The sequence below is a fragment of the Hominenteromicrobium sp. genome, assembly GCF_046974225.1.
Lineage (GTDB): Bacteria > Bacillota > Clostridia > Oscillospirales > Acutalibacteraceae > Hominenteromicrobium > Hominenteromicrobium mulieris.
Map to the genome: position 1 here is coordinate 1 of NZ_JBKWAE010000011.1, position 57,671 is coordinate 57,671.

The 57,671-nt window shown below is 54.5% G+C and carries 53 protein-coding genes (1 of these 53 running past the window's edge); 17 read left to right on the forward strand and 36 right to left on the reverse strand.

The window, feature by feature from the left end; all coding sequences use genetic code 11:
* Positions 1-30: 30 nt before the first annotated feature.
* Positions 31-588, reverse strand: a complete 558-nt coding sequence (gene zapA, locus ACLTX1_RS09015; RefSeq protein ID WP_412330806.1) for a cell division protein ZapA — start codon at positions 586-588, stop codon at positions 31-33.
* A 444-nt stretch (positions 589-1,032) separates the two neighbouring features.
* Between zapA and ACLTX1_RS09020 the strand changes: the two genes are divergently transcribed.
* The 7 genes from ACLTX1_RS09020 (at position 1,033) to ACLTX1_RS09050 (ending at position 10,653) form a co-directional block, all read left to right on the forward strand.
* On the forward strand, positions 1,033-3,462 hold the full coding sequence (locus ACLTX1_RS09020; protein ID WP_412330807.1) for a glycogen/starch/alpha-glucan phosphorylase: 2,430 nt from the start codon (positions 1,033-1,035) through the stop codon (positions 3,460-3,462).
* A 75-nt stretch (positions 3,463-3,537) separates the two neighbouring features.
* Positions 3,538-5,436 carry a glycoside hydrolase family 13 protein gene (locus ACLTX1_RS09025; RefSeq protein WP_412330808.1) on the forward strand — a complete coding sequence of 633 codons (1,899 nt, stop codon included), beginning with the start codon at positions 3,538-3,540 and terminating at the stop codon, positions 5,434-5,436.
* Positions 5,437-5,588: 152 nt separating this feature from the next.
* Complete coding sequence (locus ACLTX1_RS09030; protein ID WP_412330809.1) at positions 5,589-6,251, forward strand: response regulator transcription factor; 663 nt, start codon at positions 5,589-5,591, stop codon at positions 6,249-6,251.
* Positions 6,252-6,269: 18 nt separating this feature from the next.
* Positions 6,270-7,847 (forward strand): HAMP domain-containing sensor histidine kinase, encoded by a 1,578-nt coding sequence (locus tag ACLTX1_RS09035; RefSeq protein ID WP_316686290.1) that lies wholly within the window; start codon positions 6,270-6,272, stop codon positions 7,845-7,847.
* Complete coding sequence (locus ACLTX1_RS09040) at positions 7,844-8,944, forward strand: hypothetical protein (protein ID WP_412330810.1); 1,101 nt, start codon at positions 7,844-7,846, stop codon at positions 8,942-8,944. The genes ACLTX1_RS09035 and ACLTX1_RS09040 overlap by 4 nt, the downstream gene beginning before the upstream one ends.
* Before the next feature lie 133 nt (positions 8,945-9,077).
* A complete protein-coding gene (locus tag ACLTX1_RS09045) occupies positions 9,078-9,818 on the forward strand; it encodes a TraX family protein (protein WP_412330811.1) in 741 nt (246 codons plus the stop codon).
* Positions 9,819-9,843: 25 nt separating this feature from the next.
* The gene (locus ACLTX1_RS09050) at positions 9,844-10,653 is read left to right on the forward strand and encodes a C39 family peptidase (protein WP_412330812.1); all 810 of its coding nucleotides are present in this window, start codon (positions 9,844-9,846) and stop codon (positions 10,651-10,653) included.
* A gap of 88 nt (positions 10,654-10,741) precedes the next feature.
* On the opposite strand, the gene ACLTX1_RS09055 is transcribed toward ACLTX1_RS09050, so the two are convergent.
* From ACLTX1_RS09055 to hflX, 22 genes are all read right to left on the reverse strand, one after another.
* Complete coding sequence (locus ACLTX1_RS09055) at positions 10,742-13,009, reverse strand: ATP-dependent Clp protease ATP-binding subunit (protein WP_412330841.1); 2,268 nt, start codon at positions 13,007-13,009, stop codon at positions 10,742-10,744.
* A 30-nt stretch (positions 13,010-13,039) separates the two neighbouring features.
* Positions 13,040-13,696: a CDP-alcohol phosphatidyltransferase family protein gene (locus ACLTX1_RS09060; RefSeq protein ID WP_308449280.1), complete on the reverse strand. Its 657-nt coding sequence runs from the start codon at positions 13,694-13,696 to the stop codon at positions 13,040-13,042.
* 50 nt (positions 13,697-13,746) lie between these two features.
* Positions 13,747-14,436, reverse strand: coding sequence for a CvpA family protein (locus ACLTX1_RS09065; protein ID WP_308449279.1), 690 nt, complete (start codon positions 14,434-14,436; stop codon positions 13,747-13,749).
* A gap of 66 nt (positions 14,437-14,502) precedes the next feature.
* Positions 14,503-15,783, reverse strand: a complete 1,281-nt coding sequence (locus ACLTX1_RS09070) for a DUF5711 family protein (protein WP_412330813.1) — start codon at positions 15,781-15,783, stop codon at positions 14,503-14,505.
* 149 nt (positions 15,784-15,932) lie between these two features.
* The gene (truA, locus tag ACLTX1_RS09075) at positions 15,933-16,685 is read right to left on the reverse strand and encodes a tRNA pseudouridine(38-40) synthase TruA (protein WP_412330814.1); all 753 of its coding nucleotides are present in this window, start codon (positions 16,683-16,685) and stop codon (positions 15,933-15,935) included.
* A 14-nt stretch (positions 16,686-16,699) separates the two neighbouring features.
* Positions 16,700-17,518, reverse strand: coding sequence for an energy-coupling factor transporter transmembrane component T family protein (locus ACLTX1_RS09080; protein WP_412330815.1), 819 nt, complete (start codon positions 17,516-17,518; stop codon positions 16,700-16,702).
* Positions 17,508-18,389, reverse strand: coding sequence for an energy-coupling factor transporter ATPase (locus tag ACLTX1_RS09085; protein ID WP_412266859.1), 882 nt, complete (start codon positions 18,387-18,389; stop codon positions 17,508-17,510). The genes ACLTX1_RS09080 and ACLTX1_RS09085 overlap by 11 nt, the downstream gene beginning before the upstream one ends.
* A gap of 80 nt (positions 18,390-18,469) precedes the next feature.
* Positions 18,470-19,306, reverse strand: a complete 837-nt coding sequence (locus ACLTX1_RS09090) for an energy-coupling factor transporter ATPase (RefSeq protein ID WP_412266861.1) — start codon at positions 19,304-19,306, stop codon at positions 18,470-18,472.
* Between the two features lie 29 nt (positions 19,307-19,335).
* On the reverse strand, positions 19,336-20,220 hold the full coding sequence (locus ACLTX1_RS09095; RefSeq protein WP_343285275.1) for a class I SAM-dependent methyltransferase: 885 nt from the start codon (positions 20,218-20,220) through the stop codon (positions 19,336-19,338).
* Entirely contained in the window at positions 20,220-21,569 is a 1,350-nt protein-coding gene (gene glmM, locus ACLTX1_RS09100) for a phosphoglucosamine mutase (RefSeq protein WP_308449275.1), read from the reverse strand. Before glmM ends, ACLTX1_RS09095 begins: the two co-directional genes overlap by 1 nt.
* Positions 21,570-21,672: 103 nt before the next feature.
* A complete protein-coding gene (gene ruvB / locus ACLTX1_RS09105) occupies positions 21,673-22,710 on the reverse strand; it encodes a Holliday junction branch migration DNA helicase RuvB (RefSeq protein WP_176820631.1) in 1,038 nt (345 codons plus the stop codon).
* Positions 22,711-22,762: 52 nt separating this feature from the next.
* The gene (gene ruvA, locus ACLTX1_RS09110; protein ID WP_176820608.1) at positions 22,763-23,377 is read right to left on the reverse strand and encodes a Holliday junction branch migration protein RuvA; all 615 of its coding nucleotides are present in this window, start codon (positions 23,375-23,377) and stop codon (positions 22,763-22,765) included.
* A 50-nt stretch (positions 23,378-23,427) separates the two neighbouring features.
* A complete protein-coding gene (gene ruvC / locus ACLTX1_RS09115) occupies positions 23,428-23,922 on the reverse strand; it encodes a crossover junction endodeoxyribonuclease RuvC (protein WP_412330842.1) in 495 nt (164 codons plus the stop codon).
* Positions 23,923-24,101: 179 nt separating this feature from the next.
* Positions 24,102-25,436, reverse strand: a complete 1,335-nt coding sequence (locus tag ACLTX1_RS09120; RefSeq protein ID WP_308449273.1) for an ADP-ribosylglycohydrolase family protein — start codon at positions 25,434-25,436, stop codon at positions 24,102-24,104.
* Between the two features lie 219 nt (positions 25,437-25,655).
* Positions 25,656-26,561 (reverse strand): ornithine carbamoyltransferase, encoded by a 906-nt coding sequence (gene argF / locus ACLTX1_RS09125; RefSeq protein WP_308449272.1) that lies wholly within the window; start codon positions 26,559-26,561, stop codon positions 25,656-25,658.
* A gap of 15 nt (positions 26,562-26,576) precedes the next feature.
* Positions 26,577-27,743: an aspartate aminotransferase family protein gene (locus ACLTX1_RS09130; protein ID WP_316521297.1), complete on the reverse strand. Its 1,167-nt coding sequence runs from the start codon at positions 27,741-27,743 to the stop codon at positions 26,577-26,579.
* A gap of 150 nt (positions 27,744-27,893) precedes the next feature.
* A complete protein-coding gene (gene argB / locus ACLTX1_RS09135) occupies positions 27,894-28,769 on the reverse strand; it encodes an acetylglutamate kinase (RefSeq protein WP_308449270.1) in 876 nt (291 codons plus the stop codon).
* Positions 28,766-29,980, reverse strand: a complete 1,215-nt coding sequence (gene argJ, locus ACLTX1_RS09140) for a bifunctional glutamate N-acetyltransferase/amino-acid acetyltransferase ArgJ (RefSeq protein WP_343285277.1) — start codon at positions 29,978-29,980, stop codon at positions 28,766-28,768. Before argJ ends, argB begins: the two co-directional genes overlap by 4 nt.
* Before the next feature lie 50 nt (positions 29,981-30,030).
* The gene (gene argC, locus ACLTX1_RS09145) at positions 30,031-31,071 is read right to left on the reverse strand and encodes an N-acetyl-gamma-glutamyl-phosphate reductase (RefSeq protein WP_308449268.1); all 1,041 of its coding nucleotides are present in this window, start codon (positions 31,069-31,071) and stop codon (positions 30,031-30,033) included.
* A gap of 31 nt (positions 31,072-31,102) precedes the next feature.
* Positions 31,103-32,482, reverse strand: a complete 1,380-nt coding sequence (gene argH / locus ACLTX1_RS09150) for an argininosuccinate lyase (RefSeq protein ID WP_308449267.1) — start codon at positions 32,480-32,482, stop codon at positions 31,103-31,105.
* 74 nt (positions 32,483-32,556) lie between these two features.
* Positions 32,557-33,795 (reverse strand): argininosuccinate synthase, encoded by a 1,239-nt coding sequence (locus ACLTX1_RS09155; protein ID WP_308449266.1) that lies wholly within the window; start codon positions 33,793-33,795, stop codon positions 32,557-32,559.
* 262 nt (positions 33,796-34,057) lie between these two features.
* A complete protein-coding gene (gene hflX, locus ACLTX1_RS09160) occupies positions 34,058-35,332 on the reverse strand; it encodes a GTPase HflX (protein ID WP_308449265.1) in 1,275 nt (424 codons plus the stop codon).
* A 385-nt stretch (positions 35,333-35,717) separates the two neighbouring features.
* On the opposite strand from hflX, the gene ACLTX1_RS09165 reads away from it, so the two are divergent.
* The 4 genes from ACLTX1_RS09165 to ACLTX1_RS09180 all read left to right on the forward strand — a co-directional run bounded on the left by ACLTX1_RS09165 (position 35,718) and on the right by ACLTX1_RS09180 (position 39,781).
* Complete coding sequence (locus tag ACLTX1_RS09165; RefSeq protein ID WP_308449264.1) at positions 35,718-36,476, forward strand: hypothetical protein; 759 nt, start codon at positions 35,718-35,720, stop codon at positions 36,474-36,476.
* A gap of 41 nt (positions 36,477-36,517) precedes the next feature.
* Positions 36,518-37,105 (forward strand): hypothetical protein, encoded by a 588-nt coding sequence (locus ACLTX1_RS09170; protein WP_308449263.1) that lies wholly within the window; start codon positions 36,518-36,520, stop codon positions 37,103-37,105.
* A 183-nt stretch (positions 37,106-37,288) separates the two neighbouring features.
* The gene (locus tag ACLTX1_RS09175) at positions 37,289-38,548 is read left to right on the forward strand and encodes an HlyC/CorC family transporter (protein ID WP_412330816.1); all 1,260 of its coding nucleotides are present in this window, start codon (positions 37,289-37,291) and stop codon (positions 38,546-38,548) included.
* A gap of 201 nt (positions 38,549-38,749) precedes the next feature.
* Complete coding sequence (locus ACLTX1_RS09180) at positions 38,750-39,781, forward strand: sugar-transfer associated ATP-grasp domain-containing protein (protein WP_176820619.1); 1,032 nt, start codon at positions 38,750-38,752, stop codon at positions 39,779-39,781.
* 71 nt (positions 39,782-39,852) lie between these two features.
* Here ACLTX1_RS09180 and ACLTX1_RS09185 read toward each other — a convergent pair whose 3' ends face one another.
* The 6 genes from ACLTX1_RS09185 to spoIIP form a co-directional block, all read right to left on the reverse strand.
* A complete protein-coding gene (locus tag ACLTX1_RS09185; RefSeq protein ID WP_308449260.1) occupies positions 39,853-40,347 on the reverse strand; it encodes a nucleoside deaminase in 495 nt (164 codons plus the stop codon).
* Positions 40,348-40,355: 8 nt separating this feature from the next.
* Positions 40,356-41,546, reverse strand: a complete 1,191-nt coding sequence (locus ACLTX1_RS09190) for a type II CAAX prenyl endopeptidase Rce1 family protein (protein ID WP_412330817.1) — start codon at positions 41,544-41,546, stop codon at positions 40,356-40,358.
* 2 nt (positions 41,547-41,548) lie between these two features.
* A complete protein-coding gene (locus tag ACLTX1_RS09195; RefSeq protein WP_412330818.1) occupies positions 41,549-42,295 on the reverse strand; it encodes a hypothetical protein in 747 nt (248 codons plus the stop codon).
* Between the two features lie 27 nt (positions 42,296-42,322).
* A complete protein-coding gene (htpG, locus tag ACLTX1_RS09200; RefSeq protein WP_308449257.1) occupies positions 42,323-44,203 on the reverse strand; it encodes a molecular chaperone HtpG in 1,881 nt (626 codons plus the stop codon).
* Between the two features lie 378 nt (positions 44,204-44,581).
* A complete protein-coding gene (locus ACLTX1_RS09205; protein ID WP_176820623.1) occupies positions 44,582-44,872 on the reverse strand; it encodes a hypothetical protein in 291 nt (96 codons plus the stop codon).
* Positions 44,873-44,913: 41 nt separating this feature from the next.
* Entirely contained in the window at positions 44,914-46,026 is a 1,113-nt protein-coding gene (spoIIP, locus tag ACLTX1_RS09210; protein WP_412330819.1) for a stage II sporulation protein P, read from the reverse strand.
* 217 nt (positions 46,027-46,243) lie between these two features.
* Between spoIIP and ACLTX1_RS09215 the strand changes: the two genes are divergently transcribed.
* Positions 46,244-47,611, forward strand: coding sequence for a citrate/2-methylcitrate synthase (locus ACLTX1_RS09215; protein ID WP_395507262.1), 1,368 nt, complete (start codon positions 46,244-46,246; stop codon positions 47,609-47,611).
* 249 nt (positions 47,612-47,860) lie between these two features.
* On the opposite strand, the gene ACLTX1_RS09220 is transcribed toward ACLTX1_RS09215, so the two are convergent.
* The 7 genes from ACLTX1_RS09220 to ACLTX1_RS09250 all read right to left on the reverse strand — a co-directional run bounded on the left by ACLTX1_RS09220 (position 47,861) and on the right by ACLTX1_RS09250 (position 54,066).
* Positions 47,861-48,265: a hypothetical protein gene (locus tag ACLTX1_RS09220; protein ID WP_412330820.1), complete on the reverse strand. Its 405-nt coding sequence runs from the start codon at positions 48,263-48,265 to the stop codon at positions 47,861-47,863.
* Between the two features lie 83 nt (positions 48,266-48,348).
* Complete coding sequence (locus ACLTX1_RS09225; protein ID WP_412330821.1) at positions 48,349-49,017, reverse strand: HAD hydrolase-like protein; 669 nt, start codon at positions 49,015-49,017, stop codon at positions 48,349-48,351.
* On the reverse strand, positions 49,014-49,979 hold the full coding sequence (locus ACLTX1_RS09230) for a TPM domain-containing protein (protein ID WP_412330822.1): 966 nt from the start codon (positions 49,977-49,979) through the stop codon (positions 49,014-49,016). Before ACLTX1_RS09230 ends, ACLTX1_RS09225 begins: the two co-directional genes overlap by 4 nt.
* A 32-nt stretch (positions 49,980-50,011) precedes the next feature.
* Positions 50,012-50,572 (reverse strand): LemA family protein, encoded by a 561-nt coding sequence (locus tag ACLTX1_RS09235; protein ID WP_308449252.1) that lies wholly within the window; start codon positions 50,570-50,572, stop codon positions 50,012-50,014.
* A 117-nt stretch (positions 50,573-50,689) separates the two neighbouring features.
* Positions 50,690-51,844: a toxic anion resistance protein gene (locus tag ACLTX1_RS09240; RefSeq protein ID WP_176819826.1), complete on the reverse strand. Its 1,155-nt coding sequence runs from the start codon at positions 51,842-51,844 to the stop codon at positions 50,690-50,692.
* A gap of 47 nt (positions 51,845-51,891) precedes the next feature.
* Positions 51,892-53,139, reverse strand: a complete 1,248-nt coding sequence (locus tag ACLTX1_RS09245) for a 5-bromo-4-chloroindolyl phosphate hydrolysis family protein (protein ID WP_412330823.1) — start codon at positions 53,137-53,139, stop codon at positions 51,892-51,894.
* A 153-nt stretch (positions 53,140-53,292) separates the two neighbouring features.
* Entirely contained in the window at positions 53,293-54,066 is a 774-nt protein-coding gene (locus tag ACLTX1_RS09250) for a hypothetical protein (protein WP_412330824.1), read from the reverse strand.
* A gap of 203 nt (positions 54,067-54,269) precedes the next feature.
* On the opposite strand from ACLTX1_RS09250, the gene ACLTX1_RS09255 reads away from it, so the two are divergent.
* The 5 genes from ACLTX1_RS09255 to ACLTX1_RS09275 form a co-directional block, all read left to right on the forward strand.
* Positions 54,270-54,896, forward strand: coding sequence for a DUF4358 domain-containing protein (locus ACLTX1_RS09255; RefSeq protein WP_308449249.1), 627 nt, complete (start codon positions 54,270-54,272; stop codon positions 54,894-54,896).
* Between the two features lie 125 nt (positions 54,897-55,021).
* Positions 55,022-55,705: an HAD family phosphatase gene (locus tag ACLTX1_RS09260; protein WP_308449248.1), complete on the forward strand. Its 684-nt coding sequence runs from the start codon at positions 55,022-55,024 to the stop codon at positions 55,703-55,705.
* Positions 55,706-55,828: 123 nt separating this feature from the next.
* Positions 55,829-57,229 (forward strand): MATE family efflux transporter, encoded by a 1,401-nt coding sequence (locus ACLTX1_RS09265; protein ID WP_308449247.1) that lies wholly within the window; start codon positions 55,829-55,831, stop codon positions 57,227-57,229.
* A 23-nt stretch (positions 57,230-57,252) separates the two neighbouring features.
* Positions 57,253-57,456, forward strand: a complete 204-nt coding sequence (locus ACLTX1_RS09270) for a DUF896 domain-containing protein (protein WP_176819832.1) — start codon at positions 57,253-57,255, stop codon at positions 57,454-57,456.
* Between the two features lie 18 nt (positions 57,457-57,474).
* Positions 57,475-57,671: the start of a PHP domain-containing protein gene (locus tag ACLTX1_RS09275; RefSeq protein WP_308449246.1), read on the forward strand. The gene runs 541 nt beyond the window's last position; only the first 197 of its 738 coding nucleotides appear in the window; its start codon is at positions 57,475-57,477; its stop codon lies beyond the right edge, outside the window.

Here is a 57,671-nt window from a genome sequence, read left to right on the forward strand (position 1 = left end):
CCCGCGGGATTACCGGCGGGCGCGAGCACCTCAATCTTCTTCGTCTTCACGCGCGGTCTCCTTTACGTCTGCCTTTTCGAAAAAGCTCACAAGCCCCGTTTCGTCGCCGTAATCGGGCAGCATGGGGTTGCGCAGGTCAATGGGCGGCAGGTCGAGCGGTTCTGCAGCTGCCGCGTGCGCTGCGTTTTGGGCAGCGGCTTTCGCTTCTTCCGCTTCCTTTTCCGCAGCTTCGGCGCGGTTTTCGGCAAGGCGCAGCTTTTCCTGCAAAACGCCGATCTTCATTTCCGCTTCAGAAAGGCGGGCCTTCAGGCCGTCCGCACCGGCAAATTCCTTTGTCTTTGTGCGCAGGGCATCCGCTTCCTCGCGGGCCTGATTCAAAGCGGCCTCCGTGCGGGAAAGCTCCTCGCTCAGGTTCATGGCCGCAATGACCGCCGCTTTCTCTATGGTCGCGCCGTAGGCGTTGTTTAAAACCTCTTCCATACGCACGCGCACACGCTCTGCGATGGCTTCTGCACCGTCGCGGTCCACATCGCCGGAAACGGTGACGTCCACGCCGCAGATATTCAGTTTGAATCTCGTTTTTTCCATTGCACAGATTCCTTTCCCCGCGCCGATTTTACGCAGGTTATACTCTGTTCTGCATTATATACCAAAAGCCCCGCCTTGTCAAAAAAAGCGCGCAAAACGGGCGTTTCGGCGGTTTTCTGCAAAACCTGCACAGATTTTACACAAATGTACTTGTAACCCGCCGTTTTCCCCTATATAATAGTATATGGTGTGTGTAAGGTCGAAAAAAGACAGGCGCACTGCGGTTTTCGGCCGGTTTATACCGAAAGCCGGTATTTTCTGTCGAAACTATACAAAGCCACCGCTTTAATTTCTGCTTATCCGCCCGCTATTGGTCTTGAATTTTTCATGATTTTAGTATATAATGGGTATAAATCATTTGTTTTTTAATCAAAACGCATTTAATTTTGTGCATATAACACAAATCTGGCGTGTTTTTCACGCATAACACATGGAGGACAAAGAATGAATTACAAGATGACCCCCGCGCAGGTCCAGAGCGCAATCCGTGAGAAGCTCTCGCACATTTACGGCGTTTCCGCAAAGAACGCTTCCGACGATGAATTCTACAAAGCATCCGCACTTGTGGTGCGCGACCTGCTCGTTCGCGGCCGCGACGAATTTGTACACGAAGCTGAAAAGCAGGAGACAAAGCAAATCTACTACCTGTGCATGGAGTTCCTGCTGGGCCGCTCCCTGAAGAACAACCTGTTTAACCTCGGTCTCGAGGACAGCTTCCGCAAAGCACTTTCCGAAATGGGCGTAAAGCTCGATAACCTTTACGAACAGGAGCCGGACGCCGGCCTTGGCAACGGCGGCCTCGGCCGTCTTGCCGCCTGCTTCCTTGACGGCCTTGCAACACAGGGCTACCCGGCCATGGGCTATTCCCTGCGCTATGAATACGGTATTTTCCGCCAGAAGCTCGTTGAGGGTTGGCAGACGGAGCTGCCGGACTTCTGGCTTCCGGGCGGCGAGGTCTGGATGCAGAAGGTCGACGAAAGCGCCATTGAGGTGCACTTCGACGGCTACATTGAAGAGCAGTGGCATGACCACTACCATTCCGTACGTCATAAGAACTATAACCCCGTTATGGCGATCCCGTACGATTTGTATGTTTCCGGCATGGACGGCAAGGGCATTTCTGTGCTGCGCATCTGGCGTGCGGAAGCCAACGAATTTGATATGAAGCTCTTCAACAGCGGCAACTATATGCGCGCTATGGAGCAAAAAGCTATGGCAGAGACCATCACAAAGGTCCTCTATCCGGAAGACAACCACTACGAGGGCAAGAGCCTGCGCCTTGCACAGCAGTACTTCCTCGTTTCCGCCTCCGTACAGGACATCGTACGCCGCCACCTGTACACGCATAGCTCCCTTGATGATCTGCCGAAGCTTGCGGCGATCCACCTCAATGACACGCACCCCGTGCTCGCTATCCCGGAGCTCATGCGCATCATGCTCGACGAATGCGGCTACGAGTGGGACGCAGCTTGGGATATTGTGACCCGCACCATTGCGTACACGAACCACACCGTTATGAGCGAGGCGCTTGAGTGCTGGAGCGCAGACCTGTTCAAATCCCGTCTGCCGCGTATTTACCAGATTGTAGAAGAGATCAATCGCCGCTTCTGGATTGAGATGCGTGCAAAGGGCGTGGACGAAGGCAAGATCTGGCGCATGGCCCCGCTGAACGACGGCTATGTGCGCATGGCAAACCTTGCCGTATACGCAACACACAGCACGAACGGCGTTTCCGCGCTGCACAGCGAAATTTTGAAGGACAGCGTGTTCCACGACTTCTACACCGAGTGGCCGAATAAATTTAAGAACGTCACAAACGGCATTGCACATCGCCGCTGGCTGAACCAGTCGAACCCGGAGCTTGCTTCCCTTATCACCGAGTTGACAGGCGACGGCTTCATCCACGATGCTGCTCAGCTTGAGAAGCTGATGAAGTATAAGGACGATACCTCCGTGCAGAAGAAGCTTGCCGAGATCAAGCTGCACAACAAGCAGCGCCTTGCCGAGCACGTTAAGCGCACGCAGGGCCAGATCGTTGACCCGAACAGCATTTTCGACGTACAGGTCAAGCGTCTGCACGAGTACAAGCGCCAGCACATGAATGCGCTGCATATTCTCTCCGTATACCAGTGGTTGCTCGAAAACCCGAACGCGGATTATACCCCGCACACGTTCTTCTTCGGCGCAAAGGCAGCCCCGAGCTACTATTTCGCAAAGGAAATTCTCCAGTTCATCGTCTGCCTTGCCGATACCATCAACAACGACCCGCGCGTCAACCAGAAGCTGCGCGTCATCTTCGTTGAAAACTACTGCGTATCCTGGGCAGAGCTGCTCACCCCGGCGGCAGAGATCAGCGAACAGATCTCCCTTGCGGGTACAGAGGCTTCCGGCACCTCCAACATGAAGTTTATGATCAACGGCGCCATCACCCTCGGCACACTGGACGGCGCGAACGTGGAAATTCACGACGCAGTGGGCGACGACAACATCATCCTCTTCGGCATGACGACGCCCGAGGTCAACAGCCTGCGCGCTTCCGGCTACAACCCGAGAAATCAGTACGAGCACAACGACATCATCCGCAAGGCGATGGATGCTCTCGGCCAGGGCTTTAACGGCAAAACGTTCCAGAACCTGCACCAGGCACTCCTCAACGTCGACCAGTACATGGCGCTTGCAGACTTTGCTTCTTACAGCCATGCACAGCAGAAAGCCGAACAGCTTTATAAGGACCAGACCAAGTGGAACTCTATGTCCCTTGTCAACACCGCAAAGGCAGGCATTTTCGCTGCCGACCGCGCCATCCGCGATTATGCGAACACCATTTGGCTCGCAAAGCCGGTCGAGACGAAAGCCGAGACGAAAAAGAAGTAATATCACGTAAGTTTATGTAAAAAGCAGGGCGCTGCGGTCGTAGTGCCCTGCTTCTTCATGCAGGAGAGTTTACCGATGACGCTATTTAATTCCAGAAATTCCACACACCGCAGCCCGCTGGGCGCTGTGGCAGACGGCACGCGTGTGCACTTTAAAATTACGCTGCCGCGCGACATGCAGTGCTCTGCCTCCTACCTTCTGGTGCAGCACCCGGATAACCGCATTGAGTGCCTTGATATGTTCTGGTGCGGTATGAACGGCAACGACCATGAGTGGTGGGAGTGCCACTTCACGCCGCAGGAAACAGGGCTTTACTTCTATCACTTTGAGCTGCGCACAGCGCGCGGACGGTCTGTCCTAAAAAAAGACCTCGGCGGCGAGGCGCGCGCCGGTGCACGTGAAGACTGGCAGCTGACCGTGTACGACGGTGCATATAAAACACCGGACTGGCTTGCGGGCGGCATTTTGTATCAAATCTTCCCGGACCGTTTCGCGTCCTCCGGCAAGACGAAGAAAAATGTGCCCGATGACCGAACGCTGCACGAAAACTGGCTCGACCAGCCGGACTGGAGGCCGAACGCACAGGGCATTGTGACAAACTCGGATTTTTTCGGCGGTGACTTAAAGGGCATCGAGGAAAAGCTCGATTATTTAGCGTCTCTCGGCGTGACCTGCATTTATCTGAACCCCATTTTTGAATCGCACTCCAACCACCGTTACGATACGGCAAGCTACGAGAAAATTGACCCGCTGCTCGGCGATGAGGAAGACTTCCGCTCGCTGTGCGCGGCGGCGAAAGCGCGCAACATTCACGTTTTGCTCGACGGCGTTTTCAACCACACGGGCAGCGACAGCATTTATTTTAACCGCGAGGGCCGCTACGGCGACGGCGGTGCGTACCGCTCGCAGTCTTCCCCGTATTACCCGTGGTACAGCTTTCGGAGCTGGCCGAACGACTACGAATGTTGGTGGAATTTCATCACGCTGCCGAATGTGCGCGAGGAAAATCCCGCGTATGACAACTATATCAACGGTGAAGACGGCATCATCCGGCATTGGCTTGAGGCCGGTGCTTCCGGCTGGCGCTTGGACGTTGCCGACGAACTGCCGGACGGCTTTATTGACCGCCTGAACCGCGCCGCGAAAGCGCAGGATGAAAACGCCATGGTGCTCGGCGAAGTGTGGGAAGACGCCTCCAACAAAACGGCTTACGGCGTGCGCCGCCGGTATCTGCTGGGCGGGCAGCTGGACAGCGTGATGAACTACCCGTTTCGCGATGCAATCCTCGGGTTTCTGCTCGGTGAGCATGCGTCGCTCATTATGGATCGCATTGAGACCATCGTGGAAAACTACCCGCCGCAGGTCTTACGCATTCTGATGAACCACATCGGCACGCACGATACGGAGCGCGCTTTGACGGTGCTCGGCGGAGAACCGGCGGGCAGCCGCGGCCGCGAGTGGCAAAGCGCGCACACGCTCTCCCCGGAGCAGCGCGAAACCGGCCTTGAGCGCATACGCCTTGCCGCGTTGTTGCAGTTTATGCTGCCGGGCGTGCCGTGCATCTACTACGGCGACGAAGCCGGTATGGAGGGCTACCGCGACCCGTTCAACCGCGCATGCTACCCGTGGGGACACGAGGATGAAGACCTTATCGCATGGTACCGCTACCTCGGCCTGCTGCGGCAGGAGCACGGCGACATTTTAAAGGACGGCGGCCTGCGCAGTGTTTATGCACACGACAATGTGCTTTCGTTTGAGCGCTATGTAGAAACGGAAGGCGGAGAGGACGCGCTGTTCGTTGCCGTGAACCGCAGCATGGAAAACGCGGTCATTCCGGGGCTGCATCTTGACAATGCAGAGTTTATTTTCGGCGCGCCGTACCCGAACCCCGCAGGCGGCGATTTCAAGCTGCCGCCGTTCGGCTTCACTTTGCTGCGCATCCACCGCGAAAAAACGGAGAACGGTGAAAGCTGAATTTTCCCTTTCTGCAAAATTTTTGCAAAATTGAATTTACACACCGTTACCGGCGGGCTTCTTTCCTTGAAGCCCGCTTTTTTCTATGCTACAATAGGGTTAACATAATCGTCGGATGGGTGCCGGCGAAAAGGGGAAAAGAGGAAGACTGTATGATCCGCATTCTGATTGTGGAAGACGATGAAAATATCTCGAAAATGCTGGCCGCCACGCTCTCGATCGGCGACTACGAATACGACCGCTGCGCAGACGGCGAAGAGGCCGTACAGACCATCCTAAACAGCACGTATGACCTCATTTTGCTCGACGTGATGCTGCCCGGCATGGACGGCTTTGCCGTTTTGGAGCACATCCGCGGGGAAAGCTGCGAAACGCCGGTGATTTTCCTGACGGCGCTCGGCGCGGTGGCGGACAAGGTAAAGGGTCTGCGCGGCGGCGCAGAGGATTACATTGTAAAGCCGTTTGAGCCCGTGGAGCTTTTGGCGCGCATTGAAGTGGTGCTGCGCCGCGCGGGCAAAAGCGAAATGCACCTGCGCTACGGCGATATTCAGGTGGACATTGAAAAGCACACGGCGCTGAAAAACGGCGTGCCCGTGGCGCTGACACCGAAGGAGTTTGACGTACTCGTCTTTTTCATGCGCAACCCGGACGTTGCCATCACGCGCGAGCAGCTGCTCTCGAACATTTGGGGCTTTGATTTCACCGGTGAATCGCGCAGTGTGGACATTCACGTGCAGCAGGTGCGCCGCAAAATGGGATTGCAGGGCAAGCTCATCACCATTCCGAAGCTCGGCTACCGCTTAGAGCGCCGATAAGCGTAAAGGGAGTCTTTTATGAAGCTATGGCAAAAAATATCGCTCATTGCGCTCGTGTTCGTCACGCTCGCCGTGCAGCTCACGCAGTTTTACATACTGGATAGTCACTTTCGCAGTGCCATAGCCCGCGAGGTCAACTCCGCCGCTTCCGCACATTCGGCATTGGCGGCTTCGCTTTCCAACCACGCGGCGTATGAGCGTTTAAAGGCGAATACGCTGTTTTTGAGCACCGATCAGCTGACAGACATGCTGAAGGATACCATTACGACAGACATTTCCACCGCGGACGTGATAGAAGTGAAAAAGGGCGGCAAGACCATCACAGCAGTCGGCACCGAGGTCTTGGACGGCGCTTCGTATGATTTAGCTTCCGTCAAGCCGAACGATGCCATTACGGACGGCAAAACGGTAATCTTCGACGCCGGCGAAAAGACGTACCTCATGGTGGTCTCCATCATCAAGCTGGAAGCCATGTCGTATGAGCTGCGCACGGTGTATGACGTTACGAATGTGTATGACGAGCACGACGCCAACCTGAACAACGCGCGCATGTGGGGGCTTTGCTGCGGCGGCGGTATTTCCGTACTGCTGCTCATTTCCGTATTGGGGTTTCTGCGCCCGTTAAAGCGCGCCGTGAAGACCATCGGCGCGGCGGCCGCGGGCGACTACACCGTGCGTATGCCGGAAAAGGGCAGCTCGGAGCTGAAAACGCTTGCACACAGCATCAACGAGATGACCGCTTCCATCAACGAGCGCGAGGAAAAGCTGCGCGGTATTGCAGAAAGCCGCAAGCGCTTTGCGGACGCCATGGCGCACGAGATGAAAACGCCGCTGACGAGCATTTTGGGTTTTGCGGATATTCTGCGCATCAAAAGCGTTGTCACGGACGAGCAGCGGCGCGACTTTGCCTCTGCCATTGTGGAGGAAGCCAAGCGCTTGCGTGGGCTTTCCGCAAAGCTTTTGACGCTGGCTTCTACCGATAACACCCCGCTCGATTTTGCGGATATTCCCGTGGCACAGCTTTTCTCTGATGTGCACGCCACCATGGCGCCGGTGCTCGGGCGGCGCGGCATCAAGCTGACAACGCTGCACAAAAACGCCGTGCTGCACATTGACCGCGAGCTGTTTTTATCGCTGCTTTATAACCTCATCGATAACGCCGCGAAGGCTTCCCCGGACAATTCCGAAATCTGGCTCATTCAGTCCGAGCTGGACGGTCACACGGTGGTCTCCGTCATCGACCGCGGCATGGGCATGAAGCCCGATACCGTGCGCCGCGCAACGGAAGCGTTCTACATGGAAGACAAAGCGCGCAGCCGCAAGGCAGGCGGCGCGGGCCTCGGCCTTGCGCTGTGCGACGACATCTGCCGCCGCCACGGGGCGCGGCTTGAAATTCGCTCCACCTACCAGAAGGGCACCACGATTATCATTCACATGAATGTAGCGCCCATTCCGAAAAATCAGGGCGACGAGCTGGAAGCGCTTTTGCAGAAGCGCCCGCCGCGCGAGAAAACACGCGATAAGGCGCGTGAAAAAGAACGTCAGAAGCGCAAAAAGCAGCGCGAAACCCGCTACAAAGGAGGCAGAACGATATGAAACGCAACATTTTTCTCTCTGTTTTCCTGCCTTTGTTCCTTTGCGCCGCCATTTTGACGCTCGGCTATTTCTCCCCCACGCTATTTAGCCGCGTGATGCCGAACTTTAAAAACAAGGAAAGTGCCGCGCAGATTACCGGCGCGGAAAGCCCGCTGTATTTGGAAGACCCCTCCAGTCTTGTCCTGCCGCCGTGGAATGATATTGATGATTCTAAATCACAGATGTACGCCTCCGACAACAACTCTGTTCCGTACTCCATAAAAATGCGCATTACAGACGACCTACAAACATATGCCGAAAGCACCGGCGACAGTCGTTTCTATACCTATAACAACCAACTGCAAGACCCTTATGTTTATATTGATATGTCCGATCTTTACGTGCGCAGCATTATTGAACCCTTTTTAAAGGGATGCACTATCAATGACAACATGCAGTTTTCCGGCTATATGCACACGTATGATCCAAACGATAATTTTTCCACGCTGCCAAAATACATTTACGCGCAGAATGTAACGGTAAACACCAAAGAGGGTAGAGATTTCCTTGTGGATTTCGTCTTCACCCCCATATCCGGCATTCCGCTGTATGTACATGCTACGGAAATAGATGCCGCAACGGCTGCTTTCCCGGAGGACAGCGAGTTTTTCAATCTTGTCGTTACTGCACTCTTCGTCGCTACGCACGCAGAAGCAGATGCAGACGAATTCACAAGTCAGGTTGAAAGCTATTATACGTCGGATAAATACACCTCTCTTCTTGCCTCTTTCTATGATTTTCCCGCGCATTTATTCTCTTTTCCGCCTGATACGACCCCGGAAGAAGATTGGCGAGTTGAACTGCTTGTGGATTTACGAGACAGCATGTATGACATGCTGTACAACTTTGTATACAGTATTGATTCCGCCTCCTCCATCGATTACCGCGATGAATCTCTGATCGTTCTGCGCAATGAGATCGGCTACACCATGACGGTTTTTTACGATGCCATTTCCGAGAGCATCACCGGTTACGGTTTGGATCCCGACGTTTACCGTTCGGAGACCTTTTTATCCGGTGAAAGCACTTACCAAGGAGCTTACGTTTACGACGGCTGACTCCCTCTACTCTTAAAAATCTAAAAGCCAAACACCCGTCCCCCGAAATTTTGCAACTTTTTTGCAGTTTGCGGGGGACTTTTTTGCGTCTTTTTCGGTATAGTTAAAGCAGAAAGAGGAGAGGGGCGAATGCATGACCGATATAAACAGAACCGCGTGCACATTTTCGCGCCCCGCGCTGAACGCAAATACCTTAAAGCTCATTGCGGTCCTCGCCATGGTGCTGGACCACGCCGCCACCGTCTTTTTGGCAGATACCGCGCCCGCCGCGCTGTTTTTCCACGCCGTGGGGCAGATTGCCGCGCCCATCATGTGCTTTTTCATCGCGGAGGGCTACACGTACACGTCGAATCTGAAAAAGTACCTGCTGCGGCTGTTTATTGCGGCGGTCATCTCTCATGTGCCGTATGCGCTGTGCTTTAAATTCACGGTTTGGGAGTTCTGGTACGTGACGGGCGTTTTGTGGGGACTCTTTTTGGGGCTTCTCGCCGTCACGCTGTGGAAACGGCTGCGCGCACCCGTTTGGGTGCGGCTGCTTTTGCTCGGGCTGTGCTGCCTGCTCGCCTACCCCGCAAACTGGAATTACATCGCCGTGCTGTGGATCTTCGGCTTTGCCGTCTTTCGGGAAAGCCCCAAAAAGCAATGGACATTTTTCGGGCTCGTCACGCTTTTGTATGTTTTGCAGTATTTCGTCTACGGCTCTACGCTGCCCGTGTGGCTGAGGCCGTTCGTACTGCTGTGTGTACCGCTTCTTTTATGCTACAACCACACGCTTGGTCGCCGAAGCAAAGTTTTGCAGTGGGGCTACTACCTGTTTTACCCCGCTCACCTGCTTGTGCTCACTCTGCTAAGAGAAATTTTCACCCGGTTATAAAGGAGTTTTAAAAAGGGGGATCTTTATGCAAACGCGCAAAAATGCAAATTTGGCACCCGAAAGCTTCCGACACAGTGCTGTGCCGCGCCGCCTAAAGCACCGCGCACGGCGGCGCAGACGCATTTTGTGCCTTTTGCCGGTGATACTCGTGTTCGCCGTGCTCGCCGCGGCGCTGCTGCGCTTTACGCCCGCGTTTGCCTACGCCGATATTTTCCCCGCGCAGGCAACCACCCGCCGCATTAAAGACGTGCCGTACATTTCGCAGCTGCCTACGCTTCCCACGGGCTGCGAAAGCGCCAGCGCCGCCATGCTGTTAAACTACTACGGCTGCACCGTCACGGCGGAGGAATTTGCTTCCTATTACCTGCCGACGGGCGACGCGCCGCACACGGACGAAAACGGAGAGCTTATCGGCTGCGACCCATGGGAGGCATTCCCCGGCGACCCGTTTTCGGAAACCGGCTGGGGATGCTACTCCACCGTCATCGAGCGCGCCATGAACGAGTTTCTCACAAACACCGGCTACCACGCCGAGCGTCTGAGCGGCGTGCCGCTTTATCGCCTAAAAAGCTATATTGACAACAACACCCCGGTGATGATCTGGGCGACTATCTGCATGGAGCCACCGATTGAAAGCGACATTTGGACGGTGCCGGAGACCGGCCGGGAGATTACGTGGGTCTACCCCATGCATGCGCTCGTCCTTACGGGCTATGACGAAAACGGCTACTACTTCAGTGACCCTCTCGCCGGGCAGGACATCTACTACGGCAAAGACAGCGTGGAGGTCGCCTACACCGCCCTTTTCGAGCAGGCCATCATCCTGACAAACTGAATACATCGGACTTACTTCCTCCGCATACAAAAATCCCCGCACAGGCTTTTAATGAACAGCGCTGTGCGGGGATTTGCGGTTTATAAAGTTAGATTGGCTCCACGTCGATCTCGCCGTCCTTTTCGGTGACGAGAATACCGGTGACGTTGCCTTCGCCTTTCTCGACGATGAGGGACGCGATTTTGTCTTCCACCGTGCGGCGGATGGTGTTGCGGATATCGCGGGCGCCGCTCTTGCCGCCTGCGGCACGATGCGCGATGTTCGCGACGGCTTCGTCCGTCCAGCGCAGCGTGATGCCACGCTCATTAAGCGTGCCGACGTACTCGTTCAGCATAAGCACCGCGATCTTCTTGTAGTCCTCCTCATTCAGCGGGCGGAAGACGACGATCTCATCGATGCGGCTCAGGAACTCGGGACGCAGGAAATCAGACAGCGCGCGCATGGCCTTTTCGCGGCTGATGTCCGCGCTGGTGCGGTTGAAGCCAACGAGCGCTTCGCGGCTGTTGCTGCCCGCGTTGGAGGTCATGACGATGACGGTATTCTCAAAGTTGACCGTGCGACCGTGCGCATCCGTAATGCGGCCTTCGTCGAGAATTTGCAGCAGGATGTTCATAACATCCGGGTGTGCTTTTTCGATCTCATCGAAGAGCAGAACGGAATACGGGCGGCGGCGCACCTTTTCGGTGAGCTGACCGGCTTCATCGTAGCCGACATAGCCCGGGGGCGAACCGATGATCTTCGAAACCGAGTGCTTTTCCATGAACTCCGACATATCGAGGCGGATGAGCGTCTCCGGGGAATCGAACAGCTCTTTCGAAAGCACGCGCACAAGCTCGGTCTTGCCGGTGCCGGTGGGGCCGACGAAGATGAACGAGGCCGGGCGGCGGCGCGGGTTGATCTGCACGCGGCTGCGGCGGATGGCGGCGGAAACAGCCTTGACGGCCTCTTCCTGCCCCACGATGTGCTCGCTCAGCTTTTCTTCCAGGTGGGCAAGCTTGCCGAGCTCGCTCTGCTCAATCTTTGCAGCGGGAATGCCCGTCCAAAGCTCGATGACATACGCGAGATCCGCTTCCGTTACCGGCGCGGTGACTTCGTTCGGGTCAAACGCGGCAAGCTCTTTTTCGAGCGCCGCGACTTTATATTTCGCTTCGGCAAGCGCTTCGTAATCGACATTCTCTGCGCCCTCGATCTCGGCTTCCGCCTTGCGCTGCTTTTCGAGCTTCAAATTTGCTTCTTCATAATCCGCAAGCTTTTTGTTGCGCAGCGCGGCGCAGGCGCACGCTTCGTCCAACAAATCGATGGCCTTATCCGGCAGGTAACGGTCGCTGATATATCGCTCGGAAAGCACGACGATGCGCTTCGCAATCTGGTCGGAAACGCGCACGTTATGGTATTTTTCGTAGTAATTTTTGATGCCGCGGATGATATCCGTTGCGTCGTCGATGGACGGCTCCGTCACGGTGACGGGCTGGAAGCGGCGCTCCAGTGCGGCGTCTTTTTCAATATACTTGCGGTACTCGGAGAACGTCGTTGCGCCGATGACCTGAATTTCTCCGCGGGACAGCGCAGGCTTTAGAATGTTCGCCGCGTTCATGCTGCCCTCTGCATCGCCTGTGCCGACGAGGTTATGCACCTCATCGATGAAGAGGATGATGTTGCCGTCCTGCTTCACTTCGTCCACAAGTCCCTTGATGCGGCTTTCAAACTGGCCTCGGAACTGCGTACCGGCGACGAGCGCCGTGAGATCCAGAAGCTGCACTTCTTTTTTGCGCAGCTTCGCGGGCACTTCGCCTGCCGCAATGCGCAGGGCAAGCCCCTCTGCAACGGCCGTTTTACCGACGCCCGGCTCACCGATGAGACACGGATTATTCTTTGTGCGGCGGGACAAAATCTGCACCACACGCTCAATCTCGCGCTCGCGGCCGATGATGGCATCCAGCTCGCCGTTTCTCGCCTTCATGGTGAGGTCGGTGCAGTACGCCGCAATGTGCTTACGCTTCGATTTGTGGAAGTTCTCCTTCTTTTTCTTGTCATTCGGCTGGCTTTCGCGGGTTGCCGGCTCTGTGCCGTCACCGTTTGCGTTCATACCGAATTGACCCAGCAGTTCGGACGGGAACGGCACCGCGCCGCCCGGCTCAAAGCTGCCGTCGTCGGACATCGACATCAAATCGTTCATGCTTTCGGTCATCGCCTCCAGCTGCTCCTCCGTGATGCCCATTTTCTCCATAATATCATTCACCGGCTTAATGCCGAGCTCTTTTGCGCAGACAAGACAGTAGCCCTGCGTGGCGTTCATATCCGTTGAAGGGGAAACGAACACAACCGCAGGCCGCTTCTTGCAGCGTGTACACATCATCATAGACATTTTCCTTTCCGGCGCAGACCGTTAGTTTTTCGGTGTGCGCTCTTTCTTTGCCCGCATTTCTTCGGGCAGGTTCAAATCGTATTTGCCGTCGGTCGATCTCAAAATTTCGCGGAACACGCCGAAATATCGAATGAACGTGTACACCATGAAGCCCGCCGTGATGACGAGCGCCGTGGTGGACGCGATATTGAACGTGCTCTCGGAAACCTTCATAAAGCCGTCCATGACGACGATGAGTCCGATGGCGATATAAAACAGTGTTGTGGAGACCTTGCCGTACCACTTTGCCGCGCACGGCTTTTTGCCGTTTTTCAGCAGATAGCATGCGCCGCACAACATGACGAGCTCCTTTAAGACGAGCAGCGCCAAAAGCGGCCAAATGGACGGGTAGTGCACGGCGATACAGATGGCCACCGTGCCCTGCGTCAGCTTATCGGCTAACGGATCCAGCATTTTGCCTAATTCCGTGATCTGGTTGAAGTGCCGCGCGATCATGCCGTCCAGCGCATCGGAAAGGCCGGAAAGCCCCAGTGCGACGATGGCCGCTGTGAGGTTACCTTTCAGAAAAAAATACGCAAAAAACGGAATGACCAAAATGCGGAACACAGACATGGCGTTCGGCACCGTTAAATTCTGATTGATGGGTTTCTTTGTCTTTTGGCTTTTGGCATCAGACATAGTGTAGTTCCTTTCCCTTACGAATTTCCGAATCTCCTTTTAGCCGCTGCTCACTGCATTAAGTGGTAAGCGGGGTTAAAGCTGCCAAGCAGCTTCAAAAGCATGGAAGTATTCTCAAACGCCTGCACCTTTACCTGCTGCGCTGCGCTCAGCATGGGCACAAATACCTGCGTACACGCGAGGACGACCCACAAAATGAGCACGAGCATCAGCACATCGAATACTGCGCCGAGCGCACCGTTGATGCCGCTTAAAACCGGCAGCGAGAAAATGCCCGTTAAAAGCGTTGCAACACCTCTCAGTACCACGATGAACAATACGAATAGCACCAGCATGACGAACACGCCGATGACGTTGATGAGCATGGGGCTGAGTGCATCCGTAATGGCCTCTGCGATGCTGTCCGTCTTATCCTGCACCTGCGCCATGATACTGCCCTGTGTGATGCCGGCAGCCTCGAGCGCGCGCTGGATAAGCTCCGGGAAGGCATCGAAAACGGTGTTCACGGCTTCGCCCGCGCCAAGCCCCATGACCGCCGCAGAGATCTTCTCCACAAGCGAGGGGCGAAAGAACGTTGTAAAGATCCACTCTGCAACAGGACTGCTCAAAAGCCCCGCCGCAATCATCGCGATGAGCGCGCCGCAGAAATCAAAGCATGCTCTGAAAAATCCCTTTTTTGCACCGATGACGGCCGCGATGATGACGAGCACCACAACGGCGATGTCGAATATCCATCCCAATAAAAACACTCTCCTTTTTCCGGCACGCCTGCCGCGCGCCTTGTGCGATACAGTGATTATACCACATTACTCTGTTTGCGACAATGTATTATCGGCCTCGATCACCTTAAGATTTTCTTTCCGAATCTCGCGCACGCCGAGCAGATACACGGTGCTTTCGTCCGCCATGGCAATGCTTTTTGTATCGGCCGGCACATTGCAGGCGGCTTCCTGCCGCCCGGTCGTGAGGTCCGTGGACACAACGGAGCTTGAAAGCAGCGCCGCCACCTTATTGCCCGCTGCGGAAAGCCACACGGCGCGGCCGGAAAGGTCGCTTTCCACGGGCTCTGCGCTGTCACGGAAAATGAGCAGCGTGCTGTCGCCGCCGTAAGCATAGTTGGAAACGGAGACCACCGCGCCCGAAGGGATGAGCGTGTAGGCCGTCACGGTGCGGCCGTCATACGCATACGGCGTAAAGTTATAGCTCGTATCGCTGACGAGCGTTTCCGTGTCGCCGATGGCCGTCACGCGACCGCTGCGGTTCCACTGCACGGCAAAAATCAGATTGCCGTCGCTTTCGTACTCCGCTATCGGCTCCGTTTCGGACATATCCAGCACCGTAATGCGCGAAATGAGCGTACCTGCGTGCGTGATGGTGCTTGCCACCGCGGCTCTTGTGCCGTCCGTATTCAGCGCCACCGCCGTAATGTAGGAATCCGCAAAGCTGTATTTATACTGCAAGCTGCCGTTTTTGTTATATACGCGCAGCTCGGAGGCGTAGTCCGAGGGTTGCACCGCCAGCGCAAATTTGCCGGAATCGCAAATGACGCCGGTCGTGATACTGCTGTCGCTCGTGCCGGAAATCTCCGTGCCGGAGGACGCTTCCACACGGTAACCCGTGCCGCCGGCGTTATACAAAAGGTAGCGTCCGCTCGCTTCGGAGACCGCGGGGTCGTTGTAGCTGTGGCGCGCGGAGAACATCTCCTTTGCGGAGCCGTTCAGAACCGTCAGCGCCGTGTCGCTCACAACGTACAAATTGCCGTCCGCCGCGCCGAAATTACCCGCAAGCGCTGTGCTGCCGGTCAGCTCCGCCGGATAGCCGTCGCCAAAGCCGAAGCCGACTGCCTTTGTGCGGATCCAGTTGCCGATGTTTTCCGGCGTTAAATTATCTTTATTTTCCAAAATGATAAGCAGCACTACCGCGATGAGCAGCGCCGCAATGATGCGGTACAAAAGCTTCGATACGCGCGGCTTTTTCTTTTCCGAAAGCGCAGGGTGTTCCGTTTCATCCGGCATATCCTGCACAGGCGGTGCTTCTTTTTTGCGCAGCGCGTGCTTTTTTTCCGCTTCATGCTTTTTTCTTGCCATACTTTTCTCCCTTATTCCGCGTTATAAAAATCGGAATACAGAACATTTATCCAACCGAACCGCAGGCTTTATATTTGCGGTTTATAAAACACTTTTTCTAAACACAAGTCCACAGATAAGTTGTTTTTTCAAAACAACTTACTGTCTTATTAAACTTGCGGTTCATAGAAAACTTTTTCTAAATATAACCCACACGCCGGGGCGGTCGGTCCCGCAAGCTTGCGGTTTTTCCCCTCGATGATCTTCGGGATATCCTCGGGGGCAAAGCGCCCCTGCTGCACGGCGAGCAAAGTGCCCGTCATGATGCGCACCATGTTGTAAAGGAACCCGTCCGCCGCCACGGTAAAGCGCACCATGTCGCCCTCGCGCGTGACGGAGCTTTCCGTAACCGTGCGGGTAAAGTCTCCCATGTCACGGTTATCGAGCGTACAGAATGAGGTAAAATCGTGCGCACCCAAAAAGTGCTGCGCGGCTTCGTTCAGCTTGTTTTCATCGATATGGTGGTAGTAGTGCAGCGCGCGCCCGTGCAGAAACGGGCTGCGAATGGGGTTGTTCCAGATTTCATACACATACCGCTTTCCACAGCAGGAGTACCGCGCGTGAAAATCGAGCGGCACTTCTTCGCAGGAAAGCACAGCAATGTCCGGCGGCAAAAAGTGATTGAGCGCGCCCAAAAGGCGCTCCGGCGGGATATTGTGCGAAAGCTTCATGCTCAGGCAGAATTCCCGCGCGTGCACGCCGGTATCGGTACGGCTGCACGCTTTGATGTCCGGCTGCGTATGCAAAACCTGCTTTAGCACCTCCTGAAACACCCCTTGCACACTGCGGGCGTTTTCCTGCACCTGCCAGCCGTGGTACGCGCTGCCGTCATATTGAATTTTCAGCAGCAGGTTTCGTTCCATAGCTTCTCCTCAATTTATCGCACAATGGCGGCGGGCAGCAAAATGTTCGCTGTAATAAACGCTGCAAGGTACAAAACGCACACGATAAGCGTAATATAATCGTCTTTTGAAAGGTGCAGCACCTTCATTTTCGTGCGCCCTTCACCGCCGTGGTAGCAGCGGCTTTCCATGGCTGTTGCAAGGTCGAACGCACGGCGGAACGCAGAAACGAACAGCGGAATAAGCACCGGGATCAGCGCCTTGATGCGCTGCATCAGACCGCCGCTTTCCATATCTGCACCGCGGGCCTTCTGCGCCGCCATGATCTTCTCTGTCTCTTCGAGGAGCGTCGGCACAAAGCGCAGCGCGATCGTCATCATCATTGCGAATTCATGCACCGGCACATGCAGCACGGAAAGCGGCTTTAGCAGGCGCTCAATGGCGTCCGTCAACTGCGTCGGGGACGTTGTAAACGTCAGAATAGAGCTGATGAGGATGAGCACCACGATGCGCACGGCGATCATGATGCTGTTCACGATGCCGTTTCGCGTAATGTGAATGAACCCGAGCGTGAAAATCGGGTCGCCGGTGCCGTAAAACAAATTCAATACGCCGGTGAACACCACGATGAACAAAATAGGCTTCATGCTTTTTAAATAGAGCTTCAGCGGCACTTTGGAAAGCACCACGCCAAGCAGGCTCATAAGAATCGTCGCGCCGAGTGTGACAAAATTCTTCGAGCAGAAAATAAGCACGATGAAATACACGGTCATGCACATTTTAATGCGCGGGTCTAACCGGTGCATGACGGATTTTCCGGGGAAAAACTGCCCCATGGTGACATCAGATAGCATGGTTTTTGTCCTCCTCTTTTCTTTTTTTGAGGAGCGGCAAAAGCTCCATGACGGCTTCGTCTACATTTAAAACCGTTTCGCTGACCGGCAGGCCCATTTTGCGCAGGCGGCGCATGATGGACGTAATCTGCGGCAGGCGCAGACCCATCGGCTCCAAAAGCTCGCCGCGCGAAAACACGGCGCGGGTCTCGTCGTACATTTCGGCATGGGCGTTGTTCATCACAAGCACGCGGTCTGCCACGCGGCCGATGTCCTCCATACTGTGGGAGACAAGCAAAATGGTGTTGCCGCGCTGGCGGTGATATTCGGAGATCTGCGCTAAGATAACATCTCTGCCTTTCGGATCAAGACCGGCGGCGGGCTCATCCAAAATGAGCACCTCCGGGTCCATGGCGATGACGCCCGCAATGGCTGCACGGCGCTTTTCGCCGCCCGAAAGCTCAAACGGAGATTTCTCCAAAAGCTCGGGCTTTAAGTCTGTAAAGTGCGCCGCTTCTTTGGCGCGCTTGAGTGCTTCTTCATCGGAAAGCCCCATGTTTTTCGGGCCGAACATGATGTCTTTGATGACGGTCTCTTCAAACAGCTGGTATTCCGGGTACTGGAACACCATGCCCACCTGAAAGCGCACGCGGCGAATTTCCTTCGGCTTTGCCCAAATGTCCTCGCCGTTTAAAAGCACCTGCCCGCTTGTGGGGCGGATGAGGCCGTTGAGCATCTGGATCAGCGTGGATTTACCGCTGCCCGTATGCCCGATCACGCCGACGAACGCGCCCTTTTCTACGGAAAGGTTCACGTTTTCCACCGCCGTTTTTTCAAACGGTGTGCCGGCGCCGTAGGTATATGTGAGATTTTTGGTTTCCAAAATTGCCATCGATTTTCCTCGTTTCCTCTGCCGGGTGCAGGTCCTTTCGGTTCTTGCCCCGCACAAAAAACAAAATCCCTTTTATATTCTTATCCCAATTTTAAATACTCCGCAATCGCTTTTACGCACTCGTCTTCATCGAGCGGCGTGCCGGAAATGCTGCACCCGGCGGCGTTTAAGCGGTAAATAAGCTCCGTTGCCTGCGGCACGTCGAGCTTGTGGCGCTTTAAAAGCTCCACCTGCGCGAACACCGTGCGCGGGTCGCCGTCCGTCAGAATGTTACCGCCGTCCATCACCACCACGCGGTCGGCCTGCACGGCCTCGTCCATGTAGTGCGTGATGAGAATGACGGTGATACCCTTTTCGCGGTTCAGATACCGAATGGTATCCATAACCTCCTGTCGGCCGCGCGGGTCCAGCATGGCGGTCGGCTCATCAAGCACAATGCACATGGTTTCCATCGCGATAACACCCGCAATTGCGACGCGCTGCTTCTGACCGCCGGAGAGCTTATGCGGTGCATGGTCGCGGTACTCGTACATGTTGACCGCTTTCAGTGCCGCATCGACACGGCGGCGGATTTCTGCGGGCTCAATACCGAGGTTTTCCGGGCCGAATGCCACGTCTTCCTCAACAATACCCGCGACAAGCTGGTTATCCGGGTTCTGCTGCACAAGGCCCACGCGGCGGCGCACGTCAAGCTGCGTTTCCTCCACGGCGGTATCGATGCCGTCCACCGTCACGGTGCCGGAGGTCGGCACCAACATACCGTTAAACAGTTTCGCCATGGTGGATTTACCGCAGCCGTTGTGGCCGAGCAGCGCCACAAACGAACCCTTTTCAATGTCGAGATCGACGCCGTGCAGGACCTCGCCGCTCTCTCCGCTGTATGAAAAATGCAGGTCTCTGCACTCAATAAACGCCATTTTATCCCTTCCGTTTCAAAAAAGTCCCGTTATACCGGCTCGCCCGACCAGATTGCCGTGCTGCCGCAGGGCAGAACAAGCCCCGTTTCCGTCACCGACAAACCGATTTCATCGGCGGAAACATAGCCGCCGAACTTCGGGCGCAGCAAAACGCCGAGCAGATACGCCATAACGGACGGAGAAAGTCCCGTTGTGTACGAATTCAAAATAAAGAACAGCGGATCGTCCGTCAAGACCGGCACGCACATTTCAACAAGACCGTAAAGCTGTTCCTCAAGCTTCCATACCTCGCCGCCGGGGCCGCGCCCGTAGGACGGCGGGTCCATGATGATGCCGTCGTAATGGTTGCCGCGGCGAATTTCGCGCTGCACGAATTTCACGCAGTCATCGACAAGCCAGCGCACCGGGCGCTCTGCCAAATTCGATGCCGCTGCGTTTTCGCGCGCCCACTGCACCATGCCCTTGGAGGCATCTACATGCGTGACCGTCGCGCCCGCTTCCATACACGCGAGCGTCGCCGCGCCGGTGTAGCCGAATAAGTTTAGAATTTTAATTTCGCGCTCGGGATTTTTCTCCTTTGCCGCGCGGATGCGCGCCGCGGTGTAATCCCAGTTCACGGCCTGCTCCGGGAAAACGCCCGTGTGTTTAAAGCCCATGGGCTTTAAGCGGAACGTGAGGTCGCCGCGCGTGATTTTCCACACGTCCGGCAGCTTTTTATAAACCTCCCATTTGCCGCCGCCCGTAGAGGAACGCTTATAGCGCGCGTGAGCGGAACGCCAACGGGGATCTTTTTTCTCCGACTTCCAGATAATCTGCGGATCGGGGCGGATGAGGAGAATGTCTCCCCACCGCTCCAACCGCTCGCCGGAGCCGGTATCAATCAATTCATAGTCTTTCCAGTTTGCTGCTCTCATCAGACCAATTCTTCCTTAATCACTTCAGAAATATCGTTTGCAAGCTTTTCAATCAGCGTCAAATCTCTGCCTTCCACCATGACGCGCAGCAGCGGCTCTGTGCCGGACGGGCGCACAATGACGCGGCCTTCGCCGTTCAGCGTTGCGGTTGCCTGCTGAATAGCCTTCTTCACCTTCGGGTCAGTGTGGAACGCCAGCTTGCCCTCCGGCGAGACCTTGATATTCACCATCGTCTGCGGGTAACGCTCCATGACGGTCTTGAGGGAAGAAAGCTTTGCTTCGCGCTGCTTTAAGATGCTCAAAAGCTGCGCCGCCGTCAGCTGGCCGTCGCCGGTCGTTGCGAAATCGCGGAAAATGACGTGGCCGCTCTGCTCGCCGCCGAAGCTGTAGTTTTCAAGCAGCATTTCTTCCAGCACGTAACGATCGCCGACCTTCGTCGCTTCAAAGTGGATGCCGTTTGCTTCGCAGCACTTTACAAAGCCGAGGTTCGTCATGATGGTGCCGACGATGCAGTCCTTATTCAGCTTACCGCGGCTCTTCATATCGAGGCCGCAGATTGCCATGATGAAGTCGCCGTCGATGACTTCGCCGTTTTCGTCCACGGCAAGGCAGCGGTCGGCGTCGCCGTCAAACGCGATGCCCGCGTCGACCTTATGCGTCTTCACATATTCCACGAGCGATTCCATATGGGTGGAACCGCAGTTATCGTTGATGTTCGTGCCGTTCGGCTCATCATGCAGCATGTGCACCTTGGCGCCGAGCTCCGTAAACAGTGTTTCCGCCGTCATCGCGGAGGAGCCGTTCGCGCAGTCGAGCGCGATTTCAAGGCCCGTCAGCGAGAAGTGCACCGTGGACTTCACGTGATCGATGTAATCGCGCAGCGCGTTCGGCGCATACGACACCGTGCCGAGGTCGCTGTCTGCGGGCAGCGGCGGCAGAGCCGCTTCGCCGAGAATCAGAGACTCAATGCGCTCCTCAAGGTCGTCCGGCAGCTTGTAGCCGTCGCCGCTGAAAATTTTAATGCCGTTATACTCGTAAGAGTTGTGTGATGCAGAGATCATCACACCGGCGTCTGCCTTGTATTTTTCCACAAGGTACGCCACGGCCGGGGTAGGCACAACGCCCAGCAGAACGACCGATGCGCCTACGCTGCACAGGCCGGCTGCCATGGCGTTTTCCAGCATGTCGCTCGAAAGACGGGTATCCTTGCCGATGATGACGCGCGGGTGGCGGTTTGATTTGTTGATGAGCACGGCAGCGGCCGCACGGCCAAGCTTCATTGCAAGCTCGCAGGTAAGGTCATGGTTCGCGACACCGCGAACACCGTCTGTACCGAATAATCTTCCCATAATCGTATGCTCCTTTTTATGTCAAAAATTTTAAGGGGTGACTTTTTTGATTCTTTTCAACCTGTTCCCCCGCATGCCGATTGCATGTGTTCCCAAAAGAGTGTCATACGTCGAATCTCGGGTTATCGTCCGCAACGGTTCCCGGCGGCGTAAGTCCGAGGTGCAAGTAAGCCGCGCGTGTGGCACAGCGGCCGCGCGGGGTACGCTGCAAAAAGCCGATCTGCATCAGATACGGCTCCACAACGTCTTCGATCGTCACGGCTTCCTCGCCAATGGCCGCCGCCAGCGTTTCCACACCCACGGGGCCGCCGTTATAATACTGGATAATCGCGTTCAGCATGCGTCTGTCGCCGGAATCGAGCCCAAGCTCGTCAATCTCGAGGCGGTCAAGCGCAATCTTCGCCGTGCTGTATGTGATGACGCCGTCGCTCATGATCTGCGCAAAGTCGCGCACGCGCTTTAACATGCGGTTTGCGATACGCGGCGTACCGCGCGAGCGCGAGGCAATCTCCAGCGCACCGTCCGCTTCAATGTCAATACCTAAAATGCCGGCGCTGCGGGTGACGATTTTCGCAAGCTCCTTCGGCTCGTAGAGCTCCAAACGCAGCACCACGCCGAAACGGTCGCGCAGCGGCGCAGAAAGCTGACCGGCTCTCGTCGTTGCACCGACAAGCGTAAAGCGCGGCAGCGGCAGATGATAGGACGCCGCCATTTGTCCCTTGCCTGTAATAATGTCGAGCGCAAAGTCCTCCATGGCGGGGTACAAGATCTCCTCCACACTGCGCGGCAGACGGTGAATCTCATCGATGAACAGCACGTCGCCGGGGTTCAGATTCGTCAATAATGCGGCGAGGTCGCCCGGCTTTTCGATAGCCGGGCCGCTCGTGATGCGCAGATTGACACCGAGCTCGTTTGCAATGATGCCCGCAAGCGTCGTTTTGCCGAGACCCGGCGGGCCGTAGAGCAAAACGTGGTCAAGCGATTCTTTTCTCTGCTTTGCCGCCTGAATGAACACCTCTAAGTTTTCTTTTACCTTTTCCTGGCCCACATAGTCCGCAAAGGTACGCGGGCGCAGCGGGTTTTCCACCTCCGCGTCCTCCGGCACATACTCCGGCGCAATGACGCGGTTTTCAAAATCCATTTCGTTGTCTCTGTCAAACGTCACGCGAAAAGCACTCTCCTTTCAGCGTGTATTAAAAGCGGCTTGCCATACTCTTTAAAGCGCCGCGAATAAGTTCTTCCGTAGAGAGGGAGCCGTCCAGCTTCGCCACGGCCTGCGCGGCTTCGGACTGTGTATAACCGAGCACAATAAGCGCCTGTACGGCCTGCTCGGCGTTCTGAGACGCAGAAACAATGCCCGCGTCGTCCGTGCCGGTCAGTTCCAGCGTGCCGCCCGTAAAGCCCATCTTCTTCACGCGGTCTTTCAATTCCAGCACGATGCGCTGTGCAAGCTTCGGGCCCACGCCGCTCGCCTTTGTAAACTTTTTGCTGTCGCCGGAGGCCGCCGCCATGGCAACGCCCTCCGGGGTCATTTCGGATAAAATGGAGAGCGCCGCCTTCGGGCCCACGCCGCTGATGGTCGTCAGCATCTTGTAGCAGTTCAGCTCGCTTTTTGTAGAGAAGCCGTATAAATCAAGCGCGTCCTCGCGCACGTTTAAATGCGTATAGACCGTAGCCGTTTCGCCGATGCGCGGCATGTTTTTCTGCGTATTCATGGAAGTGAAGCACTTAAACGCCACGCCACCGCATTCAATAGCGACAACGCCCGGCTCCATGTGTACAAGTTTCCCGGTAAGACTGTAAAACATCGCTTTTGTCCTTTCTATACCCTCTGTACTCTCTGTCCAAATAGACGGCGTTACCTCAAAAACTGCCGCAGCGCCGTGCCGGAGGCATGGCAGTGGCAAATGGCAATGGCGAGCGCGTCCGCCGTGTCGTCCGGCTTCGGCACCTCACGCAGGCACAAAAGTCGGCGGGTCATTTCCATCACCTGCGGCTTTAAAGCCTTGCCATATCCCGTAACGGCCAATTTCACCTGCACGGGGGTGTATTCAAAAACAGGCACGCGGGCCTTCTGCGCCGCAAGCAAAATGACGCCACGGGCTTCCGCCACACCGATGCCGGTCGTTTTATTGTTTGAAAAATAGAGCTTTTCCACGGAGATCGCATCCGGGTGATACTGCGCCAAAACCTGCGCGATGCCGTCGTAAATAATCTCCAAACGGCAGTTGAAATCCGTGCCCGCTTTGGTTGTCACCGCGCCGTGCTCCAACGTGCGGTAACGGTTATTTTTCATTTCCACCACGCCGTAGCCGACAATGGCGTAGCCGGGGTCGATGCCGAGAACGATCATGCCGTTTTTCCTTTCAAAACCAAAGGGCAGAAAAGCCCATACTGCCTTATAGTATATCATATCTCAGCCCTTTTGAATAGCCGAAAATTCCGAAAAAATTGTGAACGGCACGCGGGTTTTCCGTATAAAAAGCGGACACACCGCCAAAAAGCCGTGTGCCCGCCAAAACTTATGAAATTTTATTCGATGAGTGCCTGCGTGCGCGCTGCCATGTCTGAAATGTGCACAAGCCCGAAGCCGTCCACGCCGGAAAGCACACGGTCGTTGAGCGGCGCCGTCCAAACCTCCGGCAAAAGCTGCGCACCCAGCACCATGCCGAGCACAGAGCCCGCCGTAGCGCAGTTGCAGTCCGTGTCAAAGCCCATCGTCAGGCACAGCTCCATCGTGTAGGTGAAGTCCTTTTTGCCCCAGAGTAAGCCCATCGCAACGATGGCCGCGTTCGAGATGGTGTGGCACCAGTGGTGCGGGTTGTTCTCATCGTACTTGCCGAGGATGTACGCTTTCGTCTCTTCCGCGGTGTCGCCGCTTTCAAAACGGCTCAAAATCTCTGCAAGCTCTTTATAAAGGCGGCTCTTTTTCGGGATCTGCTTCATGCCGGAGCGGATGATCGTCGGCATGTCGTCGTTGACCGCCGCTTTCGCGAGCATCGAGGCGATCCACATTTCGCCGTAGATGCCGTTTTTCACGTGGGAGATGGATGCATCGCGCCACGCCATTTCCGCCGCCGTTTCCGTATCGCCCGGGCAGATGTAGCCGAACAGGTCGCCCCTGATCTGCGCGCCGATCCACTCCCTATACGGGTTGCGATACGCGGCCGACTCCGGCGGGAAAATTGATTGTGCCAAATTGATATACGCCACGCGTTCCGCCGTGCACAGGTGTAAAAGTGGCAGGTTCATCAGCCAGTTTTCCGCCGCGTCGTCCGGCGTAAAATCACGTCCGTACTGCTCGACAAGCTTCAACGCGATGAGCGTGTAGTTCGTGTCGTCGTCCTCCGGCATATAGGAGACATTGTTGATCCACCCGGTTTTCTCCGCACCGTAGGCGTGCCCGTCGTCGCGCACGTTGTACTTTTCGCGCAGGATAGGCCCGATGTCGGACGAAATGTAGTTTTGCAGCGGCAAATTGCCGGTCTCCTTTAAAAGCCCGTTGATGCGTGCGCGCCGCCAGCCCTCTACCGGCTGACCCAAAAGGCAGCCTGCGCAGCGGCCGAGCCACGCGCCGTAAATTTTGTCGTAATCCGCTTCCGCTTTTTCCTTCGGCTCGCCGGCGGAAGCCGCTTTGATGCCCGGAAGGTCAGACGGCTCGTCTTTGTCCTGCGAGTTTTCAAGCGCACAAAGCTGCTCCAAAAGCTCTGCGCCCGCGGCGGTACGCGCCGCGCCGCGCGGCATTTCCTTTACCTGCTCGGCACATTCTTTAAAGCGTGCGGCATCTTCTGCGCCCTCTTCGATCCTCTGCTCGATCTCAATGGGCAAAGCGTCACAAAAATCAAACCACGGCTGTTCTCTGAGCATAAGCTGTCTCCTCTCCGGCGCGTGCGCGTCTGCATAATTATACGGTATGAGAGCGCCCAGCGCGTAATGACCAAAACGGTTGTTTCACGCACAGTTTCCGTGCGTTTTTTGTTCAGACCCCGACAAATCGCATCGGAATATTCTTATTTATAATTATACCGCATACTTTCTCAAAAGGCAAATATAAAACGCCGTGCGAAAACACAGCGTTTTGTACAATCAATCTTTCATTAACGTGACCATAACGGCCTTTTGTGCGTGCAAACGATTCTCCGCTTCGTCGAAGATCGGGCCCGCGTTCGCTTCAAACACCTCTTCGGTGATCTCCTCGCCGCGGTGTGCCGGCAGACAGTGCTGTACAATGGCATCGCTCTTTGCAACGCCCATGATCTTCTCATCGATGCAATAGCCTGCAAACGCCTTTTCGCGTGCTGCGCGCTCTTCTTCCTGACCCATAGATGTCCACACGTCAGTGATAACGACATCTGCGTCCTTTGCGGCAACCATCGGGTCATCGGTCAGCGTAAAGCAGTCATAGCCGGCTGCAAAATCGAGAATCTCCTGCGGCGGGCGGTAGCCCTCCGGGCAAGCCACAGCAACTTCCATGCCGACCTTCAGGCCGCCGACGATGAGGGAGTTCATCATGTTGTTGCCGTCACCGATGAAGCACATCTTCAGGCCGTCGAACGAGCCCTTATATTCGCGGATCGTCATGAGGTCGGCTAAGATCTGGCACGGGTGGCAGAAATCCGTCAAACCGTTGATGACCGGCACGGAGCCGTACTTTGCGAGGTCTTCGACCTCCTTCTGCTCGAAGGTGCGGATCATGATGCCGTCCACATAGCGGGAAAGCACGCGTGCGGTGTCCTGCACCGGCTCGCCGCGACCGATCTGCGAGCCTTCGCCCGCGAGCACAACAGCATAGCCGCCGAGCTGATTGATGCCCACTTCAAACGAAACGCGCGTTCTGGTGGAAGACTTCTCAAAAATCATGGCAAGGCACTTGCCCTTTAAGTGGTGGTGCTCGATGCCGTGCTTTGTCTCATACTTGAGCTGGTCGGCAAGGTTCAGAATGTCGATGATCTCCTCTTTGGAGAGATCGAGCAGTTTTAATAAATGTTTCATGGGAATTTCCTCCGTTTATTTAATCTGTTCCGCAAAAATCGCGAGACCGGCATCGATCTCTTCTTTTGTGATGGTGAGCGGCGGCAGGAAGCGCACAAGGTCTTTCGCCGTCAAAATGAGCAGACCCGCTTTCGCGCAAGCATTCAGCACATCATGGGCGTCCTTGTCCTTCACTTTCACGCCGATCATCATGCCGCGGCCGCGCACAAACTCGACGTTCGGCATTTTAAGCAGTCGCTCTTTGAAATACTCACCTTTTTCCTGCACTTCTTTTAAGAATTCCGGCTTGGATACGCGGGAAACGACCTCCACCGCACCGGCGCACACCACGGGGTTTGCACCGAACGTGGAGCCGTTCATGCCGGGGGCAAAGCTGTCCTTTACTTTCTCGCCCGCGATGCATACGCCGATCGGCAAGCCGCCGCCAAGCCCCTTCGCCGCCGTTACAACGTCCGGCAGAATGCCCGCGCGCTGATAGCTGAAGAAGTAGCCCGTGCGGCCGATGCCCGTCTGCACTTCGTCAAGCATCATCAGTACGTCACGCTCCGTGCACAGTGCACGCACGGCCTTTAAATAGTCTTCCTCCATCGGCACCACACCGCCTTCGCCCTGCACGCTCTCGAGCAGCACGGCGCAGACCTCGGGGTCAGAGAGCTTCGCTTTCAGGTCTTCCACGTCGTTGCCCTTGGCGTACACAAAGCCCTCGGTCAGCGGGGTGAAAAGCCGATGAAAGCCGTCCTGACCCGTTGCCGCCAATGTGGTGAGCGTTCTGCCGTGAAAAGAATTTTCCAGCGTGACGATCTTATACGCGTGCTTCTTTTCGCCGTATTTACGGGCAATTTTAATGGCGCACTCGTTCGCTTCCGCGCCGCTGTTGCAGAAGAACGAACGGCAAAGGCCGCTGTTTTTTGCAAGCAGTTCCGCAAGCTGTGTGTTTTTATCACAGTAATAATAGTTCGACATGTGCTGAATTTTGCCCGCCTGTTCGGTGACGGCCTTCACCCAGCCCTCGTCGCAATAGCCCAGCGCATTTACGCCGATGCCGGAGGTGAAATCGTAGTAATGCTTGCCCTCCACGTCCCAAGCCTCGGCGTTTTTGCCGTGGCTGAGCGCCACGTCCACACGGCCGTAGGAATGGAGGATATACTCCTGTTCCTGCTTTTTAATTGCTTCAAAACTCATATTCAAAATTCCTTTTGTTTCCACAATATCGTCTGTACCCTGTTGAAAACATATCCGTACTTGTCTTCCACACCGATACTATCGCCGACGAACCCCAGTGCTTCTCCCATTCGCCGTTTTCGTTCACGGGTACGGGCGCGGTTTTCCCTCTTAATAGAACATCGTGCCGATGCCTTCATCGGTGAAGAGCTCGACCAGAATGGAGTGCGGTGTTCTGCCGTCGATGATATGCGCGCGCTCTACGCCGCGGCGCACAGCCTCCACGCAGCAGTCAATCTTCGGAATCATGCCGCCGCTGATGATGCCGTCGCGCTTCAGCTTCGGCACGTCGCTGACGTTTACGACCGGGATAAGCGTGTTTTCGTCGTCCTTATCCCGCAGCAGACCGACAATATCGGTCATCAAAATGAGCTTGCGCGCGCCGAGTTCCGCCGCAATGCGCGCCGCCGCCACATCGGCGTTGATGTTGTACACCTCACCGTGGTAGCCTGCCGCCACCGTGGAGATAACGGGTGTGTAGCCGGAAGCAATGGCATCTTCAACGATCTTCGTGTTCACTTCGCGGATCTCGCCCACAAAGCCGAGGTCTTCGGCTGCGGGCAGCTTATCCGCCTTCAGCATGGAGCCGTCAAGGCCGCACAGGCCGACCGCCTTGCCGCCGGTGTTTTCCAAAAGCTGTACGAGGTCTTTATTGACTTTGCCTGCCAGCACCTGCTGCACAATGTCCATCGTCTCCGCGTCGGTATAGCGCATACCGCCGACAAAGCGGCTTTCCTTGCCGATCTTTTTCAGCATGCCGCTGATCTCCGGGCCGCCGCCGTGCACCAGCACGACATTCACGCCGACGAGCTGCATCAGCACAATATCGTTCATCACGGCTTCTTTCAGCTCCGGGTTAATCATAGCATTGCCGCCGTATTTGACGACGATGGTCTCGCCCGCCCACCTTTTGATATACGGCATCGCCTGCACGAGCACATGGGCGCGGTCGCTGTTCGAGATGCCGATCTTCTTTTCTTCACTCATGTTCTGTAATCTCCGTTGATTTTCACATAGTCATAGGTGAGGTCGCAGCCGAAGGCTTCCGCCTCCGCGTCGCCGCTGTTGAGCTCCACCAGAATGGTAATTTCCTTTTCATGCAGCACCTTTGCGGCTTCTTCCTCGCTGAAGTTGATGCCCGCACCGTTCACGCAGACATCTACCTGCCCGTACGCGCTCTTAAAGGACACGTCCACCTTGTTGATGTCGATATCCGCGCCGGCATAACCGATGGCGCACAGCACGCGGCCCCAGTTGGCGTCTTCGCCGAACATGGCAGCCTTGAGCAGAGAGGAGCAGATGACGGACTTTGCAACCGTCTTCGCCGTCTCCCAGTCCTTCGCGCCGGTCGTCTTGCAGATGAGCAGCTTTGTTGCGCCCTCGCCGTCGCCCGCCATCATCATGGAAAGCTTTCTGCAAACCGCCGTCAGCGCCTCAAGAAACGTCTTGTACGCTTCGTTTTCTTCGGTGATCTCCTCGTTTTCCGCCTCGCCGTTCGCCATAATGGCAAGCGTGTCGTTCGTGGAGGTATCGCCGTCCACGCTGATCATGTTGAATGTGGTGTCTGCCGCCGCCTTAATGGCCTTTTGCAGCATCGGCACGGAAATGGCGCAGTCCGTCGTGACAAAGCACAGCATCGTCGCCATATTCGGGTGGATCATGCCGGAGCCCTTGGAGATGCCGCCGATGCGCACTTCTTTGTCGCCGAGCGTAATCTTTACGGCGCACTCTTTTTCGATGGTGTCGGTCGTCATGATGGCCTTTGCCGCCATGTTGGAGCCGTTTTCATTCAGCAGTGCCGCCAACGCCGGGGCTGCATTCTCAATCGGCGCGATCGGCAAAATCTGCCCGATAACGCCCGTAGACGCGACGATGACATCGTGCGGGTCAATGCCGAGCGCTTCGCCCGCGATTTCGCACATGCGCCACGCTTTCTTTTCGCCGTCTGCGTTGCAGGTGTTGGCGTTGCCGCTGTTGCAGATGACCGCCTGTGCGCGGCCGTCCGCGATATTTTTGCGTGTGACAAGAATCGGCGCACCCTTTACAAGGTTCTGCGTGTAAACGCCTGCCGCCGCACACGGTGTTTTGCTGAAAATCATAGCCAGATCGGCTTTGGACTTATTTTTGCGGATGCCGCAGTGGATGCCGCCGGCTAAAAAGCCCTTGGCCGCGGTGACGCCGCCTTCGATAAACTGCATACTGAATTGCTCCTTATATAAAAATCGCTTTCCCTTAATTTCGTACTCTTTTAGAATGCCGGCGGAACGAGCTTTAAGCCGCAGGTTTCGTCCAGACCGAACAGAATGTTCATGTTCTGAATGGCCTGCCCTGCCGCGCCCTTCACCATGTTATCGATAGCGCTGATGGCGATGAACGTGCCGGTGCGCAGGTCCGTAAAAATGGACACATCGCAGAAATTCGTGTACTTGATGTTGTGAATATCGGCGCTCTTGCCCTTTGGCAGCAAACGCACAAACGGCTCTTTGCCGTATCTTTCCTCATACGCCGCGCGAAGCATTTCCTCCGTAACGCCCGGCTTGAGTTTTGCATAGCATGTCGCTAAAATGCCGCGGTTCACCGGCAGCAGATGCGGCACGAACGTGATGTGCATTTTCTCACCCGAAATTTTGGAAAGCGTCTGTTCGATTTCCGGCGTATGGCGGTGGCACGCGACTTTATACGCGGACATCCCCTCATTCAGCTCCGGGTAGTGGCTGTTCTGCGCCGGCTTTCTGCCCGCGCCGGTCACGCCGGACGCGCAGTTTGCGATGATACCGGTCGTCTCGATATAGCCCTTTTCCAGTGCCGGCACAAGTGCAAGCGGCACCGCCGTGGTGTAGCAGCCCGGGTTTGCAACGAGCTTTGTCTTCTTAATTTCCTCGCGGAACAGCTCCGGCAGACCGTACACGGCTTTTTCGTGCAGCGCCTTATCCGTAAATGTGCCGCCGTACCACTCGGTGTATTCTTCCTCGCTCTTTAAGCGGAAGTCCGCGCCGAGGTCGATGAACGCCTTGCCTTTTTTGTCACACTCCGCAGCAAGCTCCTGCGAAAGGCCGTGCGGCAAAGCGGCAAAGATGACATCGCTTTTTTCCACAACCGCTTCCTGCGTGGTGCAGATGAGGTCGCACATTTCGCGGTATGCCGGGTAAACGTCCGACAAAGCCTGTCCCTCAAAGCTTACAGAGCTGATGGCCGCAAGCTCCGCTGCGGGATGCCCCGCAATCAGGCGGCAGATCTCCGCGCCCGCATAACCGGTGGCGCCCACGACGCCGACCTTAATCTTTTCCATTTTGATACCCCCAACAAAGGTAAAATTGAATTTATAGCCCGTTTACGATCGTGCGCACTTCTTTTGCCGCCGCGCGGACGTTCTCCGGGCACGGCGCACCCTTGACCTTGCGGTCGCGCACGCATTTTTCAAGGTTGATGGCCTCGTACACGCCCTCGTCGAACGCATTACAGACCTTTTTGTATTCGTCGATCGGCAGCGTCTCCAGCGTCAGGCCGCGCTCGATGCACAAGGCGACAAGCTCGCCCGTAATCTTATACGCATCGCGGAACGGCAGGCCCTTTGAAGCCACCAGATAATCCGCGCAATCCGTTGCATTGATGAAGCCCTTTGCCGCTGCGGCGCGCATGTTCTCTTTCAAAACGCGCATTGTTTTCAGCATCGGGATAAACGGCGTCAGGCACAGGCGCAGGGTATCCACCGCGTCAAACACGGCTTCCTTGTCCTCCTGCATGTCCTTGTTGTACGCGAGCGGCAGACCCTTCATCATGGTCAAAAGCGCCATCAGGTCGCCGAACACGCGGCCGCTCTTGCCGCGGATAAGCTCCGTAATATCCGGGTTCTTCTTCTGCGGCATGATGCTGGAGCCGGTGGAAAACGCGTCGTCCAGCTCGATGAATTTAAACTCCCACGAGCACCAAAGAATGATCTCCTCGGAAAATCTCGAAAGATGCACCATCGCAAGCGAAATCGCCGCGGCGATTTCCGCGCAGAAATCGCGGTCGGCAACGCCGTCGAGGCTGTTGCGGCTCACGCCGGAGAAGCCGAGCAGCTTCGCCGTCAAATCACGGTCGAGCGGGTACGTCGTTCCGGCCAAAGCGCCGGAGCCGAGCGGGCAAACGTCCATACGCTTTAACGCGTCCTGCATACGGCCGATGTCGCGCAGGAACATTTCGGCATACGCCATTAAATGATGCCCGAACGTGATGGGCTGTGCGCGCTGCAAATGCGTGTAGCCCGGCATAACGGTGTCGGCATATTCCTCCGCCTGGTCGCACAGTACGTTGATGAGCTCTTTTAACTGTTCCATGAGCCCCGCGCACTCCTTGCGCAGCGTCAGACGAACATCCAGCGCAACCTGATCGTTGCGGCTGCGAGCGGTATGTAATCTCTTGCCTGCGTCGCCGATGCGCGCCGTCAGCTCGCCCTCGATAAACGTGTGAATATCTTCGGCATCGGGGTCAATGTGCAGAGCGCCCGTCTCGATGTCCTTTTCGATTTTCTCAAGCTCCGCGCAGATCTTTTCGCTTTCGCCTTTATCGATAATTCCCGCCGCGCCGAGCATTGTGGCATGCGCAATGCTGCCCTCAATGTCCTCTTTGTACATGCGGCTGTCAATAGAAATAGACGAGTTAAAGTCGTTCGTCTTCGGGTCTGCCTCCTTCTGGAAGCGGCCTTTCCATAATTTCATGGCTGAATCTTTCCTTCCCGTTTATGGCAGAAAAGGGCAGGCAGATGAATGCCTACCCTAAATCTACTTTTGGATTATTTATTTTCGGTCTTTGCCTTCATGTGTGCATAAACCTTGATCGGCAGGCCGAACAGGTTGATGAAGCCGTCTGCATCCGCCTGATTGTAGACCTCATCCTCATCGAACGTTGCGATCTCCGGGTCATACAGGCTGTACGGAGAGGTGACACCTGCATCAATGATGTTGCCCTTATAAAGCTTCAGCTTGACATCGCCGGTAACGGTCTGCTGGGTGGAATCTACAAATGCGGAAAGCGCCTCGCGCAGCGGGGTGAACCACTGGCCGTAGTAAACAAGTTCCGCAAACTTCAAACCGATCTGCTGCTTGTAGTGGAACGTGTCTCTGTCCAGGCACAGCTCTTCAAGCTTATTGTGTGCGTGGTAAAGGATTGCACCGCCCGGAGTCTCATAAACGCCGCGGCTCTTCATGCCGACAAGTCTGTTCTCTACGATATCCGCAAGGCCTACGCCGTTCTTGCCGCCGAGCTCGTTGAGCGTCGTTACAACTTCCACACCGTTCATTTCCTTGCCGTTGATGGCGGTCGGCTTGCCCTTTTCAAAATGAATCGTCACATAAGTGGGCTCGTCCGGGGCCTGCTCCGGGGAAACGCCGAGCTCAAGGAAGCCCGGGTGGTTGTACTGCGGCTCGTTTGCCGGATCTTCAAGGTCAAGGCCCTCATGGGACAGATGCCAGATGTTCTTATCCTTGGAGTAGTTTGTTTCACGGTTGATCTTCAGCGGAATGTTGTGTGCTTCCGCATACTCGATTTCTTCTTCTCTCGATTTGATGCTCCACTCTCTCCACGGAGCGATGATGGTCATTTCGGGAGCAAACGCCTTAATGGTCAGCTCGAAACGAACCTGATCGTTGCCCTTGCCGGTGCAGCCGTGGCAGATGGCGTCTGCGCCCTCGGCCTTGGCAATTTCAACGATGCGCTTTGCGATGATCGGGCGGGCAAAGGACGTGCCGAGCAGGTACTTGTTCTCGTAGACCGCACCTGCCTGTACGGTGGGATAAACATATTCCTGAATGAATTCTTCCTTGAGGTCTTCAATGTAGAGCTTCGATGCACCGGTCTTCAGTGCTTTTTCTTCCAGACCGTCAAGCTCCGTGCCCTGACCCACGTCGGCGGAAACCGCGATGACCTCGCAGTTGTTGTAGTTTTCCTTCAGCCACGGGATGATGATGGAGGTATCCAGACCACCGGAGTACGCCAGAACGACCTTTTTAATATCCTTCTTTGCCTTTGCCATGATGTAACCCTTCCTTTTTTCATAAACCGCCGTCATCGTGCGGCGGAGAATTATTTGTTTCAACGGTCATTATTATACACCGTTTTCCGGAAAAATCAACCCTTTTCTTGAATATTTATTCATCTTTTTTGAAAGTTGTCGAAATTTCCAGATTTCATGCGGGTTTTTCGGCTTTGTATTTGTGTATTTTTCAAAATTCAATCTTCAAAAATATGCATTTTCGAATGAATATAGCGCATATTATACATTTGTATACACTGCTTTATACATTTTCGCTTTCGGAATTGTTTTCTACGATATAGGGCTTTATCAGCGCCATTTCGCGCGGCTCCACACGGGCATGAATAAGGAGCCCTTCCGGCACGTATTCTTCGGAGACGAGCGCGCCCACTTTTCTCAGCTGTGCCGCAATGCCCGTCTTTGCAAACGGCAGCAGCGCCGTCACGTCCACAGGCTTCACCGGCAGGTTATCTTCAATCGCCTGCAAAAGCGCCGGGATGCCTTCGTTTTTCAGCGCACTGATGCGCACCGCGCCCGTCAAATGCAAAGCGCTGTCCGCATCGCCCACAAGATCCCATTTATTGAGCACCGGGATAACCGGGCGGTCACCGCAGCCGAGGCTCTGCAAAATTTCATTTGTCACGTCCAAGTGCGTGCGCGCTTCGGGGCTGGAAGCATCGCACACGTTCAAAATGATGTCCGCCGTTGCAGCCTGCTCCAACGTGGAGCGAAACGCCTCCACCAAATGGTGCGGCAAGCGGCGCACAAGGCCGACCGTATCGATGAGCATAACGGTCTTGCCGCCGGGCAGCTTCAACGCGCGCGCCGTGGGGTCCAGCGTCGCGAAAAGCTTATCCTCCGCCAAAACGCCCGCTTGCGTCAAGAGATTCATCAAGGTCGATTTGCCCGCGTTCGTGTAGCCGACAAGCGCCACCGTCACCGTGCCGTCCTTTTCGCGGCGGCGCTGCGTTTCGTGGCGGCCGACTTCAATTTTCTTCAACTGCTCGCGCAGCGCTTCAATTCTGCGGCGAATGTGTCGGCGGTCGGTCTCCAGCTTCGTTTCGCCCGGGCCGCGCGTGCCGATGCCGCCGCCGAGACGCGAAAGCGCCGTGCCTTTGCCGGTCAAACGTGGCAGAAGGTATTTCAGCTGCGCCGCTTCCACCTGCACCTTACCTGCGCGGCTCTGCGCACGCTGCGCAAAAATATCGAGGATCAGCATCGTGCGGTCCACAACGCGCACGTCTGTCGCATTTTCAAGGTTGCGGATCTGCGTCGGCGTCAGCTCGCGGTCAAAAATAATCAGCTCAATCTCGTTGTTCTCACAGAAATTCCGAATTTCCTCCACCATACCGCTGCCTACACACGTCGCGGTCTCCGGGGAGGGGCGCTTCTGCATCATCGTCGCAATAGGCTCCGCGCCGCCGCTTTTTGCAAGCTCCCACAGCTCGCGCAGCGATTCCTCCGCGTCATACTCGCCCGTGTCCAGCGAGACCAAAAGCGTGCGCTCCGGCACGATTACGTTTTCCGTATAATTCATAAGGTTCTCCTTTTTTCATTTCTGATCTATCGTTTCAAAGCCGCAGCGTTTTCCGCCGCAGTTTGTTGTTTCCCACTTTCTATTATACAGAAAACAAAGAAGAAAACAATCAATATTTATCAATCAATGGTGAATTCCTTGCATTTCTGAACTCGAAAATTTCTAATACTTATTCTAAATAATATTGACATTTAGCTGTATATATGTTAATGTTGACTTGTACAAATAACTTATTTTAAATTGAGGTGCTTCCGATGCACATTTAAAGTCTTCTTTAAATTTCGCCTTACAAACTCTAATGCGTATTTGTACATTTGAGTATTAAAAATGCTGTGTAATTATTTGCAATTTATTCTAAAGTTTATTTAGATGAAAGGAGTTTCTCATGAAGAAATTGGTCTCAACAGTCATTTCTATGCTTTTGCTTTTATCTAGCGTATTCGTATATGCAAGCGAACCCACTTTCTCCACTTCGGCGTCTCTAGAAAAAGTTCAAACATTTTCCGCTCAAACCTTACCTGAATCTATTTACAAATTCATTGAAGATTGTGATGTCGAAATCAAAGATGACTCTGTCATCTGGATTGAACAAGATAGCAATTCATCCGCTCTCCGTATTCAAAACACAGAAGGCACCAAAAAAACATTAACCAGTGTCTTTGAAATTTCAACTGACGAAGATGGTAATTCTTTCAAAAACAATTCCGTCGCCGAACTTTTAAATCCTCCTATTCAACCCGTGGACGGATACACACAGCCGTTCAATCAAGAGGGAATTAAAGTTAGTTATACATGCGTGTATAACCTTGAAATTTCGGATCGTTGGTATTACCACATGATTGGCTCATATTTCACATACAAAGCTGATGCTGGAACGGCACCCAGTTCTATTCGCCTCTGGTTTAGCGGATATGGTGATTTATATCAAAAAAGCTCATCTTCCTATAAACTTCTAAAAGAAGATCAGCACAAAGTAATTGATTTTACTCGATATGCTCCTTCAAAAAATACAATGTATTCGAAAACCGACGAAATGCCCACAAATCAATATATTGTTCCCATCAATGCAAATGGTGGTATGGAAGTAATCCTCTATGTAAATGTTGGTGGACGGCAATTATATGACCACTATATATTTTCATAATCTCAATAATATTTAATCATAACAAGTGAGTGGTTAAGACAATGAAAAAGCAATTTGCGATCATGTTCTGCCTTTTGGCGATGTTTACATGCCTTGTCGGGTGCTCAACCGGCTCGAAAGCCTCATTCCCCGAAACGTTTATCGGCTCTGTGGGACAGGGGAAAACCGATGCGCTGAAAACGCTCGGTACTACCGAACAGGCGCTCTCCGATTATACCGTTGACGTTTACGGCAAAACCGCCGATGTGCAGCTCTCGTTTGATGCATACCGCGGCGATGAAACCTCCGCCGGCAAGCTCAACTACGCAGAGCTCACCGTACCGTGCACGCCGAATGATGACGGCTTTTCATACATGCGCACCTGCTATGATGAGCTTGAAAAAGCGCTCGGCGGACCGTTCACGACCGACGTGAACATGGACGGCGTTTCCGCCGAAGACGATACCGATACGCTTTTTGCGGCGCTGCAAAAAGATGCAGGCGGCGAAAATGTCTGCGCCTTACAATACCAGTGGCGCGGTCTCGGTAAAAACGAGTCGCTGCTTTACCTTTATTACTATCCGAACGAAAACGGCTCGGCGCGCGTAAAGCTCACGTTTTTGCCGAAAGAGCGTGCACAAATTTCATAAAGCTCTGTAAAAAGGCGCGGAAGTTTTGAAAAGCTCCTGCGCTTTTTGCGTTTTCAAAAAATTTACAGGTTTTCGATTTGCTTTTTTTCGCGTATTGTGGTAATATACGATATTATCATACATGCCAAGCGGCATATGGCTGCGGCAAATTTTTTGTAGGAAAGACAGGTTATTTTTTCTCAGATGGACAGTCACAGTACAGGGTTGATCATAGCGTTGATCGTTCTGATCGTTTTGTCCGCCTATTTCTCCGCCACGGAAACGGCGTTTTCGTCGCTCAACCGTATCCGGCTCAAAAACTTGACCGATAACGGCAACAAGCGCGCAAAGCTCGCCTATAAGCTCGTGGATAATTACGACGAGCTCATCTCTTCCGTTCTGGTGGGAAACAACATCGTCAACATCAGTGCGTCTTCTCTCGCCACCGTTTTGTTTATCAAAGCATTCGGCGACAACGGTCCCACCGTTTCCACCATCGCCATGACGATCATCGTGCTCATTTTCGGCGAGGTCACGCCGAAAAGCATCGCAAAAGAGGCCCCGGAAGCGTTCGCTATGTTTTCCGCGCCCATCATCAACGTGCTCATTTACGTCTTCAAGCCCATTAACGTATGTCTTGTGGGCATCAAAAAGCTGGTGAAAAAATTCGTAAAGGTCTCTAACGACCGTACCATTTCGGAAAGCGAACTGCTCACCATCGTGGAGGAAGCCGAGCACGACGGCGGTATCAACGAAAACGAAAGCGAGCTTATCCACAACGTCATCGAGTTCGACGACCTTGAAGCCATCGATATCATGACGCCGCGCGTAGACGTGGAAGCCGTGGATAAGACGAGCACCGTGCAGGAAGTCGCCGACCTCTTTACGGAAACAGGCTTTTCGCGCCTGCCGGTGTATGAGGAGACGATTGACAGCATCGTCGGCATTATCAATGAGAAAGATTTCCATAACCTCGTGCTGCGCGACGGCAACGCGGTGAAGCAGATCATCAAGCCCGTGGAGTTCATCCCGCCTTCGATGAAAATTTCCGCGCTTTTAAAGCTTTTGCAGCAGAACAAATCGCACCTTGCCGTCATCGTGGATGAGTTCGGCGGCACCGAGGGCATCGTCACGCTGGAAGACATCATCGAAGAGCTTGTCGGCGAGATCTGGGACGAACACGACGAAGTGGTGGAAGCGTTTCAAAAGGTCAGCGACAACGAATACCTTGTCGATTGCTCCACCAACCTTGACGACCTTCTTGAATACTTCCATTTGAAGTCCGATTCCGAAGCCTCCACCATCAACGGTTGGGTCATCGAGCAGCTCGATCGCATCCCCGAAAAGGGCGACTGCTTTGATTTTGAAAACCTGCATGTCGTTGTAGAAGAAACAGAGTACCAGCGTGCCACCCGCGTGCGCATCACTGTGTCCCCGAAAAAGGAAGAGTCCGAAGAAGCATAAAATTCTATAATTCATAAATCATTCCTAATTGCGCCCCGCTGTTTAACGCAGCGGGGTTTTCGCTTTGCAAAAGCATCCGCCAAAATAATTTGCAAATCTTTTTCTTTCCTTTTAAACAGGTTTATGCTATAATAAAATCGACAAAAATCTTTCTCATATTTTATTTAAAATTGTAAGAATTTCGTAAGGAGATTTTAAGAAATGCTAAAGCTGGAGCTTTTACTGCGCCGCATTCGCGGTTTTGACGCAAAGCGCATGATGGTGTATGTTCGCGACGTCAAAAAAGAGACCAAAACGCCCACACCCGTCATCATGGCGGATATGCTGTACTGCATTTTGCGGTATAACGTAGGATTTTACGATTACCACATTTTCGGTTTTGCGCACATCCACGGCGCAAAGGCGAGAAACACATTCTTCACCATGCAGGATAACTGGCGCTTGACCCGTATGGTAAACAGCCCTGAAGACCGCCCCTATTTTGAAAACAAGCTGCTGTTCTGCCGCACGTTTGCGCCGTACCTCGGACGGTCGTTTTTAGACCTCAATGAAGCCGGTGAGGACGCGCTTGCCGATTTTCTGCGCCACCACCCCGTGGTGTTTTTAAAAGAGCCGGAAAGCTTCGGCGGTCTGGGGGTCAAACGCTTTGACAGCGCCGGGACCGATTTAAACGACCGAGAGGCCGTGAAAAGGCTGCGCGAAAACTGGGTGCAAAACGGCTTACTGCTCGTGGAAGAAGCCTTACAGCAGCACCCGGAAATGAGCGCGCTGTATCCGTATTCGCTCAACACCCTGCGCGTCTGCACCTTAACAGATGACAAAGGCGACGTGCATGTGCTGTACAGCTTTGTGCGCACGGGCCGCCACGGCTCATTTGTAGATAACACCACAAGCGGCGGGCTCAACGCGCTCATCTGCGACGACGGTGTCATCCGCCGCCCCGCTATGTCCGATAAAACCGGCATGTATTTCGACATGCACCCCGATACCTGCACGCCATTCATAAACTTCCGCGTACCATATTTTGATGAAGCGATTGCGCTGTGCAAAAAAGCCGCGAAGGTCCGCCCCGACATGCGGTACGTCGGCTGGGACGTGGGCATCACCCCCACCGGTCCCGTTTTGGTGGAGGGCAACAACCTCCCCGCCTACGACGGGCAGATCTACCACCAGCAGGAGAACCCCGGCACCGGCCTCCGCCCCCTCGTCCGCTCCATCATCCCGGAGTTTTAGTTTACATAATTTTAAAATCATACGCAGAAACCCGCATTGCAGCCGGAAATTCCGTTTGCAATGCGGGTCTTTTATTTTTCGGTTCGTTCCGCGCGTCTGGCTTTGAAGAACCGGCGCAGGATTGCCGTGCATTCTTCACACAGCAATCCGCGGTATAATTCGGGTTTAAAGGCATTTTTGAGCGACGTCACCGACACAGCCGTGCCGCACGCACCCATAGCTTCGTCTTCCGTGCCGAACACGATGCGGTCCACGCGGGCGTTTACCGTCGCGCCCGCACACATGGGACACGGTTCCAGCGTCACATACAGCGTACAGCCGGTCAACCGCCAGGAGCCGAGCACTTTTGCCGCCTGTTCCATCGCTTCCAGCTCCGCATGGCCAAGCACACTCTGATGCTCTTCTCGCCGATTCCGCCCACGCCCGATGACTTTGCCGTCCTTCACAACAACGGCGCCCACCGGCACTTCACCTGCCGAAAAGGCTTCTTCCGCAAGCGAAAGCGCCTCGCGCATGAACTTTTCCTCCGGCACAAACGCGCGGTTTTTCATGGCATTATACGGCATATGTCCCCTTACGAATACAGCGTCACGATACACATTACAACAAACAGCACATAGTAGCAGATGAAACCGGGATTCACGAACATCCACAACGCCTTCCCGCGTACCGGGACGCCGCGCTGCATGGGCGTGCGGAACACCTTATGACCGGTGAAATTGCGGATAAGCAGCACCACAAGCGCAATCAGCCCCAAGCCGTACACGATATACGTCAGCAAATTGCTCGCGATATTCGCCGCATCCGCGCCCACAAGCCCCTCAAGGGCGATGGGCAGCGTCGCAAGCAGGTTATTGAGCATGTGCACGAAAATGTTCACCCAAATGTTGCGGGTACGCACATACAAAAGCGCCATTACAAAGCCCGCCATAAGCACCACGGGCAAGGACTGAATGCTGTAATGCGCCATGCCGAAGATCAGTGCGGAGAAGATCACCGCAGGCCAGTCACCCCAGCGGCGCATGACAGCCGTCGTCACGCTGCGAAACGCAAATTCCTCCGTCACCGGCGCGACGAGCACGACCGAAACGAACATCGTCAACGCCTGCACAGGCGTCAGCGCCAAAAGGTCTGCCGTGTTTGCGTCGCCGTTCAGCCCCGCGCCCTCCAAAAGCTGCGAGATGAGGTTTGCGGGAATGTTCATCAAAACGCTGACGGCAAGGCCCGCAAAGACGAGCAAAACACTGTTCAGCACACCGTTTTTCTCCACAAGCACCGTGTCCGAGAGCTTTCTTTTCCCAAAGAACAGAAAAAACGAGAACGGCAACACAATGGATAAGAACGATGCAATGGACGAAATAAGGTAATACGCCGTCGGCGGAAAGCCGCCAATGGTGTTCGGCCCCATAAAATTCACGCCGCACACCGTTAAAATCAGCGTTGCAAGCGTCGTCCACAAAACCTGTATCGGCAAAGAGGTCATGGTCGCAAACGAAAGGCGGGAGGCCGCGCGGCGCAGCTCCTTTTGCTCCAAACGCGCGGGGTCCGCCCACTTCGGCGGCTGTACGGGTGCGTAATATACGGGCTGTTGCACCGGCTGTGCATAAACGGGCGCGCCGTTACCGCCCTGCGGCGGATATGTATACACCGGCGTCGGGTTCTGCACCGGCGCGGGATTCTGCGGCGCGGTATACACCGGCTGCCCGTTATAAAGCGGCTGCGTCACCGGCTGCCCAGCGGGCGTGTAGTTCCGGTTATCGTTCATGCTCATTCATCCTTTCCCTTTTTGGTTTTCCCGTTTTTTTCGGGCTTTTTCACGTGAAAACGGATCGTCAGCTTTTCCACCCAGCCCTTTTTGTACTTGAGGGAAATGTAGCCGACGGTGCTCATCACCAGTGCGCCGATGGCGTCCACGATGATGTCCTTCATCGTGTCCTGCAAGGCTGCCTGCCCAATAAGCGCCGTGCCGTTATCCAGCATATATTTCTGCATGTTGGTGCCGAAAACGGAATCCATCGTGAATTCATAAATTTCCCACACCGCGCCCAGCGCAAGCGCAAAGCAAAACGCAAACACAGCGATGAACACCGGCGAAAGATTCAACGGTATGCGCTCCGCATTATTGAAAATCGCAATCATGGAAAAGCCAAGCGCACCCAGCATTGCGCCGCTCATCGTGTGCAGAATTGTGTCCCAGTGCGGTACGGCGTAGTAAAAGCTTCGCACCTCGCCGAGGAAGATCGCGCAGTACAAAAACGCAATGTACAAAACCAGCATCACGCGCGGAATCTGCAGCGTTTTCTGCCGAATGAGCCGCAGCGGCAGCACAATGGCGGCAATGCCCAAAAGGCACTGCAAAAGCATCAGCACATAATCTTCGCGGCTGCGCACTTCCTCCGTCCCGCCGTCGTGCGACACAATACGTACTACAAGGTAGCCAAGCGGCAGGATAAAGCTCAGCAGCACCGCCATGATGAACATGCCGGTAAAGTCCCGTTTTCTTTTCGGCTTCATAGCCCGTCCTCCTAATGGGGATATTTTTTACTGTGCAAGCAGCTCTGCGACGTTATTTGCGTAAGCGACCGGGTCTTCAATGGAGCGTCCCTCAATAAGCAGCGCCTGATCGTACAGCACTTCGGTGTACTTTTTCAGCTTGTCTTCGTCATTTTCAAAGCGGCGCAGCACCTCAAACACCGGGTGCTCGGTGTTGAGCTCAAATATCTGCTCGGCCTTCACTTTCTGCTCCGCACCCGGCATGGAATTTAACACCTTCTCCATCTCCATGGAGATCGCGCCGTCCGTCGTGATGCACACGGGGTGATTTTTAAGTGTCGTCGAAACGCGCACGTCCTTTACGCGCTCGCCGAGAATCGTCTTCATCTTCTCAAGCAGAGCCTTGTTTTCCTCCGCCTGCTTTTCGGCAGCCTGCTTTTCTTCTTCGGTCTGCACGCGTGCGTCTTCCGCCGCAACGTTCTTGAAGCTCTTGCCTTCGTACTCCTGCAACACCATCAGCGCGAACTCGTCCACATCGTCCGTAAGGTACAGCACCTCGTAGCCGCGGTCAAGCACGGCTTCGGTCTGCGGCAGATGCGCAATGCGCTCCGGGGTCTCGCCCGCCGCGTAGTAAATGCAGGTCTGGTCTTCCTTCATGTCCTGAACGTACTCTTTCAGCGTGCGCATCTTGCCCGTGGAGGAGCGGAACAGCACAAGATCCTTGAGCTTATCCTTGTTGATGCCGTAGTTCTCGTACATGCCGAATTTGAGTCTGAGGCCGAAGCTCTCAAAGAACTTCTCGTAGTTCTCTCTGTCGTGCTCCAGCATGGATTTAAGCTCCGACGCAATCTTCTTCTCAATGCGCGTCGCGATAAGTTTTAACTGACGGTCGTGCTGCAACATTTCACGGGAGATATTCAGCGACAGATCCTGCGAATCGACAAGGCCCTTCACAAAGCCGAAGTAATCCGGCAGCAGGTCTGCGCACTTTTCCATAATGAGTACGCCGGAAGCATACAGCTGCAAACCCTTTTCGTAGTCTCTCGAATAATAATCCATCGGCGCTTTTGCAGGGATAAACAGCAGTGCGTTATACGTCGCCGTACCCTCTGCGGAGGTATGGATAACCTTCAGCGGGTCCTGCCAATCGTAGAACTTCTCCTTATAGAAGCTGTTGTATTCTTCTGCCGTGATCTCGTTTTTATTCTTCTTCCACAGCGGCACCATGCTGTTGAGGGTCTCCACCTCAAAGTAGTGCTCATATTCGTTCTCCGCACCCTCCTTCGCACGGGTCTTTTCGACCTCCATGCGGATGGGGTAGCGGATATAATCGGAATACTTCTTCACGAGCGAACGAATGCGGTATGTATCGAGGAACTCGCTGTACTTTTCTTCCTCGGTGTCCTCTTTGATATGCAAAATGATCTCGGTGCCGTGGTCGGCCTTTTCGCACTCGCGGATGGTATAGCCGTCCGCGCCGTCGGACTCCCAGCAATACGCCTGCTCTGCGCCGTACGCCTTGGATTCCACGCGCACGTGGTCGCTGACCATAAACGCAGAATAGAAGCCCACACCGAACTGACCGATGATGTCGATATCCTCGTTCTTTTCGTTTTCAGACTTGAATTTCAGCGAGCCGCTCTTTGCGATGACGCCGAGGTTCTGGTCAAGCTCCTCCTGCGTCATGCCGATGCCGTTATCGCGGATACGCAGCGTGCGGCTGTCCTTATCCGCCGCAAGGAAGATCTGGAAGTCGTCACGATTGAGTCCCGTAGCGCCGTCCGCCAGGGATTTATAGTAAAGCTTATCGATCGCGTCGCTCGCGTTGGAGATCAGCTCGCGCAGAAAAATCTCCTTATGGGTATAAATAGAATTGATCATGAGATCAAGAAGTCTTTTAGACTCCGCTTTAAACTGTTTTTTTGCCATGCAAATTCTACCTCTTTTTCATTTTGGGCATCAAAATCGCGCATTCATCCGCCCGCATTCTCTTTCTAACAACTATACTATATATTTGTTAAAAAATCACGAACAATTTTAATTTGGTTAAAAAAAAGAACGGTTTAAATTTAAATTTCGCATGGATTATTTTTTCTAAAGGCGGCAATGCCGCCTTTTAAGGAACCCCTTGATAGGGTTTCTTACGAAAAATCGTCCACCGGACGATTTTTCTATTTTCCTGATCTTTGGGTAGGCAAAAGGATTTCGCCATTTGCGAATGGCGACTCAAGGCTCTGCCTTGATGAATCCAAGCGAACGCTTATGTTCGCTTTCAAGTTTTCTCGAAGAAAACTTGACTAAAGACTTTTAACCATGCTCGCCGTTAGAACTCTGCGGCAAACAAAAGAACTTTTCAAAGAACCGCCACACCTTCACTGCCCCGGTCACGGGGATTCTCGCGTCCAGCTCAAACGCGTTGATTTTCAAAAACGCCTTACCGTCCGCCTGATACAGCATTTCCGCCGGCGGGGCGTTGTCATTAAAGCTCAACCGTCTTCCCTCGGCGTCCACCATCAGCATACCGAACACAAACAGCAGCACCAGCACGGTGCAGAAAAACGACATCAAAAACGCGCGGGAACACACACATTTGCGCATGCAAAACACCTCCGCATGCAGTATGCCCCGTCCGTTTTCCGCTATTCCTCCGCTATGTCGTTTAAAACCGCCAGAATCGTCTCGCCCAGCAGCTCCCCGGCGTAGTCCGCCTCCCTTTGCGTATTCACCTCCGTGCCGACCTCCACCAAAAGCGAGCCGTGCGTGGCGTGCATATTGTAGTTTCTCTGCGCGAAAAACAGCGGTCGAAACAGCCCCGGATATAATAAATCGCCTTTTTGCTGCAAGCGCAAGGCCAAATGCAGGTTTTCCCGCCAATCCGGGAACAGCGGGTCTTCCGAAAGGTCACACCCCGCCATGATCATGATCTGTGCGGCATTCTCCCCGTTTACCTCCGCCACGGGCTTATACCGTGTGCCGTCGTCCTCCTCACCGAACGCGTCTCTGTGCACATCCACGGTGATCTGTATCGTGGGGTATTTCAGCAAATTTTCCTGCATCGCATCCATTGAGCGCTGGTAGCTGCCGGAATACGTCTCGTCAAACCTTGTCGTGTCGTGGATCACGCCGAACCCGCCTGCTTCTATCACGTCTTTCGCCCTTTTTGCCACCGCCACAACGCTTTTTTCTTCTTCCTCCGTGCGAAAGCTCTCGTCGCGGTAATACCAGTCCGATTCATACTGCAAGTACGCTTCTGACGTATGCGTGGAGTAAAACAGCACCACCGGCGAGCCGTCGCGCTTCACGTGCACATCGGGGTCAATTAAAATTTCTTCCGATAAATCAAGCCCCGAGTCCGAAGTATCCTTCACAAAAAAGCCGTTTATCTCTTCTCCTCCGCCCATAAAGGTCGCGGCGACCGCTGCCGTTTCACGCTCGGGGTCAGGTGTCGGCGCCGGCAGTACGGGCAGCTCCGTGTCTGTTTCCTCCTGTACGGGCACAGGTGTCGCCGTGGGGAGCGATGTTGCTTCCGGCTCCGTTTCTTTTACGGCCTCCTTTTGGGGCGCAGGCGATGCTTCCGCTTGCGGCACTTCTTGGCTTGTTGCCGCCTGTAAGCCCGCCGCCCTAAGCGCCCACGCCGCGCCGTTTTCCTTTACAACCGGCCATAAATTATCCCCCATGCACCAAAGTGACACGGCCGCCGCCAGCACCGCGCAAATTCTGTATCCGATTTTTCCGATCCGTTCCTTTCGCATCGCACTGCCTCCATTTGTGTGGCATATCCGTCTTATCATGCTTATGATACGGCATACAAAATTATGCACATGTACACGGTTCTGACGCGGAAAATTCACAAATTCGACATTTTCACACAGCACCAATATGCTATAATAAAATATATCATTCCTAGTTTTGAACGATTTTAAAAAACTCGCAGAACCCCAAACGGGAAACGAAGAAAGGATGGACTGCATGGCAAGATCCGTATACTCAGAAATCACCCCCGAAATGGAAGCCCTCGCCAATCTTTGCGTGAAAAACGGTAAGATTGACCCGGAGCTCTATGCAAAGTACGACGTAAAGCGCGGCCTGCGCGACATTAACGGCAACGGCGTTCTGACCGGCCTTACCGATATTTCGGAGATCCGCTCCAGCCGCATGGAAAACGGCGTGAAAATTCCCTGCGAAGGGCAGCTTTTCTACCGCGGTTACAGCATTGAAGATCTTGTCCGCAGCATGCCGAGCGACCACAGCTTCGGCTTTGAAGTGACCGCCTACCTGCTCCTTTTCGGCGAACTGCCGAATAAAGAACAGCTTGACGGGTTCATCAAACAGCTTTCGTTCTACCGCACATTACCCACAAATTTCGTGCGCGACATCATCATGAAAGCGCCGAGCGGCGACATGATGAACACCCTCGCCCGCAGCGTGCTGACGATGTATTCCTATGACGACGCCCCGGACGACATCTCCATCCCGAACGTGCTGCGCCAGTGCATTCAGCTCATCGCCATTTTTCCGCTTCTTTCCGTCTACGGCTATCAGGCGTATCGCCACTATCACGACGGCAAAAGCCTTTACATTCACCAGCCGAAGCCGGAGCTTACCACCGCCGAAAATATTCTGCGTATTCTGCGTTCCGATAAACAGTTCACCCCGCTGGAAGCCAAGGTGCTCGACATCGCGCTTATGCTGCACGCAGAGCACGGCGGCGGCAACAACTCCACGTTCACAACACATGTCGTGTCGTCCTCCGGCACGGATACGTATTCCGCCATTGCCGCAGCACTCGGCTCTTTAAAAGGCCCAAAGCACGGCGGCGCGAACATCAAGGTCGTACGCATGTTTCGTGACATGAAGGAGCAGGTCAAAGACTGGACGAACGAGAATGAAATCTGCGATTACCTCACCCGCCTGCTTGATAAAAAAGCATTCGATAACGCCGGGCTCATCTACGGCATGGGCCACGCCGTGTATTCCGTCTCCGACCCCAGAGCACGCATCATGGAGCGCTTTGCAGAGGGCCTTTCCAAAGAAAAAGGCCGTGAGGACGAGTACGGACTATACATGCGCGTCGCACGGCTCGCGCCGCAGGTCATCGCCGAAAAGCGCCGCATCTATAAAGGCGTCTCCGCAAACGTAGACTTTTACAGCGGCTTCATTTACAGCATGCTCGATTTGCCGATGGAGCTGTATACACCCATTTTCGCCTGCGCCAGGATCGCCGGCTGGAGCGCCCACCGCATCGAAGAGCTCATCAATGCCGGTAAAATCATCCGCCCGGCGTATAAAGCCATCCACCCCGAGCGCGCGTTTCCGGGTATGGAAAGCGAAACCTAAATCTCCCGGCAACCATAGCGAAGCGACGAATAAAATTTCGTCCACCTTTTCAAAGGTGGTGGTTTCCAAAGGCAAAGCCTTTGGTCGCTTTCCGCAGAAAACGAAACCCTTTTGCCTACCATAAATCAGGAAGATAGGCGGAAACTTCCAGTGGACGTTTCCGCCGTAAGAAACCCTATCAAGGGGTTTCTTGAAGAACTCGCCGCGCGAGTTCTTCAAAATAGAACATAGTATTAAAGCGCACAGCCCTCAAGCTGCGCGCTTTTTTCTTACAAAAACTACGATTAAAGCAATCACCAGACCCGCCGGTATAACCACCCAAACGGGAACCGTCACCGTCTGCGGCGAGCTCATCACCGTGACGACATATTCCGGCATCTCACTTTCTCTTTCCGCGTTGCCGGAGGACGGAAAGCTCATGCAGATCAAGCGGCTATTCGCGCCGTTTTTCAGCTCACTGCCAAGCAGCACCTCCGTTTGCAGGTCTTTCGGCATGACCGTCACCGCATGTTCACCGCCCCACAAATCATCGGACGTTTTCCGCGTGTACTCCACGCCATCTTGCGGGCTGAAAGGATTGAGATAGTCGTTCACGGCCACGGTGATCTCATCGTCTTTCGTAACGGACACATTATTCAGCTGCAGAATGAGCACCGTGCGGTAATTTTCTTCCCCGCAAAGTCATTTTATTCTTCTTAACTACATTCTATCAAAAACGAACGGAGTGTCAACGGATTTCAATTCTCGGCTTCCGTCACAAGCTTCATCAGCAATGTTTTCAGTTCTTTCGTGGTCTCCACGGTGTAATCCGCGCCCGCTTCTTCCAGCTCGCCGGGTTCCGCAAAGCCGAAGTACACGCCAATGCCCGGCACGCCGCAATTTTTCGCGCCGATCATATCAAAGCTTCGGTCGCCGACCATGAAAAACGTATTGTTTTCTTTTCCGCCCGCGCGGCGCATGGCCTCCTGCATCACTTCGGTCTTATCCGTCATGGAGCCATCGAGATTCGCGCCGACAATCTGGTCGAACAGCTCAAAGATCCCGTTTTGCTTCAAGATCTTCTCCGTGAACACCGTCGGCTTTGAGGTGGAAACACTCAATTTCACACCTGCGCTTTTCAGCGCCTCCAACAGTTCTTTCATGCCGGGGTACAAGCGGTTTTCGTACACGCCTTTTTCTTTGTAGCGCACGCGGTAGCGGTCTACCGCCTCAAACGCCTGCTCTTTGGAAAAGCCGTAGAATTCCATAAACGATTCATGCAGCGGCGGGCCGATGAACTTTTTCAGTGTCTCCATCGGCTGGTTCGGATAGCCGTAGCTGTCGAGCGCAAACTGCGTGCTTTTCGTGATGCCCTCGCTGTTATCGACAAGGGTGCCGTCTAAATCAAACAAAACCCAAATACTCATCTTCTTCTGCCTGCACCTCCGCCATGCGTGGAGCCTCCGCCTGCGCGCGGCGCACCGCCGCCCGAACGGCCGCTGCCAAAACCGCCGGAGCGTCCGCCACCGGGACGGGGACCGCCCGAGGGACGCGAGCCGCTAAATCCACCCGGTCTCGGGCCGCCGAATCCGGGACCGCCCGGGCCGCGCGGCGGACGGGGTCCGCGCCAGAAGCCGCCCATCGGAGGCGGCGGGGGCGGCACGCCCCAACCTCTGCGGTAATACCGTCTGCGCGGACGCAGCACGCTCAGCGCAATAATCAAAATGACGAACAGAACCACAAAGAAGAACCGCCAGACCCGCGAGAAGAAGCGCTGGAATCCGTATAAAATTCCGCCGGATGTATTATTATTCGCATAATTATAATTGCTGTTCGCATTCGCGTTGTTTGTCGTACCCGTGGAATACGAGACATTGTAGTGGTCTTCCAAAATCTCCACCGCGCGGGCGTAGACCTTTTTCACGCCGCTGTCGTACTCTTTCGCGGCAAAATCGTCCTCAAGGTAGTCATACAGCATCGCGTCCAGCACGCCGCCGGTAAAAACATCGGTCAGCCCCACGCCCGGCTCGGCGTAATAATCCTCCGCACCGACGGAAAGCAGAATCAAGAGACCGTTATTCGCTCTCTTGTCACCGATGCCCCACTTGTTAAAGAGGTCATACGCATAATCGGCAATGTCCTCGCCGTCGGTGAAATCCACGGTCGCCACCACGACCTCCGCGCCGCAGGCTTCGGCAAGCGCGCTGCCCGTGCGCTCAATATAGCTTTCCGTCGAGGACGAAAGCACATTCGCGCCGTCATACACATAGCCCGTCGGGGCATCCGGCAACGCCACGGCAAACGCCGGCACCGCCATAAGTACGAGCACCAGCACCGTAAGCAGCACAGCGCCCGTCTTTTTCAAAACAGGATGTACGGTCTTTGTCATAAGCATTTCCTTTCCCTGTCCGTTTCAAACTTTTACGCGAACAGCTCCACGTCGCCGATGCCCACCAGCTTCGCCAGTGCATACGCAGGCGAGTTGTGCAGCGCATCGTTGAATGCGGCGGCTTTATCGTTGTAATCGTCGCGCATCAGATAATCCAAGTCGGAATTGTAGTTCGACATCAGCGATTCGCGGTACGTTGCGTCCTCCTCGTTCATATCGATATTCTTGATCTGGCGATACATCGCCTTCACCGCCGTCGTCAGGTCGTTTAAAGCCGCGTACTTGTCCGCCGGGCGCTCGGCCTTTTTCACCGCGTTCTGCGCCGTGCGCACGGCATCTACAAGCGTCAAGTCCGTCTCGCTGTATTTTTCCGCGATCGTCACCAGATTCGATGCTTCGGAAACCATCATCGAGACCTGATCCAAAACGCCGTACACGTCGTCGGAGCCGTAGTATTCCGCCGTCACATTGTTGCGCTCGCGCGACAAAGATATACACGCGCCGACTGGGATCGCCGCCAAAATTAACACCACCATTGCAATGACCGCCGAAACACGGCCCACGGCTTTTACGCCATCGTTTTTCTTTTTCATAAAAATTTCCTTTCTGCTTTTTCTGTCTACATGCAAATTCATGGCACGCAAATTTAAAGTCTATAAACGCACAGCCGGGCAGCACTGCAAGCACAACCCGGCCGGTGTTCTCTTTATTTACGCGCGAATGTCTAAAAGCTTCTGCTTCAGCTCGTTTTCCAAACGGCCGAGCTCCTGCTCCGCTTCGCGGCGGCGGGTCTTGCCCTCTTCCTGAATTTTCACAACTTCATCGAGTGTCGAGATGAGCGACTGGTTTGTCTGGCGCAGCGTCTCCATGTCAACAATGCCGCGCTCGGATTCGCGCGCCGTCTCAATGGTACTCATCTTCAGCTTCTCTGCGTTCTTGCGCAGCAGCTCGTTCGTCATATCGGTCACTTCACGCTGTGCGCGCACCGCATCTGCAGAGTGCGCCACACCAAGCGCCAATACCATCTGGCTCTTCCAAAGCGGAATGGTGTTCACAATGGTGGACTGAATTTTCTCCGCCATCAAACGGTCGTTGTTCTGCACAAGACGAATTTGCGGCGACATCTGCACGGAAACCATGCGGGTCAGCTCGAGGTCATGCAGCTTCTTTTCAAAGCTGTCGCACTGCTGTGCAAAGTCGTTTGCCGCCTGCGCGTCCTCCGGCAGGCCGGAGCGCTGTGCCTTTGCTTTCAGCTCTTCCAGCGTCGTTTCGCGCTCTCTTTTCAGGCGCTTTTTGCCCGCCAGAATGTACATGGAAAGCTCTTTGTGGTACGCAAGGTTCGTTTCGTACAGCTTATCGAGCATCACGATGTCCTTCATCAGCTGCACCTGGTGGCCCTCAAGGGAAGACGCGATCTTATTCACGTTCACTTCGGCCTTGTCGTAACGTGCCTTCATGCCATCGAGGCGGTTTGCCTGCTTTTTAAAGAAGCCGAGGAAGCCCTTTTCTTCTTCGCCCGCATCAAAGCTTTTCAGCTCTACAACAAGGTTCGCGATCTCATCGCCTACTTCGCCGAGGTCCTTCGTGCGCACATTTGCAAGCGCCGTGTCGGAGAAGTTTGCAATTTTCTTCTGTGCGCCGGAGCCATACTGCATCACGAGCGCAGAGCTTGTAATGTCAATTTTTTCCGCAAAGTCGTCTACGACCTTCTGTTCTTCGGGCGTAAGCTGCACTTCGGGCTGTTCCTCTTCTTTTTTCTCAGGGGCTACGGGTTTTTCTTCCTCCACGCCGTCCAGCGTCAGGGTGGGAATGCCGGGTGCGGGGGTCTCCAGCTCGGGCTCTAAGGTCAATTTCACGTCGCTCATGTTGTTCGTCCTCCTTATATTCACCGTGTGCGTCACACGGTCAAAAATCACTTTGTCTGTGTTTTGCTTGTGTCGTTCGGGTCAAGGCCCGGCATTTTCATGTCTTCGCCGGAAAGGCCCTCCTGCTTCAAAATGGATTCCATCACGCTGATGTCCGCCGCAATGTCCAGCGCATCGTCATCAAACAGGCTATCCAGCTGCTTTTCAAACGCGCCCGCGATCGTCTCCATCATGCCTTCAATCTCAAACATCGTCTTTTGAATGTTCTCGCCCTTCACTCTCTGGCGGCTCAGCTTATCATAGCTGTTCAGAAGCTTCAGCGTTGTCGGCAGATAGTAGTTCATAAACCGGCGGATCTCCGCTGCTTTTTCGGGGTGCTCCGCGATATATGCAAAAATATCGGCAGAAGCCACTTCCATGCGGTCGATGCGCTTTGTCATCACCTCGTCCGGGATGCGGATGTTCACGTCGCGCAGCTCATGCAGATATTTGTAGCCTTCCTCAATGATCTTGTCCACCTCGGGATCGCCGGTGGAGACCTTTTTCTGCGGCTCCGCTTTCGGCTCCGGCTTCTTTTCGGGCTCGGGCTTTTTCTCCGGCTGTACGGATTCCGCCGGCACATAATACTTTTTGCCCTTGAAAATTTTGCCGCCGATGAAAAACGCCGCCGCACCCACCACAACAAACGTGATGAGGTCCTGCCAGCGGTAAAGCGGGCCGTTCAGCGCATACAGCATACACACGATGCCCGTCAGCCAATAGCGGCCGTTTGAGGGCTTGTACTTTTCGATCATGTCCTGCTTGCGCGGCGCTTTTTTCGGCTGCTGCACGGGCGCACCGTTCTGCGGAACGGTATTGCGCGGCGCTGTGCCGCGCGGCGGATTATACGGTCCGCCGGGCGCGCTGCTCGGAGCCTGATTCGGGTTTGTATTCGGGCGCTTGTAATTCGAGTACGCCGTCTGCGTGTAGGAGTAATGGTACGTACCGTCCGGATTCTGCCCCTGCGGCGACTGATAATTTGTCCGCGCGTTCGTGTTAAACTTGCGGTTTACGGTCTCCGCCACACGGCTCACTTCGTTTACAACGCCGTTCACCGCACCCTGCACCTCGCGGGAAATCTTCTCCCCATCGAGGTTATTCACGCTCTCCGTCACCTTGTCGCCCACCTTGTGGATAACGCGGTACGTCGCGGAGTTTTCAAACTCGTTTTGGAGCGGGTTCGTGTAATTCGCGCCGTTCGGCGTATTCGCGTTTCTGTTTTGTTCGTTCGGATTTTGTGTGTTCGTTTTTGGCACCGCCTTTCTAACGGTAATGCTTCATAAATCTCCATTTTTGCTGTGGTGTGTCCCGGCAAAGCCGGGACACACCCACTTATTCGACTTTACTCTATTATTGTACGTTTTTCTGAAACCCGGGTCAAGAACTTCCGGGTGAATTTCAGAGTTTTTTCAGGAATTCTCCGGCGCGGGGGTCGGCGTCGCCGACTCAGGAGTCGGCGTTACCTGCACAGGATCTTTTCCGTCCTGCACAAGGTAATATTCCATCGTCTCTTCACCCGCTATGTGCAGCACGTTGTACTTTACGTCCAGCAAAAATTCCGGTGCCGCGCCGAAGGATTGTAATGACGCCTCTGCGTCAAAGCGCGTCATTAGAAGCTGCCGGTCGGAGGGCTCGCCCGCCGTGCCGCGCAGACCGAGCACAACGCCCGCGAAAATCAGGATTGCAGAAAGCAGCCACGCGCCGAGCGGGGCCATCCAGTTTGCACCCGTAAGCTTGCCCAGTACACTCACGCGTCTCTTTAAAAGGCTGCGCGTCAGTGTAAAATGCAGCACCGGCACCACAATCATCAAAAGCGAAAAAAGCCAATTCTGCCCGATGATCTGCACAAGCCCGGCTAAAAATTCCAGCCCTTTTATACCGGCCTTCAGTCCCATGCAGACGCCGAACATCTGCCGGTATAAAAACTGCACGAACGTAAAGCCCCAAAGGCCCACCGTCCACACGGTTAAAAGCAGAAAGTTCAGCCCTTTTAACGGCGTCGTGCGCGAAAGCGCCAGCGCGATGCCGCCAAGTCCCAGCGCCATCCATACCTTCACAGGCGTTATGGGCATATGCGCAAAATATGCAAAAATAAATTCACTGTATAAAACCGATAAAAACGGAAGCAGCGATGCCAAAACCGAGACGCTTTTCTCCCGTTCCGCAGCCTGATGCCGCACCATACTTCCCACCTCCAAATGCGAAACGTGCTGTTTCCAGTCGCTTTGTTCACAGTATACTATAAAAGCTTGAACTTTTCAATCATTTCCGGCAAACCGAAGAAAACGCATCGTTTTCGGCGTTTATTCCGCAAAAAGACGGGCATTCTATGGGTAACGCGGCATACCGCCGCGCACGCTATTTTTGTAGAAAGGATCGATCCGATATGAAAAGAATTTTTCCCGCTCTGCTTGCTTTGCTCTTGGTGCTTTCATTCACGGGCTGCGCAAGCCGAACGACCGAAAGCTCGTCCTCCTCATCTGCCGCAAGTGAAAAGCCCGCGCAGTCTGCGTCGCCTTCCCCGGATGTGAGTGAATCCCCGAACGACACCTCCGTTATGCCGGAGACCGCGCTCGGCCTTTCCGCCTTCCGCGATGCCCTGCGTGAAGCCTATGGCGACAAATATTACCCTGATACGAAACTGACCGAAGATGAAATTCGCTCAGAGCTTGGCATGGACGACTCGCTTTACGAAGAGGTATACGCTGAAAACACCGCGCAGAAGGCCCACCCGGATACGTTCATCGCCGTAAAAGTCAAAGAAGGCAAAACGGACGAAGTCAAAGAGAAGCTCGCGGCTTATAAGCAGCGCCTGCTTGCAGATGAAGATTTCACCGCAAGCAAAGACAAAATAGAGGCCGCCGAAATTTACGCCGACGGCGATTACGTATTCTTCCTTCTGCTCGGCGAGCCGGAAACGAGCGGTGAAAGCAGTGAGGGCATGGCAGAGGCCTTCGGTAAAGAAATACAACACGGCATAGACGCCATTAAAAAGGTCATTGGCATGGAGTAATTTTGTGTCGAAAAGCTCCGTAAAACGCCCCTTATATCCTTGAAATACCTCCGCCTGCGTGGTATACTTCTAATGTATATGCACGCAGGCGGGCTTTTTTGTCCGCCTTTTTGAAAGGAGCTTTCATGTTCAAAGATTCCGAAAAGATCCGCGCCGCCATTTTTGATGTGGACGGTACGCTTTTAAACAGCACACCCATGTGGAATAAACTCACGTTCGCGTTCGCCGAAAAAATGGGCATCGCAGCACCCGACGATCTGTTCCGCACCCTAAACAGCCTCTCGCTCGAACAGTGCGCGGCATATTACCACGACGTACTCCATGTTGAGGGCACCGTTGAGGAGATTCATGAGGGCATCATCGCACTCGCCCGCGAGGGCTACGCCAAAGAAGTGCCCGAGATCACCGGCGCGGCGGCGTTTTTAAAAGCGCTCTCAGAGCGCCACATTCCCGCAGCCGTCGCAACCGCATCGGACATTGCGTCCTTAAGGCCCGCGTTCGATCGCCTTGATATGTCGCCGTACATTTCCGTCATCGAAAGCTGCACCACCATCGGCAAAAGCAAAGAGCACCCGGATATTTATTTAAAGTGCGCGGCCGATTTAAAGGCCGCCCCGCATGAGACCGTTGTGTTTGAAGACGCGCTCTACGCCGCCAAAACGGCAAAAGCCGCCGGCTTTTCGGTCATCGGCGTGTTGAGCGAAGCTGTGGAAGAAGGCGACCGCATAGCGCTTCAAAAGCTCTGCGACCGCTGCATCACAGACTACACAGCGCTTTTGGGCGAGCTTTTGCCGCCCGAAGACCGATAAAAACCGTCAAACGGACGGTTCTCTTTTGGGAACAGAACAGGCGCACGCAGCCGTGTCACGCGAAGCTCTGTTTTGATGATATAAATTTTTTAAAATCAAGCTTTAGGATATTTTGGAGGAGTTATGTTCAAAAAATACAAAGAAAAATTCATCGGCGACCGGGAGTTTTACGCAAACCTCATCCGCCTCATCATCCCGATGATCGTGCAGCAAGGCATCACAAGCTTTGTCAGCCTGCTCGATAACGTCATGGTCGGCCGCCTCGGCACCGAATCCATGAGCGGTGTCGCCATCGTCAATCAGCTTTTGTTCGTCTTTAACCTCACCATCTTCGGCGGCCTTGCGGGCGCGTCCATTTTCGGCGCGCAGTTCTACGGCAAGGGCGACCACAAGGGCGTGCGCTATGCGCTGCGCTTCAAGCTCATTTTCAGCGTTTTAATGGCCGTCATCGCCATCGTCGCGCTTCTGTTCTTCAATAACCCGCTCATTTCGCTGTTCCTCACGGAAAGCGAATCCGGCGGCGACCTCGTCTTAACGCTTTCCGAAGCGAAGAACTACCTGTTCGTCATGCTGATCGGTCTCATACCGTTCAGCTTCTCGCAAAGCTATTCCAGCACTCTGCGTGAAACCGGCGAGACCGTATCCCCGATGACCGCCAGCATCATCGCCATCGTCACAAACTTTGTCTTAAACTACATTCTCATTTTCGGCAGCTTTGGCGCACCACGCCTCGGCGTCGTCGGCGCAGCCATCGCCACCGTTATCGCAAGATATATTGAAGCAATCTATCTCATCATACATACCCACCGCCGCGAAAAAACATTTATTTTTGCACAGGGCTTATATAAAAGCCTGTATTTGCCCGGTGCCGTCGTGAAAAAGATCCTCCTCACCGGCACGCCGCTCATGCTTAACGAGCTCTTCTGGAGTATCGGCACCACGATGATCAGCCAAAGCTACTCCACGCGCGGTCTGACCGTCGTCGCCGCCACGAACATTGCCGGCACAGTATGGAACCTCTTCTGCGTCATCATGTTCGCCATGGGCAACGCCGTTTCCATTATCATCGGCCAGCAGCTCGGCGCGGGTGAGATTGAAGAAGCAAAGCGCACGGATAATAAGCTTCTGTTCTTTACCGTCGTGCTGCACATCGGCGTTGGCGCGCTCATCGCCATCACCGCGCCGTTTATCCCGCTCATTTACAACACCACGCCGGAGGTACAGCGCCTTACAACCGAGCTTCTGTTCGTCGCCGGCGCAGCACTGCCCATTCAGGCATTTGCGCATGTCACGTACTTCACCATTCGCTCCGGCGGCAAAACGTTCATCACGTTTCTGTTTGACTGCGTATTTACTTGGCTCATCCCGCTGCCCATCGCGTTTTTCTGCAGCCGCTACACAGCGCTGTCCATCATCGGCATCTATGCGCTCGTGCAGTTTGCAGATATCATCAAGGTCATCATCGGCTCCATCCTGCTGCGCTCGGGCATTTGGGCGAACAATGTGGTTTCCGACGTTGACTGATCCCACATGAAGGAGAATTTCTTATGGAACAAAGCAAGATAGACCGCATCAACGCCCTCGCAAAGAAAGCAAAAACCGAGGGCCTCACCGAAGCGGAGACCGCAGAGCGCAAAGCCCTGCGCGAAGAATATATCGCAGCCTACCGCAAAAACCTGCGTACACAGCTTGATAACATGGTCATCGTAGAGCCGAACGGCGAGCGCCGTAAATTAAAGCCGAAAAAATAAGTGAAAGAAGGCATCCTTATGCTGTATAAATACGAGATGCACGTGCACGACAGCCTGTGCAGCCACTGCGGACACAATCCGCCGGAGGTCATTGCCAAGGTCTATTATGACCGCGGCTACGCCGGTATGTGCTTTACAAATCACTTTTTGCAGGGCAGCACCGCCATTGATAAAACCCTGCCGTGGGAGGATAAGGTCCGCGCCTACTGGAACGC

Bases quoted from the DNA above. Each gene is read 5' to 3' on its own strand.
- ruvA (WP_176820608.1), bottom strand. From the start codon at position 23,377: ATGTTTTACAGTCTTACCGGGAAACTTGTACACATGGAGCCGGGCGTT.
- ACLTX1_RS09040 (WP_412330810.1), top strand. From the start codon at position 7,844: ATGAAACGCAACATTTTTCTCTCTGTTTTCCTGCCTTTGTTCCTTTGC.
- ACLTX1_RS09045 (WP_412330811.1), top strand. From the start codon at position 9,078: ATGACCGATATAAACAGAACCGCGTGCACATTTTCGCGCCCCGCGCTG.
- ACLTX1_RS09180 (WP_176820619.1), top strand. From the start codon at position 38,750: ATGCTAAAGCTGGAGCTTTTACTGCGCCGCATTCGCGGTTTTGACGCA.
- ACLTX1_RS09155 (WP_308449266.1), bottom strand. From the start codon at position 33,795: ATGGCAAAGGCAAAGAAGGATATTAAAAAGGTCGTTCTGGCGTACTCC.
- ACLTX1_RS09090 (WP_412266861.1), bottom strand. From the start codon at position 19,306: ATGGCGTTTATTGAGTGCAGAGACCTGCATTTTTCATACAGCGGAGAG.
- ACLTX1_RS09225 (WP_412330821.1), bottom strand. From the start codon at position 49,017: ATGAGTATTTGGGTTTTGTTTGATTTAGACGGCACCCTTGTCGATAAC.
- spoIIP (WP_412330819.1), bottom strand. From the start codon at position 46,026: ATGCGAAAGGAACGGATCGGAAAAATCGGATACAGAATTTGCGCGGTG.
- argB (WP_308449270.1), bottom strand. From the start codon at position 28,769: ATGAGTGAAGAAAAGAAGATCGGCATCTCGAACAGCGACCGCGCCCAT.
- ACLTX1_RS09205 (WP_176820623.1), bottom strand. From the start codon at position 44,872: ATGCGCAAATGTGTGTGTTCCCGCGCGTTTTTGATGTCGTTTTTCTGC.
- ACLTX1_RS09265 (WP_308449247.1), top strand. From the start codon at position 55,829: ATGTTCAAAAAATACAAAGAAAAATTCATCGGCGACCGGGAGTTTTAC.
- argF (WP_308449272.1), bottom strand. From the start codon at position 26,561: ATGAAACATTTATTAAAACTGCTCGATCTCTCCAAAGAGGAGATCATC.
- truA (WP_412330814.1), bottom strand. From the start codon at position 16,685: ATGGAACGAAACCTGCTGCTGAAAATTCAATATGACGGCAGCGCGTAC.
- ACLTX1_RS09240 (WP_176819826.1), bottom strand. From the start codon at position 51,844: ATGAGCGACGTGAAATTGACCTTAGAGCCCGAGCTGGAGACCCCCGCA.
- ACLTX1_RS09235 (WP_308449252.1), bottom strand. From the start codon at position 50,572: ATGAAAAAGAAAAACGATGGCGTAAAAGCCGTGGGCCGTGTTTCGGCG.
- argH (WP_308449267.1), bottom strand. From the start codon at position 32,482: ATGAAATTATGGAAAGGCCGCTTCCAGAAGGAGGCAGACCCGAAGACG.
- ACLTX1_RS09215 (WP_395507262.1), top strand. From the start codon at position 46,244: ATGGCAAGATCCGTATACTCAGAAATCACCCCCGAAATGGAAGCCCTC.
- ACLTX1_RS09170 (WP_308449263.1), top strand. From the start codon at position 36,518: ATGAAAAAGCAATTTGCGATCATGTTCTGCCTTTTGGCGATGTTTACA.
- ACLTX1_RS09025 (WP_412330808.1), top strand. From the start codon at position 3,538: ATGACGCTATTTAATTCCAGAAATTCCACACACCGCAGCCCGCTGGGC.
- ACLTX1_RS09130 (WP_316521297.1), bottom strand. From the start codon at position 27,743: ATGAGTTTTGAAGCAATTAAAAAGCAGGAACAGGAGTATATCCTCCAT.
- ACLTX1_RS09085 (WP_412266859.1), bottom strand. From the start codon at position 18,389: ATGGCAATTTTGGAAACCAAAAATCTCACATATACCTACGGCGCCGGC.
- ACLTX1_RS09050 (WP_412330812.1), top strand. From the start codon at position 9,844: ATGCAAACGCGCAAAAATGCAAATTTGGCACCCGAAAGCTTCCGACAC.
- argC (WP_308449268.1), bottom strand. From the start codon at position 31,071: ATGGAAAAGATTAAGGTCGGCGTCGTGGGCGCCACCGGTTATGCGGGC.
- ACLTX1_RS09260 (WP_308449248.1), top strand. From the start codon at position 55,022: ATGTTCAAAGATTCCGAAAAGATCCGCGCCGCCATTTTTGATGTGGAC.
- argJ (WP_343285277.1), bottom strand. From the start codon at position 29,980: ATGCAGTTTATCGAAGGCGGCGTCACCGCGGCCAAGGGCTTTTTAGCC.
- ACLTX1_RS09190 (WP_412330817.1), bottom strand. From the start codon at position 41,546: ATGAACGATAACCGGAACTACACGCCCGCTGGGCAGCCGGTGACGCAG.
- ACLTX1_RS09095 (WP_343285275.1), bottom strand. From the start codon at position 20,220: ATGAGAGCAGCAAACTGGAAAGACTATGAATTGATTGATACCGGCTCC.
- ACLTX1_RS09035 (WP_316686290.1), top strand. From the start codon at position 6,270: ATGAAGCTATGGCAAAAAATATCGCTCATTGCGCTCGTGTTCGTCACG.
- glmM (WP_308449275.1), bottom strand. From the start codon at position 21,569: ATGGGAAGATTATTCGGTACAGACGGTGTTCGCGGTGTCGCGAACCAT.
- ACLTX1_RS09270 (WP_176819832.1), top strand. From the start codon at position 57,253: ATGGAACAAAGCAAGATAGACCGCATCAACGCCCTCGCAAAGAAAGCA.
- hflX (WP_308449265.1), bottom strand. From the start codon at position 35,332: ATGAATTATACGGAAAACGTAATCGTGCCGGAGCGCACGCTTTTGGTC.
- ruvB (WP_176820631.1), bottom strand. From the start codon at position 22,710: ATGGATTTTGAAAACCGCGTCATTGCGCCGGAGTATGTGCCGGAGGAC.
- ACLTX1_RS09165 (WP_308449264.1), top strand. From the start codon at position 35,718: ATGAAGAAATTGGTCTCAACAGTCATTTCTATGCTTTTGCTTTTATCT.
- ACLTX1_RS09250 (WP_412330824.1), bottom strand. From the start codon at position 54,066: ATGGTGCGGCATCAGGCTGCGGAACGGGAGAAAAGCGTCTCGGTTTTG.
- ruvC (WP_412330842.1), bottom strand. From the start codon at position 23,922: ATGATCGTTCTCGGCATCGACCCCGGCTACGCCATTGTCGGCTACGGC.
- ACLTX1_RS09185 (WP_308449260.1), bottom strand. From the start codon at position 40,347: ATGCCGTATAATGCCATGAAAAACCGCGCGTTTGTGCCGGAGGAAAAG.
- ACLTX1_RS09255 (WP_308449249.1), top strand. From the start codon at position 54,270: ATGAAAAGAATTTTTCCCGCTCTGCTTGCTTTGCTCTTGGTGCTTTCA.
- ACLTX1_RS09060 (WP_308449280.1), bottom strand. From the start codon at position 13,696: ATGTCTGATGCCAAAAGCCAAAAGACAAAGAAACCCATCAATCAGAAT.
- ACLTX1_RS09070 (WP_412330813.1), bottom strand. From the start codon at position 15,783: ATGGCAAGAAAAAAGCATGAAGCGGAAAAAAAGCACGCGCTGCGCAAA.
- htpG (WP_308449257.1), bottom strand. From the start codon at position 44,203: ATGGCAAAAAAACAGTTTAAAGCGGAGTCTAAAAGACTTCTTGATCTC.
- ACLTX1_RS09195 (WP_412330818.1), bottom strand. From the start codon at position 42,295: ATGAAGCCGAAAAGAAAACGGGACTTTACCGGCATGTTCATCATGGCG.
- ACLTX1_RS09175 (WP_412330816.1), top strand. From the start codon at position 37,289: ATGGACAGTCACAGTACAGGGTTGATCATAGCGTTGATCGTTCTGATC.
- ACLTX1_RS09020 (WP_412330807.1), top strand. From the start codon at position 1,033: ATGAATTACAAGATGACCCCCGCGCAGGTCCAGAGCGCAATCCGTGAG.
- ACLTX1_RS09120 (WP_308449273.1), bottom strand. From the start codon at position 25,436: ATGCTCAGAGAACAGCCGTGGTTTGATTTTTGTGACGCTTTGCCCATT.
- ACLTX1_RS09230 (WP_412330822.1), bottom strand. From the start codon at position 49,979: ATGACAAAGACCGTACATCCTGTTTTGAAAAAGACGGGCGCTGTGCTG.
- zapA (WP_412330806.1), bottom strand. From the start codon at position 588: ATGGAAAAAACGAGATTCAAACTGAATATCTGCGGCGTGGACGTCACC.
- ACLTX1_RS09030 (WP_412330809.1), top strand. From the start codon at position 5,589: ATGATCCGCATTCTGATTGTGGAAGACGATGAAAATATCTCGAAAATG.
- ACLTX1_RS09080 (WP_412330815.1), bottom strand. From the start codon at position 17,518: ATGCTATCTGATGTCACCATGGGGCAGTTTTTCCCCGGAAAATCCGTC.
- ACLTX1_RS09055 (WP_412330841.1), bottom strand. From the start codon at position 13,009: ATGATGTGTACACGCTGCAAGAAGCGGCCTGCGGTTGTGTTCGTTTCC.